Raw genomic sequence first — 57,671 nt, 5'->3', positions numbered from 1 at the left:
AATTCTCGATGAGCTTAATTTGGCACTGTCTCGCCAAAAGCATTGGAGCAATACCGAAGAAAAATTTTCGGTTAGTTTTTCATCAGGTCTGTTAGACGTCAATGGAGAAACCAACCTAGATACCATTATCAAGATGTGCGATGAGCTTCTCTACAGGGCCAAAAGAGAAGGTCGAGCGCGCGTTGCATCTTTTCCAATTTAATCTTTCGCCAAACTTTATTTACGAATTACCGTATAGAAAACATGCAAGGTCGCTGACTGACATAGAGACTCTATGTCATAGGTGTTAGCATGAAAGAAAAAACATAGGGAATTTATATGGCTACTGGCACGATAATCTCGTTGGGTTTGTATTTTGTTGTAATGTTAGGGATAGGCCTTTTCGCTTATCGGCAGACAGACACCAACGTAGAAGGCTATATGCTTGGCGGCCGCCAACTAGGCCCCGCGGTAACGGCACTTTCAGCAGGTGCATCGGATATGAGCGGATGGATGCTCATGGGCTTACCCGGTGCAATGTATGTATCAGGCTTATCTGCTGGCTGGATAGCGGTTGGTTTAACTCTCGGTGCTCTGGCAAATTATATGTTAGTTGCTCCACGCCTTCGCGTTTACACAGAAGTAGCCAACAACTCCATTACCCTCCCCGATTATTTTGAAAATCGCTTCGCCGACAACACGCGTTTATTGCGCGTTATAGCCTCTGGGGTTATCGTTGTCTTCTTTACGCTTTACACCTCTTCTGGTGTGGTAGCTGGCGGTAAGCTCTTTGAGACATCATTTGGATTAACTTATGAGACCGGCTTATACGTTACCGCAGGTGTCGTTGTAGCCTATACCCTTGTAGGCGGTTTCATGGCAGTAAGCATGACCGACTTCGTTCAGGGGTGCATCATGTTTGTTTCCTTGGTTATGGTGCCTGCAGTGGTTATCACCGAACTAGGTGGAATTGGGGCATCTATTGACGCTTTAGACAGGATAAACCCTGCATTATTTGATGCCTTTATGGATGCATCTACTAACGAAGCATTAAGTGTAATAGGTATTATCTCACTAATGTCATGGGGTCTAGGTTACTTTGGCCAGCCTCACATTATTGTGCGTTTTATGGCGATACGTTCTGTTAAAGACATACCGACTGCACGTAATATAGGTATGAGCTGGATGATCGTGTCAATTATCGGTGCGTTAATGACCGGCCTCTTCGGCCTAGCATTTGTTACTGGCAACGGTAATGAAATCGACCCGGAAACCGTCTTTATCTACTTATCTCAAATTCTATTCCACCCGCTTATCGGTGGCTTCCTGCTCGCTGCGATTTTAGCGGCGATCATGAGTACTATTTCGTCTCAGTTATTGGTAACGTCAAGTTCACTAACCAGTGACTTTTATCAAGCATTCCTAAGACGCGACGCGTCAGATGGCGAGCTTGTTATTGCAGGTCGTGTCAGCGTAGTAGTCGTTGCACTAGTTGCAATCTATCTAGCCTATGATAGAGACAGCACCATTTTAACGCTAGTAAGTAACGCATGGGCTGGTTTTGGCGCTGCATTTGGTCCGCTAGTACTGTTTAGCCTATTTAAACGTGAAATGACCCGCCGTGCGGCACTAGGCGGTATGATTGTTGGTGCAGTAACCGTATTGTTGTGGATTTATCTTCCTATCGAGATTGGTGGTCAAAAACTTGGCGACTGGATGTACGAAATTGTCCCTGGCTTTATATTGTCGAGCTTAACCATAATGATTTTGAGCAAGTCTGGCTCGCCGCGCGAAGGTGTAGTTAATACCTTCGACGCTTTCCAGACCAAATTGAGTGAAAGGTAACTAGCAATTAAGTCGTTACAACAGTAAACAACAAGCCCTGTTTAGTTTCCTAAACAGGGCTTTTTTCTTTTTATAGCCGTTGAAAAAATTGGCTTATGCTTCAATTGCATGACAGTTTTATTTAATGGAATAAGATAGCTATTTTAAATAGCAAAATCGCATACTACTTTTGAAATTAAATATGTTATCGTTCTATGCAGAAAAATAACCCATATATAACTTTTTTGTATATAACATAAAATTCGGACTTCAAAATGACTGCTAGTATCCCGTCTGTAACGCATTTGAAACAACTCGAAGCCGAGAGTATCCAGATTTTCCGTGAGGTTGCTGCTGAGTTTGAAAACCCAGTTATGCTTTACTCTGTAGGAAAAGACTCTTCTGTACTGCTTCACCTTGCCCGTAAAGCGTTCGCGCCAGGCAAAATTCCTTTCCCACTATTACACGTAGATACCACGTGGAAGTTTGGTGAAATGATTAAGTTCCGTGATGAGCAAGCTAAGAAACACGGTTTCGATTTGCTTGTTCACATCAATGAAGAAGGTGTTAAAGCTGGCGTTGGCCCATTTAGCCATGGTTCAGCAAAACATACTGACATCATGAAAACCCAAGCCCTTAAGCAGGCGTTAAACAAATATAAGTTCGATGCTGCATTTGGTGGCGCTCGACGCGACGAAGAAAAATCACGTGCCAAAGAACGTGTTTACTCATTCCGCGACAGCAACCACCGCTGGGACCCAAAAAACCAGCGTCCAGAGCTCTGGAATATTTATAACTCTCAGGTGAACAAAGGCGAAAGCATACGTGTATTCCCAATGTCTAACTGGACTGAGCTAGATATCTGGCAATACATCTACCTAGAAAACATCGATATTCCACAACTTTACCTTTCTAAGCCTCGCCCTGTTGTTGAGCGCGACGGCATTCTTATTATGGTTGACGATGACCGTATGCCGCTAGAAGAAGGTGAAGTACCAGAGATGCGCTCTGTACGTTTCCGTACTCTTGGCTGTTACCCACTTACCGGTGCGGTAGAGTCAGAAGCAGCTACCCTACCTGAAGTTATTCAAGAAATGCTGCTTACCAAGACGTCTGAACGTCAGGGCCGAGTTATCGACCATGACAGCGCAGGCTCTATGGAGAAGAAGAAAATGGAAGGGTACTTCTAATGGCCACCGACAACGTTGTTTGGCATAAACACGAAGTAAACAAGACCACCCGCTCTGAAAAGCTTGGTCAAACACCTCGTGTATTTTGGCTAACGGGTTTAAGCGGCTCTGGTAAATCGACTTTAGCAAACTTGCTTGAGAAAAAGCTTCACGAGCAGAACAAGCACACCTATCTGCTTGACGGCGACAACGTGCGCCACGGTCTGTGTGGCGATTTAGGTTTCAGCGATAAAGATCGCGTTGAAAACATTCGCCGCATTAGCGAAGTCGCTAAACTGTTTGTCGATGCCGGTACCATTGTGCTTACCGCTTTTATCTCACCTTTCAAAGCCGACCGCGATTATTGCCGCAGCTTATTGGAAGACGGAGAGTTTGTAGAAGTGTTTGTCGATACACCTCTTGAAGTGTGTGAAAAACGCGACCCGAAAGGGCTGTACAAAAAAGCGCGTAGCGGTGAAATTAAGGACTTTACAGGTATTGATTCAGCCTATGAAGCACCTGAAGCGCCAGAAGTACACTTAACCTATCAGGATGAACCAGCAGAGCAAACCGCTGAACGTTTGTATGCTTTGCTTCAAGAAAAGGGATTGGTGTAATGACACAACCTTTAAATAGTCTTGCACAAAAAGTGCTAGCTATCGCCAAAGAAGCCGGCGATAAGATAATGACCATTTACGAGAAAGACTTCGCCATTTATGAAAAGCAGGATACCAGTCCGCTAACAGAAGCTGACCTTGCCGCACATAACGTAATCGTTAACGCCCTTGAAGGCGAATCTGACCTGCCGATTCTTTCTGAAGAGTCAGCAGATATTTCATGGGAAGAGCGCAAAACGTGGTCGTCATACTGGCTGGTAGACCCGCTAGACGGCACTAAAGAGTTTATTAAGAAAAACGGTGAGTTTACGGTAAATATTGCACTTATCGAAAACGGTAAACCGACTATGGGTGTGGTTTACGCGCCAGCACTTAACAAAAGCTATGTAGGTATTGTTGGTGAAGGTGCATGGACCGAAGTGAATGGCGAATTTACGGCTATTTCTGCACGCAAGCACGATGGTGCAGAAGTGTGGAAAGTGGTAGGTAGTCGTTCTCACCAAAGCCCTGAAATTCAGAATTTATTGGCGCAGCTTGAAGGTGAAACCGAGCTTGTGGCGATGGGCAGCTCACTGAAGCTTTGCTTGGTGGCTGAGGGCGAAGCACATCTTTACCCTCGATTAGGCCCAACATCTGAATGGGATACGGGAGCAGCGCACGCAGTCGCACTAGCAGCAGGCGCAAACGTAACCGTACTTGACCCTGAAAACCCATTAGATGACAACGCTGACGCTCTTACGTACAACCAAAAAGAGTCTGTGTTAAACCCCTTTTTCCTTGTGAGCGCATAACATGAACAACGAAAACGAATTATTAAGACAGGACATACTGTCTTACCTAGAACAACACGAAAAGAAAGACATGCTACGTTTCCTTACCTGCGGTAGCGTAGACGATGGCAAAAGTACCCTTATTGGTCGCTTACTTCACGATTCAAAAATGATTTATGAAGACCAACTTGCAGCTATCACTAAAGACAGCAAGAAAGTAGGTACTACCGGCGAGAAAGTTGACCTTGCCCTTCTTGTAGACGGTCTTCAGTCTGAGCGTGAGCAAGGGATTACTATCGACGTAGCATACCGCTACTTCTCTACTGACAAGCGTAAGTTTATTATCGCTGATACTCCGGGGCACGAGCAGTACACTCGTAACATGGTAACCGGTGCGTCAACGTGCGACCTTGCTATTATTCTTGTTGATGCTCGCGGCGGCGTTAAGGTTCAAACGAAACGTCACTCGTTCCTGGTTTCCCTTCTAGGTATCAAACACGTTATTGTTGCTATCAACAAAATGGACTTGATGGACTATTCAGAAGAAGTGTACAAGCAAATTCAGGAAGACTACCTGAAATTTGCTGAGCAACTTGATATTCCTGACATTCAGTTCGTACCTATTTCAGCACTTGAAGGCGACAACGTAGTTGGCAAGAGCGATAAGACCCCTTGGTTTGACGGCACGCCACTAATGGAAATGCTGGAAAACATCGAAATCGGTGAAGACGATAACCATGAAGACTTCCGCTTTCCAGTACAATACGTTAACCGTCCTAACTTAGACTTCCGCGGTTTTGCAGGTACTGTAGTATCTGGTCAAGTCGCACCTGGAGACGAAATCACTGCGCTTCCATCTGGCAAAAAGTCTAAGGTTAAACAAGTAGTCACCTTCGAAGGCGACCAAGAACGCGCTTACGTGCCTCAGGCGGTTACGTTAACGCTAGAAGATGAAATTGACATCTCTCGTGGCGACATGATTGTAAAATCAGACAACTTGCCGCTGCTTAACACGCAGTTCAAAACTCACCTTGTGTGGATGTCTGAAGAGCCGCTAATGCCAAACAAGCAATACTTGTTTAAGTTTGCGACTAAGTCCACGCCAGGTGTTGTTGCGCATATTGATAACCAAATTGATGTTAACACGCTAGAAGAAACCGATGCTATGCACCTAAATCTTAATGAGATTGGTGTGGTTGACGTTAAGTTCACGCAGCCTGTTGCCTGCGACCCCTACAAGCGCAACCGCCCTACGGGTTCATTCATCGTTATCGATCGCTTGACCAACGGTACTGTTGGTGCTGGTATGATCATTGACGAAATTGCGGGTGACGCACAGCATACATCGCCTAACTTCTCTGAGTTCGAGCTTGAATTCAATGCGCTAGTACGTAAGCACTTCCCGCATTGGAACTCTGTGGATATCAGTAAACTTTAAGCAGGACTGGAGCAATATGGATGTGACCCAGTTCATCGTACTGGCAGTTTTTGCCGGTACGATATGCGCGCTGATCTTTACCAATCAGCGCCCTTCCACTGTATTTTCTGGTGCAGTGTTAGCATTACTGGTTACCCAGCAGTTATCACTTGATGACATCTTGCTAAATTTAACAAACAAGGGTCTTATCACCCTTGTTTTGTTGCTTTTAGTGAGCAGCGCAATTGATAAAACAGCGCTAATAAAACGCCTTGGAAGAAAATTAGTAAGTGCTAACTTTACTCAATCCTACTGGCGCTTGTTTTCACTGACCTTTTTATCGTCTGCCCTATTAAACAATACGGCTATTGTGGCAAGCCTAATTGGTCCAATTAAGCAAAACCAATATCATCCTGCCTCGCGATTGCTAATCCCGCTTTCATACGCGGCTATTTTAGGCGGTACGGTAACCTTAATCGGTACGTCTACCAACCTAATCGTAGACAGCTTCTTGCAAGAGCACGGACATCCGGGCTTTAACTTTTTTGACTTCACACTTTACGGAACGGTAGCTGGACTAAGCTGTGGTCTACTCATGTTTTTGTTACTACCCCTGCTGCCTCATATTGGTAACAAGAGTAACAACTATCACGAGTATATGGTTGAGGCAGAAGTTGAATCTGGTTCTGAGTTAATTGGAAAAACTGTAGAGCAAAACCATTTGCGTAACTTACCAGAGCTCTTTTTGGTTGAAGTGGTTCGCAATGGGAACCTTATCTCTCCTGTCGGGCCTGATTTGGTTATTCTGGAAAACGACAAACTAATTTTTTCCGGTAATGTTCAAAAACTCGAAAACCTTAGCCACATTAAAGGGCTAAGTATGTTTGCCGAGACCGACGGTGTGTTGCGTGAAAAATTAACCGAAGTCGTCGTTGCTAACCGTGCGCAAATTATTGGGCAAACCATTAAAAAGCTTGGATTTCGAGCCTTGTTCGACGCAGCTGTAGTGGCAATTCGCCGTGACGGAGAACAACTTTCAGGTAAGTTAGGAGAAATAAAGCTCCAAGCAGGTGACTTTTTACTTCTTGCCACCGGGCCTGATTTTGCAACCCGTCAAAATTTAAATAAAAACTTTTTTATTTTGTCAGAGCAGAAAATTGCCCGACCTTTAACGAACAGGCAAGAATGGATAACGCTAGGGGGCTTCCTCACTACGGTTTTGTTAGCTGCGGCCGATGTCATTTCATTAGCTATTGGCTTGTTATTTCTAGCTGCCGTGCTTATTGGCGTTAAAGTAACAACTAACGGTGAAATGAAGCGTAACTTACCTTTGAATCTGATTATTGTGATCGTTGGCGCATTAAGCTTAGCCACTGCGTTAGAAAATTCAGGGGTTATTAGTACAACAACAGAAGCACTCATGCCGGTGTTGTCGGGTACCAACTGGTTTGTGGCTTTGGTGGTGATTTATCTGCTTACACTCGCTCTTACAGAATTTGTAACTAATAATGCAGCGGCAGCATTAATGTTTCCGTTTGCTTATGGCTTAGTGCAGATCATCGGTGCCCCACTGATGCCTTTCGCATTAGCAGTAGCATTTGCGGCAAGTGCCAGCTTTATCTCGCCATTCGGATATCAAACCAATTTACTCGTTTATAACGCAGCGAACTATAAGTTTGCCCACTTTATAAAGATGGGGTTACCCATTTCAATATTGTACAGTACGATTGTTCTAACATTACTTAATGTTACCTACCTATAATGCGTAGAAAAGGCGTGCTAAATCATTACTCTGGCTACTACAAAATGTAGAGCCAAAATCGACTACCTCAAGTAAAGGGAAGTGAACGCTTCCCTTACTTATTTTCCCGTACTTTGATGTGGGAACCGCACATTCACTTTCTCTTACAAATATCAATATGTTGTGCTGTACAACACTCTTAGCCAACAGTAATCTATAGCTCCATTTAATGTCTGCAAGTTGGTTAGTCAACAACCAGTCATGGCTTTACACAAAGCCCAGTAATAATTATAAATAAAATAGGAGCAAGGGATGCACAATGTAACGAACCCCTTCCAAGCGTGTAACGACATCTTCTTCAAACCTAATGGCGTATTCAAAGCGATAGGTGAAAACAACAATTGGAGCTGGATGCCATTTATTTTAATCATGGCTATTTCGCTTGTTTCCCAGTACCTGTATGTAAATTTTGTAGACATCGAATGGTTTGCGCAGATGAATATTGCTGCCCAAGGCGATATGAGTCCAGCTGAAGAAGAGCAAATGAAAGCCTTCTTCACCAGGGATGCTTTGCTTTGGTCATCAGTTATAGGTGCCTTTTTTATTCCTATAATCGTTAACGCCATTTACGCTGTGTATGTAAATTTAATGACCCGCTCAGACGACAGCCATGTGTATGGGTTTACTGACTGGTACGGATTCGCTTGGTGGCTTTCAATGCCTTATGTACTAACTGGTTTGGTTGGTGTTGCTTTGCTATTGTTCACAGGCGACCATCAAGTGGCGCCGTCAATTTTATCTCCAGCGTCTCTTGGCTATATTGCCAGTATCCCAATGGACTCGCCCTGGTACGCTTTCGGCCAAGCTTTAAGATTAGAACTATTCTGGGGCATCTATTTGGCCACCGTAGGCATCACTCAATGGACATCTTTTTCTGTTAAGAAAGCGGCATTAATAGCAAGTGCACCTTATGCTGTCATCTACGGCATTTGGTTAATTGCCCTAGGCTTGTTCTAATAAAACGTACGGCTGTGACACGCTGAATATACAAAGGCTGCGCTGTACTACGAACACTGTATTTACTAACTTAGTTTTTTAAACACCGAATTTTAAACACAGTATTTTTAGCACAGCGCTTCGATAAGCTTGTCATACAGCACAATCTTAAAACGATATTTTTCATTCTCCCTTACAACACCCAAACAGCTTCACTGTCGCGTTGTCATGTCACAAAGTGTTATTACGCCCAGAGTGGCAGTTGTTTTGTTGGCTTTGTCCCCTGCCTTAACGGCCTAAAATATTCCTTATTTTGATAAAACGTTGCATCCTGCTGTGTATGCCATAAAGGCACGCCTAACAAAGGTAGAGGCTTTAATAGTGGCGTAATCTGAAAAGCATCGAGTGTTGATATACGGGCAGACGTCGCGTCGTCTAACACTCCTCGTTGTTGCCATTTATCGAGTTTACTGAACCCGTGGGGAACTGCGACGGCCAGCCATTTTCCCGTAAGCCCGATGAAAGGATTAAGCATCATTTCTAAATTCGCATGCCCGAAAATAAAAGGAGTTACTTCAGCATGCCAGCGCTCTCTATTTGCTAGAAATGCCTCTTCCCATTCATGCTCGGCAAGTTGCTGTAGGAAAGCTTCTAGCGATTCAACTCCAGTTTTTTTGCTTTCGTCATTTCTTGCAGTGGCAATATGGTTTTGCGTTGCTTTTTTTAGAGAATCTGGGGGTTGCACACACTGGCTGGGCTCTTCTATCGCAAGTACTACACCACACTCATCAAAATGCGTGATTCTATTGCGGCGCACTGTACGAGGATTAACGCCGTACTCATTGATATCGCTTATATGCAATTCATTTAACAAGGATTTGGTTTTAGGAAACTGTAGCCAAATTAGCGCATTAAATAAATCGTGCCAGCTTTGCTCTCTAGTCGGTACAACCCCATCCTCACTAATAATCGTCTCATAGTAACGCTTTTCATTTTCTGAAAACTGACTTTGCCCTTTAAACCTAGGTCCCTTCCACTGCTTGTAATATTTGGAAGTGAGTTCATTAAGCACTTCAGGCGATGGAAAATCACTGAATCCTAATAATTCGAGTTCATCTAGAAGATCAATTACAGGAGGACTTGCGTGTGCTTTTAAGTAGTCTTTACAGAAGGGGATTGAGTTTGATTGCATATCAACTATTGGTTCGCTCTGGGGTTTTCTCTATACTGAGCGAGTATTGTAGAGCAAACAGAGACTAACAATGAAAAAAATGTTTTTGCCATTGCTTGTACCTACCCTTCTGGGCGTAAGTGCTTGCACACCAAACAACGACAGCGCGTCACAAGAACAGTCAGCGAAAAAAGAGATGCCAGTGGCGTCTAACTTCGACAGTGTTTACAACAACATTTCAGATGCCGATATTCGCGAGCCATTAAAGGTACTGTCTTCAGATGAGTTTGAAGGCCGTTTACCGACGACTGAAGGCGAAAAGAAAACCATTGAATACTTGGTTAGTGAATTTACTAAAGCGGGGCTGAAGCCGGGCAATGGCGATAGCTTTCTACAAAAAGTAGCGCTTATGGAAATTACGGCTGACCCAGATATGACCATGACTATCGGTGATAATAACTTTGCGTATAAAGAGCAGATGGTTGCCTCTTCTAAGCGCGAACAGAGCTCAGTATCCCTTGAAGATTCAGAGTTAGTCTTCGTTGGCTATGGTGTGAATGCACCTGAATACGACTGGAACGACTACGAAGGGTTGGACGTTAAAGGCAAAACGGTAGTTATGCTAATTAACGACCCAGGATTTGAAAATCCAGAAAGCGGCAAGTTTCAAGGCACTACGATGACCTACTACGGCCGTTGGAGCTACAAGTATGAAGAAGCAAGCCGTCAGGGCGCAGCAGGCGCCATTATTGTTCACGAAACCGCACCGGCTTCTTATGGCTGGTCTGTAGTTGCTAATAGCTGGAGTGGTCCGCAGTACGGTTTGGTAAGTGCAGACAAAGGTGCAAGCCGTGTGGCTGTTGAAGGTTGGTTAACATTAGATGCAGCGAAAAAAGTGTTTGCTGATGCAGGGCTTGATTTTGAAGCAGAAAAAGCCAACGCCATGCAAGGTCCTTACAACAAAGCAATGGACATTAAGGCATCGGTTACTGTTAATAACACATTCAAAAAATCAGAGAGCAACAACGTTATTGCCACACTACCGGGCGCTGAGTTTCCTGATGAGCATATTATCTACACGGCGCACTGGGATCATTTAGGTAAAGATGAGAGCAAAGAAGGCGACCAAATCTATAACGGCGCTCATGATAATGCGACGGGCACTGCGGCTATTTTAGCCATGGCCAGAGCCTTTTCTGAACTTGAGCCTGCACCAAAGCGCTCGGTATCATTCTTAGTGGTAACCGCGGAAGAGCAAGGATTATTAGGCAGTAAATATTACGCAAGCAACCCTGTCATTCCGATTGAAAATACGGTTGCTAATATCAATATGGACGCAATGAACGTATTAGGTAAGACCAAAAACGTTGCCGTTGTAGGTATGGGTAAATCAGAAATGGAAGATTACCTCGAAGCCGCTGCAGCTAAGCAAGGTCGTACACTGACTCAAGAAGACAGACCAGAAGCTGGTTACTACTACCGCTCAGATCACTTCAGCTTTGCCAAGCAAGGTGTGCCAGCACTTTATGCTGAAGGTGGTAATGAGCCAGCCGATGAAGAAACAGCTAAATACAGAAAACGTATGAATGTGATTGTTACGGGCTGCTACCACCAAGTGTGCGATCAGTATCGTGACGATTGGGATTTAAGCGGTATCGTACAAGATACACAAATGCTGTTTGATGTGGGTGTAGGTGTTGCAAATGCAGAGGCTTGGCCGAAGTGGAATGAAGCAAGCGAGTTCCAGCGCCAAAACTAAAATACCTAGGTGTAAAAACGCGACAATATAACGTTCTTGCATTAAACACTTAATAAAGGGTTTCTTTGTGAAACCCTTTATTAGTGGCTCCCTTTATTGACTCCCCTCCACATTTGAACGCATTTCCCTTCGAATTAAGCACTGCTACCGCATTCACTGAGCTTCTCTTTGCATCAAATTAGGATAAAAATGTTAATAAACGGCTATTTTGGGATAAATGGAATAAGAATTTCCATTTTCTCATCATAATGTACTTGCAATTTCCTGTCAGACTGGCACATTCAGGGGCACGCGAATAAGAAAAACAACAAACCATCGCCCACTCGTACGCGAGTACCGACAGAAAAAACTTCTATTATTTTTTTCAACAAGTGAACAGAGAGAATCCGTTATATGTGTGGTATTTTCGGTATCCTTGATATCAAAACCGATGTGTCTGAACTCAGAACCCAAGCCCTCGATTTATCAAAACTTTTGCGCCACCGTGGCCCTGACTGGTCGGGTATCTGGAATAATGACAATACCATTCTTTGTCACGAAAGATTGGCGATTGTCGACGTTGATACGGGGGCACAGCCTCTTATCAGCCAAAACGATAAACAAATTCTTGCTGTCAACGGTGAGATTTACAACCACAAGCAACTTGCTGCTAATCTAGATGAGCCGTACCCATTTAAGACCCGCTCTGATTGCGAAGTAATCATTCCGCTTTTCCAGCAAAAAGGCATTGATTTTATTGACGAACTAGAAGGTATGTTTGCTTTTATTCTTTATGATGAAGAGCAAGACGCTTACCTTATTGCCCGTGACCACATTGGAATTATTCCGCTTTATACCGGTTACGATGAACACGGTAACTTTTACGTTTCATCAGAAATGAAAGCCCTCGCAGGCGTTTGTAAAACAATTAGTGAGTTCCCTCCTGGCCACTACCTTTGGAGCAAAGAAGGTAAAATCACTAAGTATTACAAGCGTGATTGGATGGAATACGACAACGTTAAAGACAACACCAGCAACCTAGAAGAGCTACGTGTAGCATTCGAGAAAGCGGTGAAGTCACACATGATGTCTGACGTTCCATACGCTGTACTTCTATCGGGCGGTCTGGACTCTTCATTGGTTTCTGCTGTCGCTGCTCAGTACGTTGCAAAGCGCGTTGAAGACGAAGACAAGACGGATGCGTGGTGGCCTCGTCTGCACAGTTTTGCTGTGGGTCTTGAAGGTGCACCTGATCTCAAGGCGGCGAAGAAAGTGGCCGACATGATTGGCACCGTACACCATGAAATTCACTTTACCATTCAAGAAGGTTTAGATGCCATCCGTGATGTTATCTATCACTTGGAAACCTACGATACAACAACGATCCGCGCCGCTACCCCGATGTACTTAATGACCCGCAAGATTAAAGCGATGGGCATTAAAATGGTGCTGTCTGGCGAAGGTTCTGATGAAATTTTTGGTGGTTATCTGTATTTCCATAAAGCGCCAAACGCCAAGGAATTCCACGAAGAAACGGTACGTAAACTTGATCGACTACATATGTTTGACTGTGCGCGTGCTAACAAAGCCACATCAGCATGGGGTGTAGAAGCTCGTGTGCCATTCTTAGATAAGAACTTCATTGACGTAGCTATGCGTTTAAACCCACAAGACAAAATGTGTCTAGATGGAAAAATGGAGAAATGGATCCTTCGCAAAGCGTTTGATAACGGCGAAACCCTTCCAGCAGAGGTTCTGTGGCGTCAAAAGGAACAGTTTGGTGATGGCGTAGGTTACTCGTGGATTGATTCAATTCGTGAGTTCGTAGACAACGAAGTGACTGACCAACAACTGGCTACAGCGGAATTCCGCTTCCCGGTTAACACGCCAGACACTAAAGAAGGCTACTACTACCGTACTATCTTCGAAAGCTACTTCCCTCAAGAAAGTGCGGCGCGATGTGTACCGGGCGGTAAATCTATTGCCTGTAGTACGGCAGAAGCACTTGAGTGGGATGAAAGCTTTAAAAACAATGCAGACCCTTCTGGCCGTTCAATGAAAGGCGTTCACGCTGGCGAGTCGTAAGAGTCTAATGCACTAGCAATATTTAAAAAACGCGGCCTACGCCGCGTTTTTTTTTGTCTGTTTATTCTTTGGAAGCTTCGGTTTTCGGTTTATACCATAAAGCAGAATTGGTAAGAGGAGTCTCAATAGGCAATAGCGGATTTTCTAGGGTAAAGATTTTGCGCTCATCGACCCCTAAAGACTCTAAGATTGGGGCGTAGGTCGACTCAAAAAGTGCATCGAATGAACCATCATCTATGGCTCGATTAAGCCCTGTTTCGATGAGATTAGCTAACGTCTTGTTGCTACCACTCACAAAGTAATACATGGCTGTCGGATAATATAGCGCCATGGAAGGTTCTAGATAAAAGTTGTTTCGACGACCTTCGGCCTCAAGCTCCGCATCTACTTCCATGACAGAACGGGGAAAGAAGTCCCCTTTGCCTAGTTTAATCATGTCATACGCTTCGCGAAATTCAGGCACGGTAAATACGTTAAAACCGTTGGCTTGAAGAATTTTGGTGTCCGGCCACTCTTCCCCTTGGATTGGCACAAGTTTACGCATATCGGTTAGCGACAGCACGTTGTCGAATTTCGCCTTTTTATTTTGATTTATAACGAAAACTCGAAGGCCTATAAGCCCTTTAGCGATAGGAATTCGAATGGGGGTCAGTTCTTTCTCTCGCTGACTATCCGTCATACTCCACACAACATTGACTTCTCGGTTTTCGCGAAGCTGACGCATTGCTTTACCTGTAAGAAGTATTCGATCAGACGGACGAAGTTCGTAGTTTACACCGGTTTTATCAAGCGCAAGTTTAAGCAACGCTATCGGATATTGCGCACGTGCGTCTGAGTCGTCAATGGGGCGTGGGTAAGTGATAGTCCACGTTGCGGCCTCAGCCATCGTTACAACAAAAGAACATAAAGCGAAAGCCGCTATGACGGCTTTTTTTAGCAGATTGAAGCTGTGCATTTTCTTTACGTCCTATACTGATTTGTTTTTAGGCTCATGATTTGTTTGACCGACAAGCCAACGAACACCAACACTATTATTCAATGCCAATGTACTTATGTGTTTGTAAAGATAGCCGCCAGTTGCGTTCAATACAAGTGCGCACAGCAAGTTCAGTCGCTCTCTTTTGCTGGCTAATTGGTTGTAAACAAACCTGTTTTCCGTCAAGTGAAGATACATTGGCTAACAGTGCATCAAGCTCATCAATATGCTTTTGCATTGCGATGGGGTGCTTGATTTCATTCGCTCTCTCAAGCGCACTCACTAAGACGTCATACCCACCTTTCATGTTTATTTTCGGAGAAACGGTCACGTAAGTACGCGTGTCGCAAAGTACTTCAAAAGTACCGCTGGTTTCAATTTGTGTGGTATATCCGTTGTCGTGAAGTAAGGTGGTTAACGGACGTAAATCATACATACAAGGCTCGCCGCCGGTAATAACCACATGTTTTGCCACATAGCCTTGTTTCCCAAACTCAGCCAGCAAAGCCTCCTCACTTGAGATAAAATAGGTTTCAGACTCTTCACCTTTACTAATCACCGCTTGCGGCGACACGCTCAAGTCAGACTTGATTTCCCATGTATGTTTCGTATCACACCATGGGCAGCCCACAGGGCAGCCTTGTAGGCGAACAAAAATAGAAGGAATACCAGTGTGGGCACCTTCCCCCTGGATAGTTTCAAACATCTCATTGATGTTTAGTGTGGTCATTACAGACAATTTGACACCCTTTAACGATTGTATGTTGGGATTTTACCAAGGATCACATAAAATTCGGGCATAATTTCTTAAATCTTCGAAAAACTATGTCAGAAAACGTTGTTGTTATCTATTCAGGAGGCATGGACTCCTTCACCGTGCTGCACAAAGCACTTAAAGCAGGCAAAAAAGTTCATGCGCTGAGCTTTAATTACGGACAACGCCACAAGAAAGAACTCGATTATGCTGCCAACGTGTGTAACTCGCTTAACGTTCCCCACAAAATTGTAGATATTAGCGCCATAAATACGCTCATAGGGGGTTCTGCGTTAACCTCAGACATCGAAGTTCCAGAAGGCCACTATGAAGAGCCAAGCATGAAGCAAACCGTGGTGCCCAATCGCAACATGATTTTGTTATCGCTGGCCGTTGGCTATGCAGTAAGCTTAGATGCTAACGAAGTTTATTACGGCGCTCACTCTGGCGATCACGCTATTTATCCAGACTGTCGCCCTGAATTTGTTCACAAAATGAATGATGTGTGCGGCATTGCGAACTACACACCCGTAACCATCATGACGCCTTATATAGACGATAGCAAAACCGCTATCCTAACCGACGGCCTGTCGATGGGACTGGATTATGGCCAAACGTGGACCTGCTATAACGGCAGAGAAAAGGCGTGCGGAAAGTGCGGTGCATGCGAAGAGCGCTTAGAGGCCTTCAAAGAAAATAACGCCGTCGATCCTCTCGAATACGAATAAAGAACGGTGGAATAAAAAACACCTCTTATTGTTTATTTACGCTTGATTTAACGCATTTAAAATAAGAGGTGTAATCTCAGGTGCTTGTTGTAACTACTTTTGACTCTCGGAAATGAAGTAGCTCAATTCTTTGATACAATGGCGTAACACAGGGTTTAATCGCGTATTTTTACCGTTCATTACAAACAGTTCGTGACTGAATTTAAATAAGCTCCCTTTTGCAATAGGTACGAGCCCCAGTGCGGCGCCCTGCTCTTTCGCCATATAATCCGGTAACAGACCCACATACTCACCTGTCATTATCGCAGACATCGCTGCATCGAATGAGTCTGAGAAAGTCTGAATAGATAACCTGGTTTCATCTTCGATATAGTTAGCCGACGATAAGCCAGAAATACCAATTGCAGGATAGTCCCCTATTTTTACCCCTTCTGGTAATTCAGTATCGCGATACTTTGCTAAAGGGTGTGTCGGTGCACAGTAAAGCCGACCTTCAGTTTTAATGCCAACAGGATGAAAGGTTACTGATTCCGGTTTAACCATGTCATAGGTTGATACAACGAGGTGGCACTCACCAGATAGAGCAACATGCTCTACTTCGTTGTATAGACGGGTTTGGATATTTACGTGAATGTCGTCAAACTTCTTCATCGTGCTTTTAACCGCTTTACTCACGGCTAAATGCATAGAAAGCGGAAGGCCAGCCATCAATACCAAAGTGATATGGCCTGAGTAGTCATCATGCAGAGATTTAAGATTGAAAACAAAGTTATCGAAGGCATTGAAGATGCGTTTGGTTTCTTGGAAAACGACTTCACCCTCTTTCGTCATCTGGAAGCCACCACGGCCGCGATGACACAACACCAAATCTAAACGTTCTTCCAGTTTTTTAATAGCTGCACTGATATTAGGTCGTTGCATGCGCAACACGGGTTCTGCCGCAGTAAATCCGTTGCAGCTAGCCACAGCGTAAAACACACGCAGTAGCTTTATATCTGACTCCTGAAGACGATTAAGCATATTAGCACCTGTTTATAGGTATAGTTATCGATACTCAACTTAGAACTATATGCAACTAATTGCCCTATTACAACGACATTTTGTGGCTTTTCATCTCATTTCTTATTAAAAATTTGCGTTTTGTGCTACCGAATTCTCATTGTTAATGACTAATTTTGACGGGAGGGTAAAGGGATCCACTGAAAACAATGGGCATGAAGCTGCAATGGGTTATCCGGTTTTATACGGAAAGCGCCCATATACAGCTTTAGATAGTATGAGATCTCGCCACTATTAAGAAAGCGTAACAACTTGCTTTCGAAGCGCTTCAATATCGTCTCGTAACGACGCCGCTTTTTCAAATTCAAGCTCACGAGCGAATTCAAACATTTGCTTTTCAAGCTCGGTAATTTGATCCATCAACTCAGTTGCACTTGCTGCTTTCTGTTGCTTCTTCTTCTCTTCCACTTTACGCAATCTGACTTTACCTGAGGCAGGATGCGCACTTTCACCTAAGTCCATAATATCAGTGATAGGCTTATTAAGTCGCATCGGCGTAATACCGTTTGCCTCGTTGTGCGCCATTTGCTTTTCACGACGGCGTTCAGTCTCGTCCATCGCTTTTTTCATCGACTTGGTAATACTGTCAGCGTACAAGATAGCTTTACCATTCACGTGACGTGCGGCTCTACCAATAGTCTGGATTAACGAACGCTCGGCGCGCAAAAAGCCTTCTTTATCGGCATCTAAAATCGCCACCAGCGACACTTCTGGCATGTCTAAACCTTCACGTAAAAGGTTAATACCTACCAACACATCGAATTTACCCAGTCGCAAGTCTCGGATTATTTCAATTCGCTCTACCGTATCGATATCCGAATGCAGATAACGAACTTTAACGCCGTGCTCATTTAAATACTCGCTTAAATCTTCAGCCATACGCTTGGTTAAGGTAGTAATAAGCACACGTTCGTCTAGTTCTACCCGCTTTTGAATTTCAGACAGGACATCATCTACCTGAGTCGCTACTGGGCGCACTTCAATAACAGGATCTAGCAGGCCTGTTGGACGCACCACCTGCTCTACTATCTCACCGTCAGTTTTCTTTAATTCATAATCGCCTGGTGTCGCAGAAACATAGATGGTTTGGGGGCAAATCTGTTCAAACTCTTCAAACTTAAGCGGACGATTGTCCAACGCCGACGGCAGCCTGAAACCAAATTCCACTAAAGTCTCTTTTCTTGAGCGATCCCCGCGATACATAGCTCCTACTTGAGAGACTGTTACGTGAGACTCATCGATAAACATCAAGCCGTCTGCAGGAAAATAATCCAATAAGGTTGGAGGTGGTTCGCCCGGTGCTCTGCCTGAAAGATAGCGAGAGTAGTTTTCGATCCCCGAGCAATAGCCAAGCTCCATCATCATTTCGATATCGAACTGAGTGCGCTGCGAAATACGCTGCTCTTCAATCAGCTTATTCGCCTCCTGAAGCTGCTTTTTGCGCTCGCCAAGTTCTTCCTTGATATGCTCAATAGCATTGAGGATTTTCTCTCGAGGGGTTACATAGTGCGTTTTAGGAAAAACCGTTGCTCGAATAACCGACTTATCGACAGCCCCGGTTAGCGGGTCGAACAGACTAATTTTATCTATCTCATCGTCAAACAGCTCGACCCTTACGGCTTGCTTTTCAGAGTCCGCAGGGAAAATATCTATAACATCGCCACGTACACGGAACGTACCCCTTTCAAACGCTAAATCGTTACGCTTGTACTGAAGTTCTGCAAGGCGACGTAAAATGTCACGTTGGTCCATGGTGTCGCCTTGACGAAGGTGCAACAGCATTTTCATGTAGGATTCAGGGTCGCCCAAACCGTATATAGCCGACACACTCGCTACAATGACTACGTCTCTGCGTTCCATTAACGCTTTGGTGGCGGACAGTCGCATTTGCTCAATGTGATCATTGATTGACGCGTCTTTTTCAATAAAGGTATCTGTACTTGGAACGTAGGCTTCTGGCTGGTAGTAATCGTAATATGAAACGAAGTACTCTACGGCATTATTGGGGAAGAACTCTTTCATTTCCCCGTAAAGCTGAGCCGCTAATGTTTTGTTGTGTGCGAGAATAAGCGTTGGTCTCTGCACTTCTGCGATGACGTTGGCCATAGTAAAGGTTTTACCCGACCCAGTAACACCCAGCAGTGTTTGGCCGGCCAAGCCACTTTCCAGTCCATCCACCAAGGCTTCTATTGCCTTTGGCTGGTCGCCTGCTGGCTTGTATTTAGAATGAAGCTCAAACCCTCTACTCATTAACTTAACCTTTTCTTTAGATTACTGCTTGCCGACTTATTTGCGGACTTACTTAACAAAGGGATATCTTGCACAACGCTTAGGAGATACATACCCTTACTTTAACTAGGCTGAGAACTTACCGTGTCTGTTTCAAACTGAGTGACCGCGCGCTTGAAAACAAAAAACGAAACGCACGCCATGGCAAAGTTGGCAATGACCGTCCCCACAAACAGCCCTTTTAGGTCAAAGAGAAAACTGCCCGCAACGCTGATAGGTACGAAAAAAACAAATAAGCGGATGACACTTAATATTAATGCAGTCATTGGTCGATGCATGGCATTTAACGACGAATTAGTCAGAATGATAATGCCTTGCATGCCATAGCCTAACGGAACGATCATCAAAAACAGCTGTATAAGTACACTAACCTCGGCTTCGTTGGCAAAGGCAACAGCTATCCAGCTAGAAAGTGCCCACATAACAAGAAAAATAACGAACTGCCAAATAAGAACAAATTTCAGAGTAAGCGAATACGCCCTTTTTACTCGATTGACTTGGCCTGCCCCCACGTTCTGACTGATAAACGGTGGCAGAGTCATGGACAGTGCAAGAACAACGATACTCGCAATAGATTCCATTCTATTACCTACTCCCCACGCTGCAACCGCCTCAGCACCGTAACCTGCAACAACAGCCGTCATTACACCACCTGCAACAGGGGTAAGCATATTTGCCCCCGCCGCAGGCAGCCCTATTTTTAGAATTTCACGACTGCTATCACGTAGTTCAGAAAGCGTAAGTAGTCGAGGCAGCATTAGTTTTCGGCGCACAGCCAAAATGTAAAGTATCCAAAATGCGCCAACAATCCACGCTATAAAGGTAGCAAGTGCTGCACCTTTTATTCCCATCGCCGGAACAGGACCAAGACCGAAAATGAAAATAGGGTCAAGTAACGCGTTTAATCCGCCTCCCGCAGCCATTACTATACTTGGTGTTCGGGTATCGCCACAGGCACGCAGCACACTATTGCCCACCATTGGCATGGCAAGGAAAATACTCGACAAGTACCATAATCCCATATAGTCAGAGATATACGGCATTAGGTTTTCCGTTGCGTTAAGCAACTTGAACACAGGCTCAATGGTAAACAAGCCAATTATGGCTAATGTCCCTACTAACAAAACGGACAGCATTATCGAACCCGTCGCATAATGTTGGGACTTGGTTATTTCTTTACTGCCCTGCAACTTTCCTATTATTGCAGAAGTTCCAATACCTAAACCTATGTTCAGGCTTATTACTGTAAAAGTAACGGGAAAGGTAAAACTAATAGCGGCTAAAGGGTCGGTGCCCAATAAGCTCACAAAAAAGGTATCGATAAGTCCAAAACTCATCATCATTACCATTCCTAATATCATCGGAATGGTCATACGCTTTAACGTAGTACCTATATCTCCTTCCAATAAGTCGGAAGTACGTTGTTTAGCGTTACTTTTAATCACTTGAGCTCCGGCAAACTTAAATCCCCTTTTTAATTGCGCGTTAGTGTAAAAGAGTGAACTTTAATTAGCTACGCGGAATCGACAAACAAAACAAAGCATAAGAGGGCTGTAAGTAAAGCTATGTTTTTGCCAAAAATAAGCGCGTTGAAACAATTCGCTCGCAACGCGACAAAAACCTTAGTTTTTAATAAAGAACAATTCAAAACCAGTATGTATAAGTTTGTGACAGTTTAATTTCTATCCTGTTTCACTTTTAATATTGCGGTTAAGCGCCTGAGGCATGTTTAACTGCCCTAATAAGACGTATAAAAGTCAGACTAAAATGTTAACAAATTGTAAGACCTTGAGAAATAAGATGGATTTCATTGAATAGCATTTAGAAATTCGTTGAATTAACACACAAGCTACTTTTTGTTCAACTGATCTATTTCGATCGGGATTAAAGATCATAAAAATCCATCTAACATACTGTATTGAAAAGATTATCCCATATATTTCACTGCAACTTACTTAGATCAATACACATGTGATCTTGTAAATAGTCAGAGCGAATCTAAGCTATCAACATAGTTATCCACAGATTTAGTGGATAACTAACGCCAGACCATATTCGGCGGGATTTCGTGCTCGATTAATTTCTCAGCACGTAAGTGGTGACTAACCTTTTAATCCTCAGGTACAGGTTACAGATTTATTAAAGCCTGTACATAATACCAGTATGGAAGCGCTTTTTTATTCTAATTAGTTATACCAACTAACTTTAAAGAGATATATGAATAAAGAGAATCCGTTAATGCCTGAATTATAAAAACTACCTTTTATTTATAAGCTAACGGACGATAATGTGTAGATATTAACCACCACTTTCACTACATTGACGACAAAATGAGCACAAAAGCCGTAAAAAGCTATTTTTTGCGCAGTCAGCACAAATATTTCATTTATATTGTTGACAGTTCCTAAGTACGTCTTTAATATTCGCCTCCGTTGAAGCACAGGTCCCCCTTAGCTCAGTTGGTTAGAGCGACGGACTGTTAATCCGCAGGTCCCCCGTTCGAGTCGGGGAGGGGGAGCCAACTTCAGCGACAACTTAGGTGTCGATTCCCCCTTAGCTCAGTTGGTTAGAGCGACGGACTGTTAATCCGCAGGTCCCCCGTTCGAGTCGGGGAGGGGGAGCCACTTAGTTGGCTCTCGAATCGCCTCACTCACATCACTCTATTTTAATTCCTAAAACAGCGCGTTTAGACATTAAATAACCCTAATTCAATCAAGTTGTTAAACCCGTTCTAAAAAGGGATAATAGACCTAATCTGTTTTTCTTTTTAAATCGCGGGCATTGTCCGTCAAGATTCCTCGAAGGAATTGCGTTATTCATGACTGAATTTTTACTGCTATTGATTGGTACAGTATTGGTTAACAACTTTGTGTTGGTTAAGTTTCTCGGCTTATGCCCGTTTATGGGTGTGTCTGGCAAACTGGAAACCGCCATGGGTATGTCTATGGCAACCACATTTGTACTCACCCTTGCCTCTGCATCAAGCTACTTAGTGGAAACCTATTTACTTGCTCCACTAGGCATTGGTTACCTTAGAACGCTTGCTTTTATTCTCGTAATAGCGGTAGTTGTTCAGTTCACGGAAATGGTGGTACACAAAACAAGTCCCACATTATATAGATTGTTAGGTATATTCCTCCCTCTTATCACGACCAACTGCGCAGTACTTGGGGTAGCACTTTTAAACCTCACAGAACAGCATAATTTCATGCAGAGCCTTATATATGGTTTTGGTGCCGCGGTAGGTTTCTCTCTCGTTCTTGTTTTGTTTGCAGCCATGCGTGAGCGTTTAGCTGCTGCTGATGTGCCTGTATCTTTTAAAGGTGCTTCAATCGCTATGATTACTGCTGGTCTCATGTCCCTTGCGTTTATGGGCTTTAGTGGATTGGTGAACGTGTAATGACGATATCTTCTGCAATTATATTCGCCGTTATTGCCATTGGCGCCCTTGCGCTTATATTTGGTCTGGTTTTGGGCTATGCCAGTATTCGCTTCAAAGTAGAGGGCGACCCTCTTGTTGAGCAGATTGATGCTGTTTTACCACAAACCCAATGTGGTCAGTGTGGGTATCCCGGTTGTAAGCCCTACGCGGAAGCTATCGCAGAGGGTGATGACATAAATAAGTGCCCTCCCGGCGGCGAGGCAACTATCAAGAAACTTGCAGATTTGATGGGGGTTGAACCTAAGCCCCTTGATGCTGCACACGGCGAAGAAGACGTTAAAAAAGTTGCCTTCATACGCGAAGATGAGTGTATCGGCTGTACCAAATGTATTCAGGCCTGCCCTGTCGACGCCATTTTAGGTGCAGCAAAACATATGCATACAGTCATTACTGACGAGTGCACGGGGTGTGATCTTTGTGTAGACCCCTGCCCTGTCGACTGTATCGACATGGTGCCTATCGCTCAAACAACTTCTACATGGAAGTGGGATTTTGAATCATCGCCTAAAGGTGATATCCCCATCAAAATGGTGTCTTAATTGTGATGTATCCAAGTTTTGATTCAATTATAGAAACCCTTGAAGCGGGAAAAATGTACTCATTTCCAGGTGGTGTACATCCCGAAGATAAGAAATCTCTGTCTAATACATCGGTAATAAAAAAGCCGTCGTTACCTGAGTTATTAGTAGTTCCACTAAGACAGCATATCGGTTCAGACGGTATCTGCTGTGTAGAAGTTGGCGATACCGTATTAAAAGGGCAAATTCTTTCGCAAAGCTCTTCGCCTTTTTCAGTGCCAGTACACGCGCCAACTTCTGGCGAGATCGTTGCTATAGCACCGCATGTGGTGGCTCACCCCAGCGGCTTAACAGAGATGTGTATTTCGATACGTCCTGATGGAAAAGATACATGGTGCGACTTATCTCCAATTGCTAATTACAGTGAAGTAGATAAAAACAAGCTAATTGAGGCTATCTGCCAAGCTGGTATTTCAGGAATGGGCGGCGCAGGCTTCCCTACTCATATTAAAACCTCAACCTCTAAGCCTGTTGAGTTTCTTATTTTAAATGGAATTGAGTGCGAGCCTTATATTACCTCTGATGATAGGCTGATGCGCGAGCACGCGTGGCAAATACGTCAAGGTTTGGACATCCTCACTCACCTTATCGGACCCAAGGCAATTGTCGTTGCGGTTGAAGACAACAAACCCGAGGCGTTTGAGGCACTCAACATTGCGTGTCAGGATAAGAAGGACTACCGCGTTGTTAGCGTTGAAACTAAATATCCTGCCGGCGGTGAAAAACAATTAATTCAAGTATTGACTGGCCGAGAGGTGCCAAGAAACGGTTTGCCTGCCGACGTAGGCGTGATGATGTTTAACGTGGGCACCTGCTATGCCATTGCAGATGCTATTTTACACGGCAAGCCGCTGATTGAACGGGTTGTTACCGTAACTGGTGAAGCTGTTGAATCACCAAGCAATTTTAGAGCGTTGTTGGGTACGCCCGTTTCTCATCTATTGGATGAAGCAAACTACAACCCGAAAAAACAGAAAGCACCTAAAGTGATTATGGGCGGCCCTATGATGGGCTTTACCTTATCCGACGCGACTATACCTGTAGTAAAAACCACGAACTGTTTGCTGGTACCAGCGAAAAAAGAGCTAGTAGACGACAACGCTGAGCGCCCTTGTATTCGCTGTAGTGCTTGTGCCGACGCATGCCCTGTATCGTTGCTCCCCCAACAAATGTTTTGGCATGCAAAAGCGAAAGAGTACGACAAGGCCGAGGAATATGACCTTTTCGACTGTATTGAGTGCGGCGCATGTGCTTATGTTTGCCCCAGTGAGATCCCGCTTGTGCATTATTATCGCCAGGCTAAATCTGAGATACGCGTTCAGCGCGACGAAAAGAACAAGGCAGAAAAGGCTAAGCAGCGTTTTGAAGCACGAAAAGAACGCTTGGAGCGTGAGAAACGTGAGCGCGAAGAAAAACATAGAAAAGCGAAAGAAGCCCGCTTAGCGGCGAATAAAGCCAAAGAGCAAAGTACTGTAACTGCTGATAGCGCTAGTGGCGCTGTTGATGCCAGCGCAACCGAAGCGAAAGATAAGGTTGCGGCAGCGCTTGCACGCGCGAAAGCAAAGAAAGCAGCGATGCAGGCCAACGGGAAGGGTGAGAGTACTACACCAAATACCGATGAATCAGGCATTGCAGTAGACGATAAAAAAGCACAGGTCGCTGCTGCTGTTGCCAGAGCAAAGGCGAAAAAAGCCGCACAAGCTCAGAATGAATCTCAACTTGAACGCGCGGACAATCAAGTTGAACAGGCGTCATCGTCAGAAGATGATAAAAAGGCAAAGGTGGCAGCGGCAATCGCCAGAGCTAAAGCGAAAAAAGCTGCACAAGCCCAAAATGAAACACAAGGTGAAAGCGCTGACGAGCCCTCAGTCACTGAACAGCCAAGTAATCAAGTATCGTCACCAGAGGATGACAAAAAGGCAAAAGTCGCCGCCGCCATCGCCAGAGCAAAAGCCAAAAAAGCTGCGCAAGCTGGCCAGTCTGTGGAATCGTCGTCAGAAGAACAAGCGGATAAGCACAACGAAGAAAATACTGAACCTTCCAATAGCGAAGACAATATCGACCTCTCAGTTGAAGAACAGAAGAAGGCGAGAATTGCAGCAGCCGTAGCAAAAGCTCAGAAAGCGGCTAAGAATGGTGTAAATGGGCAAACTGATAAGCCGGTTTCAAAGCAGGCTACGCCTCCCCAGGTTCACGCGCAATCAAGCAATCAGCCTAAAAACCAGCCCGATGAGAAACAAGCACGAATTGCGGCTGCGGTAGCAAAAGCGAAAGCTAAAAAGGCTGCCTCGCAAAAAGCACCAACACTTAGTTCAGCAACTCATGGCGATGACGTGACGCAAGACGTTAGCTCGCCTCTAAAAGCCAATGATCAGAGTACCTCTGTTCCAGACAGCGGTGAAAGAGACGATTACGCTAAAGCCACTGTTTCCAACACCAGCGAAGCAGAAGAGAAGAAAGCCCGCATTGCTGCAGCCGTGGCGAAAGCTAAAGCCAAAAAAGCAGCTAAGCAGGAAGCAAACCAAGCAAGCGAGCAAACTGATTCTTACGAAAAAGAGCAAGATCCACAGTCACTGACCACGTCTGAAACGCCAGATGCCTCTAATACACCTAGCGAGAAAACAAAAACTGCTTCTTCAACCAATGAAGTTGACGAGAAAAAGGCTCGCATTGCCGCGGCTGTGGCTAAAGCTAAAGCGAAAAAGCTCGCACAAGAAAGAAAAGAAATTTCAACAAGTTCACCAGCCTCTGCTGAAGTAGAAAGTAATACATCACAAGAGCAAAGCGTCTCACCTTTAAAAGAAGACATAAAAACTAAGACGCAAGGGAATTCTCAGCCCACTGAGCAAGATGAGAAGAAAGCGCGTATAGCAGCAGCCATTGCGAAAGCTAAAGCAAAGAAGGCGGCCGCTGAACAAGAGAAAGAATCATAATGAAGTTAAGTTTATCGAGTTCACCACACCAAAGGGTAAGACGCGATACCGGCCAAGTCATGCGTATGGTGATTTACGCCATGATCCCCGGCATGATTGCACAATCCTTCTTTTTTGGTTGGGGAGTGCTAATTCAAGCGGTCATCGCAGTAGTGAGCGCCCTCGTTATTGAAGGCGTGATTCTCTTTCTGAGAAAACGACCTATTGAACGTACGCTGACTGATTACAGTGCGGTATTAACCGGGTTACTCATAGCCATTAGTATTCCTCCTACCCTACCTTGGTGGATGACGGTTACGGGTGTTTTCTTCGCCATCGCTGTGGCCAAACAGGTGTACGGCGGGCTTGGATTTAATATTTTCAACCCCGCTATGATTGCATACGTGGTTCTGCTTATTTCATTCCCTGCGGCTATGAGCTTGTGGCTACCACCCGCCACTCATGCGGGCATCACACCAAGTTTCTTCGACTCGGTATCGCTTATATTTACTGGCTTTACCACAAGCGGATACGATGTCACTCAGCTTAAAACCATCGCCGATGGTGTAACCATGGCGACACCGTTAGACACATTGAAAACCGACCTAACCCAAGGCGTAACATACTCAGAGTCATTAGCGAAGCCAATCTTCGATGGCGGAGTATTCGAAGCTGCGGGTGCAGGGTGGGGAATGGTAAGTCTCGCTTATCTACTTGGCGGCCTTTATCTATGGAAAGCCCGCATTATAAGCTGGCATATCCCTGGCGGCATGCTGCTAAGTGTGTTTGTTTGTGCATCACTGCTTCATTTAGTTAACGCCGATTACTATGCTTCACCGCTATTTCATTTGTTTAATGGTGCAGTAATGGTAGGCGCATTCTTCATCGCCACCGATCCGGTTTCAGCGTCAACAACGCCAAAAGGCCGCATTATATTCGGTGCAGCGATTGGTTTTTGGGTGGTAATAATCCGTACCTTTGGTGGTTACCCTGATGCTGTGGCGTTTGCAGTTATTATTATGAACATGGCGGTGCCTTTGATTGATTATTACACCCGCCCTCGCGTATACGGGAAACATGTAGGCAAAGGCCGAGGTAAGCAGCAATGATGAAAGAAAGTCTGGCCAAAAATGGCTTCATGTTAGGTGCGTTCGCCGTTGTTACTACAGCATTAATAGCGCTAACCTTTTTTGGTACCGAAGACAAAATTGAGCAACAAAAGCAGAAAAAACTGCTAAGCGTGCTCAATGAAGTAGTGCCTAGCGAATTTCACGACAATGCGCTTTACGCCAACTGCACAGAAGTAAATGCTCCCGAACTTGGCAACAAAAAGGCCCACAAAATTTATCGAGCTACGCTCAACGGCAAACCTAGCGCTTTAGTGTTAGAGGCCACTGCTCCAAATGGTTACAGTGGAGATATTGATATTGTAGTGGGTGTAGAAGTCAGCGGACCTGTTAGTACCGGTTCATCACAAGACGTGAACACTGATTCGCTCAACAGTGAAAGTGAAAACGTTAATGTTACCGCGTTGGCACTCTCGGACACGCCAGCGCCTACTAATGCGACTCATCACGACGAGAGCGAACCCCACACTAAGACAATCAATATGAAAGTGCTTGGCGTGCGCGTTATTGAACACAAAGAAACGCCAGGGCTTGGCGATAAAATAGAACTTGCCGTTAGTAACTGGATAACCACATTTAGCGGAAAGTCTTTTTCACCTGATAATTTGGCACCTTGGCAGGTCAAAAAAGACGGCGGCGAATTCGACCAGTTCACAGGGGCTACCATTACGCCGAGAGCGGTAGTAGGTGCAGTACGTGATGCTTTACTTTACTCACATGCCAACCAGTCTGTGCTTTTCGACGCACCTAACACCTGCGCAAATACAGATTCCGTTGAAACGATTGATGCCGTTAACGTGAATGAAGCTCAACCTCATAGTGTAGAGGAGCTATAACGTGACCGACTTTCGCGATTTGTCTTTACAGGGACTTTGGAAAAACAACCCCGCACTGGTTCAGCTGCTAGGGTTATGCCCGCTATTAGCCGTTACTGCAACATTCATCAATGGCTTGGGGTTAGGCCTTGCTACCATGTTGGTACTAATAGGCAGTAACGTTACCGTTTCACTTGTTCGAAATGTAGTAAGAAACGAAATCCGCATCCCTGTCTTTGTCATGATCATTGCGGCTTTCGTTACCATTGTTCAGCTTTTAATGAATGCTTATACCTACGACCTTTACTTAGCATTAGGTATTTTCATTCCATTGATTGTAACTAACTGCGCCATTATCGGCCGCGCAGAGGCGTTTGCGTCTAAAAATGGGCCGCTCGCCTCTGCCTACGATGGGCTTATGATGGGACTGGGCTTTACCGCGGTGTTGGTTATTTTAGGGGGTATGCGTGAAGTATTGGGCGCAGGTACGCTATTAGCGGGCGCAGACAGGCTGTTTGGCCCAATTGCTGCGAACTGGACCATAACACTATTTAACACTGAGAACCCGTTTTTGCTTGCGATTCTGCCGCCAGGTGCCTTTTTGGGAATGGGCCTTCTAATTGCCATTAAAAACGGTATAGATGCTAAATTAGCCGCGCAACAAAAAGTACCTGCGGTGAAAGCTGAGCGCGTACGCGTTACCGCTGAGAACTAGGCTCTTACTCAATTTCTTAGAGTGTGCTTCACTTTCGATTCAACTCCCAACGCATTTTCATTTGGGAGTTCCCACGCTCTAAAACACGCACAACCAAAAAAGAACTAAGAAATGAATGACGTAACTAAGCCCATAAAAGCGCTTTCCAAGCAGGAAAAAGTAAAGGAAATCATGCGAATTTTGGATGACCTATATCCAGAAGTTCCTATTTTTCTTGACCATAAAGACCCATACACACTGTTAATCGCCGTTCTTCTCTCAGCGCAATGTACAGACGAACGCGTTAACCAAATTACGCCAAAACTCTTTGCTAGAGCTGATAATCCATATGATATGGTGATGATGAGTATTGAAGAAATTCAAGATATTATCCGTCCTTGTGGTTTGTCTCCAATGAAGTCCAAAGGCATTTGGCATTTGTCTGACATGATCATTAAACAACACAATGGTGAAGTGCCAGCAAACTTTGAAGCACTAGAAGCTATGCCCGCTGTTGGCCACAAAACTGCCGCAGTGGTTATGTCTCAAGGCTTTGGGATTCCCGCGTTTCCCGTAGATACTCATATCCACCGATTAATGTATCGCTGGGGGTTGTCGAACGGAAAAAGTGTTGAGCAGACAGAGCGTGACGCAAAACGTTTGTTCCCAAAAGAAAGGTGGAACGATTTGCATCTCCAAATCATTCTATATGGCAGAGAATACTGCCCTGCCCGCGGTTTCGACTTAAACAAATGTGTCATTACACGCGAGTTCGGCAGAAAGAGTTTCATTAACGAAGTACTGAAGGAACAAGAGAAAAAACAAAAGTTGGCGCTTAAGAAGAAGCGTAAATAGAACCTCATAATATAGAAGCGTAGAATAAGCCACTATTATCGAAAAAGGAGCCTTTAAACTCCTTTTTCGCGCCCCCTATAAAGCTATTCCTGAGGGCTAAACTGGTAAAATGCGTAAGCTCTAGAAGGCTCTTCCGCTGCAATAACAATCCCTTTTCTATCATTAATTGAATTTTGAAACTCAAATGGAAATACGCCATAGGCAAGAAGCCCTTCATATACGAAATCTTCAAAGCAAACATCTGCTTTAACGGTAATACTGAAGATTGCAGTCACTCCGCTGATAGGTTCGGCTGTACCTGAGAATACGCACCCGTTAGTATCTGAACCGCTGATTATTCCGTCAGCATCAATAGCGAATGAGCGAGTGTAAGACCCCTCCGTCCATGAACTCGAATAATTGCCAGCTATGTCGATAAGAGAAACATCGTTTGATGAGCCAACCTTAGCGGTAGAAAAACCTAAACCACCATCTGATACTGTTGACGAACCTTCAAGTGAGTCTGCTACCGCGGTCACCTGCATCGCCCCTTGGCGAGTCATTCCAGTTCCTGGATACAACATCGTGTCATCAGATGAAAAGATGTTTTCGCTTACAGAGCCATGAGCAATCAGCGTGTTATGGGACGCCTCAGAAAACATGATAGCCTTACCCTCAGGGGAGACAGCAATTACAATTGCTTCCTGCCCATCTTCACCCGTTGTTGCTTGCCCAAACCATATCCCAAGCACCGAGTCCGTTTGTAAGGCACTATCTTTATCATTTGAACTGCTGCCACCGCACCCCGTGAGAAAGAGCGAGCAAGCTACGATACTGACTCCAGCAATGTCCATGAGAAAGGCTTGTGTTTTGTGCTTTAAAGATGAATTTAAATAAGAATCTGAGGATTTATCCATACGTACCTTCCTTGTAATCCATTTTCCTTTTTAAGAAACGTAACATTAATTGTAATAGCCTAAAAGCTCCAGTTGCGATTAACACACTATTTACGCTTGTGGTTTGCCTCGAAAGCGACAAACAAATTGGCTATGATGGGTGCATCACAGCTTTGCTCGTGCAAGTTAAGTAAAAATATAAAAATACCCCATGGAGAACACATGTCTCGATTGAATACTTTCGCTAGAAATTTAGCGTTTGGTGCATTAGTAAGTGCATGCAGTTTTGGCGTTTTCGCCAACACCTCACCCATTAGTGACGAGCAAAAGAAAAATGCTGAGGCGTTAATTCAAAAAGCGCTAAAAAGTGACTTAGGCTATAGCATCGTTGAATCACTAACTACAGAGATTGGCCCTCGACTAGGCGGCTCTGAAGCAGAAAAGCGGGCCAGAGATTGGGGTGTTGTGGTAGGAAAGCGCCTAGGTTTTGATAAAGTAAGCATAGAAGAGTTTACTATGCCCTTTTGGGATAGAGGTCACCTGCATATTTTACTCACTGCACCTTATACACAACCGCTTTACGGCACAGCCCTTGGCGGCGCAGCGCCTTCAGAAAGCGAGATCAATGCAGATATCGTTTATTTCAGAGACATTCATGCATTAACCGCTGTTAAAGATGGTGCACTTAAAGGCAAAATTGCATTTGTAGATGGCGACGCCATGGTAAAAAGCCAAACCGGTGCAGGTTATGGTCAAGCAAATCAACGTCGACGCATTGGTTGGCAACATGCTCAACGCGGTGGTGCAGAAGCGCTAGTTGTACGCTCAGTAGGTTCAGACTCTCATCGATTCCCTCACTCGGGGATGATGAGTTCAGACGGCGACAATTGGTCAAATATTCCAGTAATCGCTATATCGAACCCAGATGCAGACCATTTACGACGCCTACACAATTTAGGCAAGCCTTTGTCATTGTCGCTCCACTCTGAATCTAAATGGAAAGGCGAAGTAAAAAGCGGTAATGTGATTCTGGACTTAGTGGGCAGTGAAAAGCCTGAAGAAATTGTACTTATTGGCGGGCACCTAGACAGTTGGGATTTAGGTACTGGCGCAGTTGATGACGGTGCGGGTATTGCTATTACAACGGCAGCCGCCGCATTAATTGCTTCTTTGCCGGAGCGCCCAAAGCGCACCATTCGTGTGGTTATGTTTGGCGCTGAAGAAGTGGGTTTGTTAGGCGCCTTCGCTTACGCTAAACAGCACGAAATGAACCTTGAAAATCACGTTCTGGCCACAGAATCTGACTTTGGCGCGCAAACTATCTGGCAAGTAGTGTCAAACGTGAACCCCGAAGCGACTGTACTAGTTGATGAAATCGCAAAGATTTTATCACCGTTAGGTATAGTGCGTGGTGGCTCAGACATTGCTGGCGGCGGCCCTGACATTATACCGCTAGCTGCGAAAGGCGTGCCGACCATTAGGTTGAACCAAAACGGCAGAGATTACTTTGATCTTCACCACACGCCAGATGATACCTTAGATAAAATTGACCCTGATGAACTCGCGCAAAACATCGCAGCCTACGCAGCAAGCATATACTTGCTAGCAGATTCGGACGTTGATTTAAGAGCTAAAAAGTAATTAATCTTAAGTAGACATTGGTCAGTACTCAACGTGCTGGCCATTGTCATTCCCGCCTTGTCACAGTTCAGCTGACCTTGCCTTTACTAAACTACCCTAATCAAGACGCAGGACCTTTCTAACCATATATCACTGCTAACACCTACTGTTTTTAACGTTTCATCGTTCAAATAAACATTCAACGTAGGGAGTTACAGCTGTAAATAAGCGCGATTATTCACATTACCTAAGCCTTCTAGAGCTTTAAAATAAAGGGTTTGAACTACTGTTTTTCTATTGAGCTTGAATAAGCTGGGCAACAAATCGCTTTGCTTCTTGCCTTGATGGCAATTCTACATGCCGATAAGTATTCGCATGTTTAAAGGCAACGTTTGTTTTATTTATGGAGATATTTGAAATTAACGCACCAGACATGGCGCTATTAAAGCTAGAGATAGAATTTTGAAATTGCATAGTAAATACTTCTTTTTTGATGTTGTTTGTTTTGAATTCCTCGCAGGTTGGGTAAAGAAATCGAAAAACGATAATTAGGCTCTTGCGTGAACACAAAGTTTCAGAAAGAGCCCATATTTAATGAGGTCACTTCATATAGGAGAAATGACCTTTGATAAGCTTAGAGGTCTTATCGAACTACTACGTTAGCAGCTTGTGGACCTTTTTGGCCTTGTTCAACTTCGAAGCTAACTGCTTGACCTTCAGCAAGAGTCTTAAAGCCGTCAGAAGTAATTGAACGGAAGTGTACAAATACGTCTTTGCCACCAGCTTCAGGAGTAATGAAACCGAAACCTTTTTCCTCGTTAAACCACTTAACTGTACCGTTTACAGAATTAGACATAATAATAACCTTTTAAAAAATTGATGTAATGGTGGAAACCACCGATAGCTATAGACATAACTAAGCTAGTAAAGCAGTTGTATATCTATCTAGAACTTCAATTTGAAGGTATAAAGAAAGGTACAGCGCAGTATTAGGTAAAGCGTAAAACATATCTAGAGCGAGCGGAAATGTACAGGTTATTCGCGAAGATGTCCAATTATTTTTAGATTGTTTTTTAGTCATACCTTTTTCACACATTCTTTGTTTGTATTTTGAATACGTATGTTTATTCAAGGGGCTTAAAAGCTGCGCTAACCTTACTTTTTTGTTTTAGGTTCAGATTATGACAGACATGTATGCATTAACGGGTAAAACAGCCATTGTTACTGGCGGCGGTAAGGGTTTAGGTAAAACCATTACACGGTATTTATTGGAAGAAGGTATGAATGTGGCGATTTGTGGCCGTACCAAAAACACAATTGTAGAAACCGTTACACAGTTTGAAGTTGCTTTTCCGGGCAAGATTTACGGCCAAGTTTGCAATGTTGCAAGCAGCTCGGATGTCGCAGATTTTGTTGCTAACGCAAAACGCACATTTGGCGAGTTACACGTTCTAATTAACAACAGTGGTTTTGGTAAAGAAACGCTTATCTGGGAAACCAGTGAAGATGATTGGGACGAAGTAATGGATACTAATGTAAAAGGTACCTTCCTTATGTGTAAAGAGGTTGTGCCTCATATGATTGACAATAAAGAGGGTTACATCATCAATATAGCTTCTCAAGCGGCATTGAACGGCTATGCGAATGCGGGCGTTTACTGTGCATCAAAATTTGCAATGGTGGGGCTTGGAAAAGCGTTGCAAGAAGAAGTTCGTCCCTACGGCATTCACGTTCACTCCCTAAACCCTGCGCTAATTCAATCACAGAAAACAGAAACAGAGAAAGTAGACAGTGGCCTGATTCAAAATGAAGACCTAGGCAAGATGGTAGTGTACCTGTTGAGCCAGCCTCGCCGTCTTAAAATTGATAATATCGGTCTGTGGGGCTTTTAATATAATTAACTAGAATTGTAAAACTGTCTTAAAGCGTTAACATTTCCTTATTATCATAAGCGCGTGTCGTTTGCGTTTACTTATAAAAGTACTCTATGAATTTAGGAGTACAGAAAAGTAACGTCCAACACGCAATCACAATGCTGTGTGCCATCGAGTTATTCCGATGGCTCGAAAAGGAATCTGTTATGCGAATGCTTCACACCATGCTTCGAGTTGAAAACTTAGAAGCTTCACTTCATTTTTATACTTCACTCATGGGCATGCGCCTTCTTCGTCAGTCTGAAAACAAAGAATACGAATATACGCTGGCTTTCGTTGGATATGGTGATGAAGCTGACAGTACAGTATTAGAACTTACCTATAACTGGGGCGACAATACCTACGATAAGGGTAACGCATATGGTCATATCGCCATTGAGGTAGATGACATCTATCAGTTTTGTGAGAATTTAGAAGCAAATGGTGCCGATGTGTATCGCAAACCAGGTCCTGTCAAAGGTGGGTCAACAATTATCGCTTTTGTACGCGACCCCGATGGATATGCAATAGAACTCATACAAAATAAATCAATCTCGCTGTGATCAAGCTCGCAAGCTAGAGCGCGAGAAGAAGCCCTTGATACTTAAAGCGATTTAAACGCTTTAGACGCTTTAGACGCCACAGTATCACATACAAAAGTGTGACACAGATTAGCAGCCAATTAAAACACATGGAGTGACGTTACATGCTACGAAATCGCTTGTTATTTACGCAAAACGCTAAAAGTATAAATCTAGCTGGAATAGCGGTAAACCTGAAGTCTAAAGCAAAGGGCAATGTAAATTTTTGCACTAAACCCAAAGCAAAACTATCCGCTATTCTGCCAGCGTTACTTGTCGCTTTTACCGCTTCATTTGCTTCTGGAAATGCGTTTTCGGCCACTGCTGCGTATAACGACCGTGCGCAAACAATCGCTGATACTAAAGTTAAGGATGAAGAGCGATTTACGGTTATTGCCCATCGCGGCGCATCTGGCTATTTACCTGAGCATACTCTCGAAGCTGCTACTCTCGCTTTTTCATTGCGCCCTGATTTCATCGAACAAGATGTTGTTATCACCAAGGACGACATTCCCGTTGTACTACACGACATTCATTTAGAAACGGTTACCAACGTAGAAGATGTGTTCCCGGCGCGCCATCGAGGTGACGGCCGTTATTACGCGCGTGATTTTACCCTTGAAGAACTGCGACAACTGCGGGTACACGAGCGCACTAATAGTGACGGAACCCAAGTGTTTGCCGATAGATATCGCGGTAACCACGCTAACTTCAAAGTGGCTACATTAGCTGAACATTTTGAATTAATCAGCGAGCTAAATCGCCAATTTGGCACATCTGTAGGGGTTTATCCTGAAGTAAAGTCCCCTGCCTTTCACATTAAAGAAGGCATTGATGCCAGTAAAATCGTTGTAGATGCTTTAAATGCTTACGGATTTGGTGGCGAGAGTGGTAATAGCTATCTGCAATGCTTCGACTTTAACGAAGTTAAGCGCATTCGTGAAACCCTGGGCTATAAAGGTAAAGTTGTCATGCTGATTGGCGAGAACGACTGGGGCGAAAGCGACACAGACTATGAATGGCTGCGCACACAGAAAGGCATGCAGCAAGTTGCATTGTATGCCGATGGCATAGGCCCTTGGTTAGGCCATTTACTCGATAAAAAAGCGATGGGTCAAGGTAAAATAGAAGCTGCGGAATGGATTAAATACGCCCACGAAAATAACCTGACAATCCACCCCTACACCTACCGACATGATGCACTACCGGCAGGTATGAGTTCAGAACAAGTCTTGGAGGTTTTAGACAACGTAGTACATGCTGACGGGGTTTTCACCGATCAATTAGTACCGGTATTAAGGTGGCGAGAAAAATAAAACCAACGCATTTTAAAGCGAGTGTAGGCGCGAGAATTAGCGCCTAAGATTTTGAAAGTCGCACCACCACACGTCTATTTTGCGCGCGGCTTTCTCGCGTATCGTTTGGTGCAATATGGCGTTTCTCACCGTGGCCTGTTAACTGAATTCGATCTTCAGGTACACCTAGCGTCGTCAAATAGCTTTTTACTTCGTTGGCCCGTCGAATAGACAATTGTTCGTTGTTGTAGCGACCGCCATAGCTATCGGTATAACCGTCAAGAAGCACAAGCTCAAGCTCGCTGTCCTCTTTCAAATATTCACCAATCATGGTTAAACGCTTTTGCGAATATTTGGTCAGTTCTGTGCTGTTGTTCTGATAAGACAATACCGTGTAGGCAATATCATCGAAACTAAACGGGAGTAGGTTCGAGACACACTTAACGAATTCTCGATACACGCCTGAAAAATTACTGGCGTTTAGTGCCACGCTCACCTGGTCGTATTTGTTATACCAGTCTTGGTAATAGATTGTGGGCCAAAAGCCTTTTTCTAATTCAGACAGCATAGTCCACGCAGCATCTTGGGGTAGATCACCGTTGTACTGTTTTCGAAGAGACATGTCGGCTATGGTTTTAGGCGCGACGCCTGGCATCCATTTAGGTGGTACAGAATAAACTGCAGCCATATCAAATTTGCTGGGCAGCAAATGCATGTCCAGCTCAAATTCCATGTTAAGTTGCTTCGATGCCGTGCTTGTGAACATGGCTTCTCCGTAACCCGGTAATTCGTGGTTGAGAGTACACTGAAGACGGGTGTCGGTATCGATACGCCAGTTGGAGCTTTCTATGGTTGCAGAATATTGCCGCATGGCAGCGTGGGAAGATAATGACCCCACTATCCCCAATAAAGCGATATATTTTAATTTCGACACCATTTCGACACCATAACGAAAATCAGACAAACACGGGCAAGAGACAATGATACGTCCCGAATCACCAAGCATATTGAATCAAATTAACTTATATAAAACACTCTCAATGAGCTTTTGAATTCATTACGCTTAATATGATTATCGTCCAAATTGTAGAAAAGTTTAGCGTTTAATACCATCGGAGTTTCGTACCATTGCTATACCCCTGATTTAACAACGTATAAATTGAAACTGGCAACTCGAAGGTATCCTTGCGATAATTCTTTTACGCAATATGCTTCGCAGGTTGGTACGCACTTGAGTCACCAACCAATTTACGCAATCGAGTCTTACAAGAGTGTTTATGTCTGCCAACCCGCCCCTTCTTTCCCAGCGCTTTCGAGGTTATTTTCCCGTTGTCATCGACGTTGAAACAGCCGGATTTAATGCAGGCACTGACGCCCTGTTAGAATTAGCAGCGGTAACAGTAAAAATGGATGAAAACGGTATACTTCATCCCGATCAAACTTTTCACTATCACATTGACCCCTTTGAAGGTGCCAACCTAGAGCCAGCAGCCTTGGAATTTAATGGCATCGACCCAAATTGTGCGTTACGAGGTGCGATTGAAGAAAGCGAAGCCATGAAGGACTTATGTAAAGGTATCCGCAAGGCTCAAAAAAATGCTGACTGCCAACGTTCTGTTATTGTTGCCCATAATGCAACGTTCGATCAGAGTTTCGTCAATGCTGCGATAGAGCGCTGTAATATAAAGCGCACACCGTTCCACCCATTTGTTTCGTTTGATACCACCAGTCTTGCAGGTCTTGCCTTAGGACAAACTGTTTTAGTAAAAGCGTGCCGTGCTGCAGGGATTGCATTTGATCAAAACGAAGCGCACAGCGCGCTATATGACGCCCAGAAAACAACTGAGCTATTTTGCTATATGGTAAATCGCTATAAAGCGTTAGGCGGATGGCCTGTAGAAAATAAAGAGTAGTTTTGTTCGAACTGGTATAAACAAAAACAGCGCCAAAAGGCGCTGTTTTTTTATAATCTTCGAACAGGTTAACTTATAGCTTGTCTGCTTCTTCAGATAGGTACTTAGCAACACCTTCAGGTGATGCATCCATACCCGCTTTACCTTCAGTCCAACCCGCTGGGCAAACTTCACCATGCTCTTGGTGGAATGCTAGCGCGTCTACCATGCGAAGCATTTCGTCAACGTTACGGCCAAGTGGAAGGTCGTTGATTACTTGGTGACGAACCATGCCTTCTTCATCGATTAGGAATGAACCACGGAACGCTACGCCATCTTCTGGGTGCTCAACATCATAAGCTTGGCAGATATCGTGCTTAACGTCAGCAACAAGGGTGTATTTAACTGGACCAATACCACCTTGATTTACTGGGGTGTTTCTCCACGCATTGTGTGAGAACTGAGAGTCGATTGAAACACCGATAACCTCAACACCGCGCTTTTTGAACTCGTCATAACGCTTGTCAAAAGCAATAAGCTCTGACGGGCAAACGAAAGTAAAGTCTAGTGGGTAGAAGAAAACAACGGCTTTTTTACCTTTGATTGCTTCACTTAGTGTGAAAGTATCAACAATTTCACCGCTACCTAGAACCGCTGCTGCAGTAAAATCAGGTGCTGGACGGCCAACTAATACACTCATGAGTCTCTCCATTTATATTTGGATTGTAATAATAGAAGCGATTACGTTGCGTAACCACTTTGATAAGAAATTTCCTACTCACAAAATAGGTACGAATATGGAAATAACAATATTAAACAATGAGTTTTTTTACTGTTCCTACCAATACATACTTAATTTCACGACTCACTGTTCAGTCTTTCTTCAATTACCTTGTATTAAATTTGTCATTATCCACTTGCCAAAGTAAAGAATAACAATTATTATCATTTACAGATTCATTTGGAGTACGTTTAATGTTTGTTTGCATGTGCTATGGGGTAACTGATAAAAGCATTCGCGCAGCGGTTGAAGAAAACGGCGTGGGAAATATGCGAGAGTTACGTCAACATTTAGAGCTTGGCTCACAATGCGGTAAGTGCATCAACATGGCTCAACAAATCATTGACCAAACTATCGTCGATGAGTCGTTATTTAAAGACGTTGGCTAGACAATTAGCCAACCCGCGTATTCTTAACACGCAACATCACCGCTCTAAGTATCCTTTCCTAGACTTAAAACACCGTATTTATTATCACGAATACTAATTTTAGTGGCCTAAGTCTTGTCCTATTTCTCTAAGTAAAATCCGAGTTCAGTTACTTTAGTAACATTCACATCGCCACCTAGTCCAATTAAAACGATAGGTTGTCGGCCTTTCAAACTCAAAGCTAGGCGCATTTTTTACTTTCACTAAGTACAACGTGCCATTTAACTACGTAGCTTTTCTGAAAAAAAGCCCTAGTTAAAGGTGTACTCGATACCTGCATAGTAGAAAGCACCATTTATTCCACTAGGCGATGTGGGTGGGTAAAGTGCGCCTACCTCACCTTTATAAGGATTAACATCGGGGAGCGAATCAAAAAGATTTTGAGCGCCAAAGGTTACCTGGGTTTGAGGAAATACTTTCCACGCAACTTGGGCATCGAATGTAGTTAACGCATTGCCGTATATGTCCATACCCGCGGATGCATCAAGATGGTCTTCATAAAATTTACCGTAATAATTAAGCCGCCAAGTAAACGCCCATTTATCTTTTGATTGCTCCAGCGTGATACTGCCTCGATGAGCAGGCAAATTATCTTCCAGCATCCGAATTCTTGCCTGTGTAAGGTTAGGTAGTAGCTGTATTTCGCCTTCCACCTGCGCAGGATAAAGCGTAACTCGCTCTACCTGCGTGTCTGTCCAGTTGTAGGCTAATAATAAAGAATTTGACCAATCATTTAGCGAAAAATTGTAGTTAACAACTAAATCAACACCCTGAGTTTTTGTGTCAAAGTCGTTAGTAAAATACTTTGCTGCGTTATATTTCGCTGCGTCCGGACGTCCTTGAGCAATAAGCGCACTAATATCTTCATCGGTTAACGGGATTGCTGATGTTGTGCTAATGCGATCTGAAAGACGAATATTGAAATAGTCGAGTGTCGCAAAAAAGTTCTCGCTTGCCTGCATAACTAGCCCAAGGCTAAAGTTCACCGATTCTTCAGGCGTAAGTGGCGTTGCGCCCAGCTGCAGCGAGATAAGATCAGTTGGAGGCAGCGTTGCTTGGTCTTCCAGTCCATTAATACCATAAGCAGTAGTTACGTTAATAACATTACTCTGCCCTATTGTTGGCGCCTTAAACCCCGTATTCACAGAGCCCCGCAATGCGAAAACGTCATTCAATTTATAGCGAGTACTTAATTTTCCATCGAATGTCGAACCGAAATCACTGAAATGCTCTACACGCGTGGCAACACCAAACTGCCATGCTTCGGTTACATAGAACTCCAAATCGGCGTATACCGCCCAATTACTTCTGCTCCAGTGTCCAGCACTTTGAGGCTGATATCCCGGAAAACCATTGGAACCGATGGAAAAGCCTTGGTTTAACCCAAGTGGCGGTTCTAGGGCGAAAGGGCCTGCAATATATGACGCTTCATCACCGGCTTTCTGAAAATAGGTTTCCTTACGCCATTCAAAACCCACGGCAATGCTAACCGGATCGTCGAAGATAGTCTGAACCAGTTTGTTAAAATCTAAGTTAAGCGTTCGCTCTACTTGCGATACACCACCGGGCGAAAACGAAGTCGGGGTTTGCGGTCCCAATGATGGGTTAACAGTATTAGAAATGGTATATTCAATGTCGCTGTAACCTAATGTTGCACTGGCATCCATTGCCCAACCTTTAGGCAACTCATGCTTCACGCCCATCGCTATAGAAGCATCTGTTATTGTTCCCCCAAATCTTGGCGTAAAACCGCCAGGAAACCACTCATTAAAAGCAAAGCAGTTTGCACCAAGCGCTGTTGTGTTATCTGCAATTAACTGATACGCGGGGTCGAGCAACACGTTATTGTTGGACAATGAAATGGAAGGGCAAGCAATACCGCTCTCCAGTCCATCTAAGTCTGCCACAATCAGGCGGCTTTCCCCTGTGTTAGGGTCGGTGCGACTAAACACTCCCTCTCGTGTTTGCGGATTGCGATAGTAAAAGCCACCGTTGATTTCTCTTCTAGCTGCTGTGGCAAAGCTATAAAATTGCGACGTAGGAGATATGTCAGCGCCTGCATTTAGCGCAAGTTTAATATCTGCGTTAACATCGAGTGCACCCCAAACTTGGGACGGTGAGGAAATAAATATATTACCTTGGTCGATTAGGCTTTGAGCGTCTAAGCGCTGCACAGAGCGCGACGTACCATTTTGCTGACGATATTCTGCCGTCGCATTTAAAAAGCCATTTTCTCCAATAGCGAAGCCTTTATTTAGCTGTACCTGAAACAGTTCACCATCGCCTTCACTATACCCACCTACTTTTAGCGCCACGTGCCCACCTTCCCGGGCATCTTTGAGCACGAAATTTATTACCCCTGCAATAGCATCTGAGCCATACTGGGCAGACGCGCCATCTCGCAGTACTTCAACTTGCTTTAATGCATAGGCTGGTATAACCGATATATCTGGCCCTTGAGCGCCATCAGATAAACCGCCCCCCAAAAATGTAATTACAGCGGAGCGATGACGCCGCTTTCCGTTAAGCAGCAAAAGCGTGTGATCTGAAGACATGCCCCTTAGGTTTGCCGGCCTTACCAGGCTACTGGCATCATTGATAGGCTGATCGTTTACGTTTAACGAAGGAACCATCACACTTAACATGGAAAGTACGTCTGAATTCCCCTGTGAATTAAGGGTTTCAGAACCAATCACATCTAAAGGAACTGGCGAATCAACAGCACTGCGAGGCGAGTTTCGGGTACCGACAACCGCAATTTTCTCAAGTCCATTGCTCCCCTCGTCCGCTTTCTTTACAGCATTTTCTTGCTGCTTTCCCTTCGCGACTAAAGAGGCACGAGAGCGAATACTCAACGCGCCGCTTTCGTCAGTCACTACTGCTAGCTCTGTTCCTTCGAGGAGTTGTGCCAGCGCTTCATTTAACGTGAACGTACCGCTCAATGCGTTTGTTTTTACTTTCTTTGCTAAATCGAAAGGAAACAGTAACGTGGTATTGGCTTGTTTAGCTAGCTCGGTGAGGGCTTCGTTAGCGTTTTGCGCTGGTATTGAAAAACTATATGCATCGGACTTTGGTGCTGACTGTTCCTTGGTGGGAGCAAGACTCTCGCTTTGTGCATACAAACCTTGCGTTGGCGTTAAAAAAAATAAGACGCCAGATACTATATGCAAAGGTGAAATCGCTAAAAAATGGAGAGGTTTACGCGTTTTTTTTTGCGAAAGACAGTGAGCCGAACACGCAAGGGCATGCAGCTTTTCTATTGCCTTTTTTGTTTGCCTGCTTATCGCAAAATTGCCGTATTGCAAGATATAAAATCGATGTGCTTATTATTTTAATTATATTGTCACATTAAAGAAATTGATGCCAACTACGAATAGTAGAAAGCACCTATCTTTCAGAAATATTTAACTTTTCGCTAGCTTAAGCTCAATACTCGTTTCTGTGACTTTCTCGTAATTGATGTTAAAGCTGCTCTTAAGTGCAGACAACAATCCATCTATGTCGCCTACTTTAAAGTAACCAGCTACACGACGCTTGCGCAGGCTTTCGTCCGAAATATTAAAGCGAACGGGTGTATAGCGGCCAATCTCAGCTAATACTGCCTCAAGAGGCTCACCTTTAAATACAATCATGCCTTGTTGCCACGCTAAATCGTCATCTATGTCGTTTTGAGACATGCTCTCACGGGCTTCCACTTTGCCTTGTACTGTAGCCTTTTCACCTGCGAACATGAGAAGGCCTTCCTCAGCAACAGGGCGTTTAGTGAAGAGCGACTCGTTGGAAGACGAAGCCTTAAAGCGGTCTTTCACCAAAACCTTTCCATCGGTAACCACTAACTCAAACGCGTTATCATCCACATATTGCATATTGAAGGCAGTTCCGACTGCTGTAACGGTATTGTTTCCTGCGGTAACAGAGAACGGGCGAGACTTATCGTGAGCCACTTCAAAATGTGCCTCCCCTTTCAATAATACGATATTGCGTGCCGTTGAGGAAAAATCTACCGTTACCACAGAGTTAGTGTTTAGGTGAAGTTTTGAGCCATCAGCTAGCGTCACGTTCTTCTGTTCGCCTACGCCCGTTTGCACTTTCTGCATTACGGCCGCGAATTCAGGGGTGCTGTTTAGCCACGTGCGCTGAACAACAACACCAACAGCAATTGCCATCACTAAGAACGTGGCCGCAATGCCCCAAACGGCAGTTTTAGACATGTTGCCCTTTTTCGACGACTGACGAGAAGTTGGCTGCGGAAATAAACCGCTCAATTCATTCAATACCGACATGTCGTCCCACAAGCTAGCGGCGTCTAGCAAAGCTTGACGATGCGCATTACTTTCCGACAACCAGGCGTCTAACTCTGTTTTTTCGTCACTTTTTAAGCCGCGATCGAGACGGCTTATCCATAAGCATGCTTGCTCTTGGATATCTTCTTTGCTTGAAAACTGGCGAATATTATTCATGTTAACTACGGCTTATGTCCTGAGTCGCGTTAGCAGTGGCACGGGGGGATGCACTGTCTTTTGACAGCTCGGCTAAGTACCTAGAGCACATCATTAAACCTTTGGCGACATGCTTCTCAACGGTGCTTTCGCTTAGCCCCACAAGCTCTGCAATCTCTTTTTGTCGCATGCCATATACTTTTTTCAGCAAAAATACGCGTTTTACATCAGCAGACAATGTATCTGTCGCTCGGCAAAAATGAATAAAACGCTCTTTGCTTTCTACATTTTTTTCTAAACTGTGCCCTACAAGCTCATAAGGCAAAATATCCATGTCATCGAGCTGCTGCTTATTTTTGTTTTCAGCTTTTGCAACATGGTTTAGCGCTAGATTACGCGCTGTTTTGAGCATATAGGTACGCTCATACTGTATTTCTTGTTTTAACTCTGCCTCGTAGCTTTTAATAAAAGCTTCTTGCACGATGTCTTCAATGTCGTCGGCGCCAACAATAGAACCTACCGCACGCATTAGCTTTGAGCGGTATTTTAAAAAGGTTTCAGCTACTGTCGACTTTCTCGTCATAATATTAAATATTGTGTGTTTCGATTTGCTTACATTGGCATCAATAATGCCTGCTTTTTCGTTCTTTTTCACCTAATAAAATAAAAGGGGGCTAATGCCCCCTTAACTTTGAAACATTAAGTGAAAGTTTGGTTTATAGGTAATTGCTTACCTATTAAAAAGTGTAAACACCTCTTAGGTAGTAGAAGCCACCGTTAATACCAATAGGTGATGTTGTTGGATACGCTGAACCAGCAATCTGTGCATAGGTGATACCACCTGCATCAGTATTGTTTTCGTCAGGGTATTCATCAAACGCGTTCTTAGCACCAACAGTTACCGTGAACTCTTCAGTGAAGTTATATGCCACTTCAAAGTCGAACGTAATTTCAGAACCTACTTTGTCAATCGGCAATGCAGAGTCTAGGTGATCTTCGAAGATGCTACCGTAGTAGTTCATTCGCGCAAGGAAACGCCAGTCACCATTGGTGTGATTCGCTGTAGCACTGTAGCGAACCGCTGGTAGGTTATCTTCCAGCATGCGGATACGCTCCGGTGAAATATTCTCTGATGCACGATCTACTTCTGTCGACGTCCAGTTATAAGCTAGCGAGAACTTAGTTTCGCCGCCCATCATTTCCATCGAGTAGTTCGCTACAACGTCAACACCTTCAGTGGTTGTATCAAAGTCGTTAGTAAAGAAGCTAATCTCTTGGAAGCTAGACGCATCGTTTACGCCTTGCGCAAGAAGAGCAGCGATATCTTCGTCAGTTAACTCGATACCAGAGGCAGTACTGATACGGTCTGTCAGTTCAATGTTGTAGTAGTCAGCGGTAATGAATAGGCCATTATCGAAATCGGCTACCACACCAAACGTGATACTTTCTGACTCTTCAGGCGTTAACTGCTCACCACCTTTAAGTTGAGACACTGGATCTGTCGGAGGTAGTGTTGCACGGTCAATAAGCTCACCACCTGTACCAAATGCTGTAGTTACGTTACGTACGTTGCTTTGACCAAGGGTAGGTGCTTTAAAGCCTGTTGAGAACGCACCACGGAAAGCGATGTTCTCAAGTGCTTGCCAACGGAAGGCAATCTTACCTTTCGTTGTGTCACCGAAGTCAGAGAAGTCTTCGTAACGTAGCGCACCGGCTAACATGAATGTCTCAGTGATGTACGCTTCAGCGTCAATGTATAAAGCGATGTTGTTGCGGGACACACGACCTTGGCTATTGGCTGCCAAGCCAGGGAAACCATTTGAGCCAATGCCAAAGCCTTGTGTCGCCAGCGGACCTATTTCATAAGAGGCAGTATCACCTGCAAAGCTCTCATAACTTTCGTTGCGATATTGGAAACCTGTCGCTACAAACAATGGTTCATATAAACCAACATCGAACGGCTTCGTGAAATCAATATCAAGAGTTTGCTCAGACTGCGTATAACGACCTGGGCTAAATTCTGTCGGAGTATCAGGACCTAAAGACGGGTTGATTGTGTTGCTAATCGCAAAATCAACTTCGTTTTGGCCAAGGTTCAAGCTCACGTCATACGTGATATCATGGTCAAGCTCGCCTTTAGTACCAAAGACAAGTGACATATCTGTAACCGTACCACCGAAACGAGGCGTGAAACCACCAGGCAACATTTCGTTGAACGCCCAACAATCAGGGTTGTTCTGAACTTCGTTAATATAACGTGGGTTCTCTAGTACGTTATCACCAACTACGATGTCTGTTGGACAGTTACCTGACATGTCGCCAGTTAAATCACCAACAAGAAGTAGTTGCTCGCCATCTTCATTTGTACCACCGTCGTTCACACCACCACGATTGTGCGGGTTACGGAAGTAGAAACCACCTTCAACTTCACGCTCGGCATAGTTACCAAACATGTAAGCTTCTGAGGTAGCAGAAAGCTCAATACCTGCATTAGCGAAAAGCTTAATGTCGTGTTTGATTTCAGGTGAACCCCAAATTTGCGCAGGATCTGCAACAAAGGTATTGCCTGCTGCTATCAATGCAGCAGCGTCGGCACGCTGTACACTTCGAGATGTGTCGTCTGCAGTACGGTATTCAGCTGAAAGGTTAATAAAACCTTTGTCAGAAAGCGGAAGACCTACGTTACCCGACATTTGAATCATGTCGCCGTCGCCTTCGTAGTAAGAGCCGTAACGGGCTTCAAACGAACCGCCTTCTGACGCATCGTTAAGTACGAAGTTAATTACCCCAGCTATAGCATCAGAACCGTATTGTGCTGCTGCACCATCACGAAGTACTTCCACCTGCTTTAATGCCGCTGCAGGGATAACAGAAATATCAGGGCCTTGGGCACCGTCAGAAAGACCACCACCTAGGAAAGTGATAACAGCAGAACGGTGACGACGCTTACCGTTTACAAGCACTAGCGTGTGGTCCGATGCCATACCACGAAGGTTAGCGGGACGAACTAGCGTTGAAGCATCGTTGATAGGCTGATCGTTTACGTTAAATGACGGAACAACAGTTTGCATCATAGATACCATATCGGTGGCACCCTGCTGCTTAAACTCTTCGTCAGAAATAATGTCAATTGGAACCGCAGAGTCAGCGACCGAGCGTGGTGCTGCACGCGAACCAACTACCGCAATTTGTTCGAAATCTTCGGCTTTAGCACTCTCTTCAGCTTCTTGCGCATAAACAGGTGCAGCGGCCATTACTGAAAACGCAGCTGATGCGGCTAATACGCCACGCACGTTTTTGGTCAATAAAGACAAGGTTGGATTCATGGTGGTTTCCCGGAGTTTCTCTAAGACACCTTCAGCGTTTTGCACACATCAAAAAAGTGTTCAGAGTAGTTGTTATTTTTACCTTCAACACTGACTCATTTGCGGTCAGATGGTGTTTTTTATAGAACGCAAGATATTAAAAAACAAACCTTTTTCGACAAAATAAAAATATTTTTTCACACCATAGAGGATTTTAATTTCTGACCTGTCTATATAGTTTTTACGGGAATAAAAGTGCGGGGCTTTTAGCGATTTTTAATAAAAAAAGCCGACTATAAGCCGGCTTTTAAATCGTTTTTTACAAACCTAAAGGTTTGCGCGTGATACGCAAAGATTTACTCTGCTTCTTTATACTTCGCAGCAGTTTCTTTAATGAGTGGCTGAAGCTCGTTTTGTTGAAACATTTCAATGATGATATCGCAACCACCTACAAGCTCACCTTCAACCCAAAGCTGCGGAAAGGTCGGCCAGTTTGCATATTTTGGCAGTTCAGCGCGGATGTCTGGGTTTTGAAGAATATCTACATAAGCAAATGGTTCGCCACATGACATCAACGCTTGTGATGCTTGTGAAGAAAAGCCACAGCTAGGTAGTTTAGGAGAACCCTTCATGTATAACAAAATTGGGTTTTCTTCGATTTGCTGCTTGATTCTATCTAGCGTTGATTGATTTTCAGTATTATCCATTTGATTCCTCTGAGCACAAAAGTGTATTCCCTGTTAAATGGGAATACATGAATGATTTATCAAGGCAGAGGGTACCATAAATTTATCTTTAATAACCCATAGCTGGATTGATCTTTTCATCCTCTGAATCGTTATCTACCCATACACTGCAATACAATTTAGTGTCACAATTTAACTTTTGAAAAAAAATTCACATTTTTGTCATTGAGTTATAGGACTTTATCCCCATATCTGGGATATGCTTTAGCGTCTAAAGCGGTATATTGAACATATAATTAATATGCACTTATTAACAGGCGAAGATAAGTGGGCTTTAGACTACAATACTAAACCAACATGGAGACCGTCATGGCTTTTGAATTACCAGCATTACCATACGAACAAAATGCACTAGAACCGCATATTTCTGCTGAAACGCTTGAGTACCACTATGGCAAGCACCACGCTACTTATGTAACTAAGCTTAACGGCCTAGTTGAAGGTACTGACATGGAAAACAAAAGCCTAGAAGAAATCATCAAATCTTCTGACGGCGGTGTTTTCAATAACGCAGCGCAGGTATGGAACCACACGTTCTACTGGCACTGCCTAAGCCCGAACGGCGGCGGTGAGCCAACGGGCGCGCTAGCTGAAGCGATCAACGCGAAGTGGGGCTCATTTGCAGACTTCCAAGCAGCATTTAACGACAAAGCTGTTAATAACTTCGGTTCAAGCTGGACGTGGCTAGTTAAAACTGCAGACGGCAGCCTAGACATCGTTAATACAAGCAATGCGCAAACGCCAATCTCTGGCGACGACCTTACGCCAGTGCTTACTGTTGACCTTTGGGAACACGCTTACTACATCGACTACCGCAATGCGCGTCCTAAGTACCTAGAAAACTTCTGGGCACTGGTTAACTGGGAATTCGCTAGCAGCAACTTTGCATAAGCAAAATACCCATGCGCTTAGGGTCTCACACTCTTATTAGCGTAAAGTAAAAATACAGAAAGCCCCGCTTTTAAAGCGGGGCTTTTTTTATGCGACAACTTTCATTAAGTGACACTAAATTCTTATTAAAGTTGCATTTTTCGTTAGACGAAAAGATTAAAAACTATACACAATAATTACTATCGTTTTCCCAAATACCTACTAAGCTGAAATTACGGGGTTCCGTATTTAAGGGGTATTCATGGGTATTTTTGAACACTATCAAAGTCGCTATGAAGAGCGAAAACAGGAAGAGTTCACCATTGGGGAGTTCCTTGAAATTTGTAAAGAGGATCAAACCGCTTATGCAAATGCAGCAGAACGTTTGCTACAAGCTATTGGTGAGCCTGAATTAATCGACACTGCCAACGACCCGGCACTTAGCCGCATTTTCTCAAACCGCGTTATTTCTCGTTATCCAGCTTTTTCAGAATTCTATGGCATGGAAGAGTCCATAGAACAAATCGTCTCTTACCTTAAACACGCCGCACAAGGTCTTGAAGAGAAGAAGCAAATTCTCTATTTGCTCGGCCCAGTGGGTGGCGGTAAATCATCTCTGGCGGAAAGACTTAAAGAACTGATGCAACACGTACCTATTTACATGTTGAAAGGCTCGCCTGTTAACGACCATCCGTTTTGTCTGTTTGACGTCAAAGAAGATGGCGACATTTTACAAAAAGAGTACGGTATTCCTAAGCGCTACTTAAAAACCATTATGTCGCCGTGGGCACGCAAACGCTTGCATGAATTCAATGGCGATATTACCCAGTTTAAGGTGGTTCGCGTTTACCCTTCAGTACTCGACCAAGTGGGTATCGCTAAAACCGAACCCGGTGATGAAAACAACCAAGATATTTCATCGCTTGTGGGTAAAGTTGATATTCGCCGCTTAGAACAATATGCACAAAACGACCCTGATGCTTACAGTTATTCAGGTTCACTATGTAAGGCCAATCAGGGCTTAATGGAATTTGTGGAGATGTTCAAAGCACCGATTAAGGTGCTGCATCCACTTTTAACTGCTACACAAGAGGGTAACTACAACCCAACAGAGGGCTTCTCTGCCCTTCCCTTCGATGGGCTGATACTTGCGCATTCAAACGAATCTGAGTGGCAATCGTTTAGAAACAATAAGAATAACGAAGCCTTCCTAGACCGTGTCTATATAGTAAAAGTACCGTACTGTTTGCGAGTACGTGAAGAAATTAAGATCTACAAAAAGTTACTAGACAGCAGCGAGCTTAACGGCGCGCCCTGTGCGCCAGACACGCTAGAGTGTTTAGCGCAGTTTACTGTGTTATCGCGCTTGAAAGAGCCAGAGAACTCCAGTCTATTTTCTAAAATGCGCGTGTATGATGGCGAGAGCCTGAAAGACACCGACCCGAAAGCCAAGTCTTATCAAGAGTACCGCGACTACGCCGGTGTCGATGAAGGCATGGAGGGGTTATCCACCCGCTTTGCATTTAAGATTCTCTCTCGGGTTTTCAACTTCGATCACCAAGAAGTGGCGGCAAATCCAGTTCACTTGTTTTATGTACTGGAGCGTCAAATTGAACGGGAGCAGTTCCCTCAAGAAACTGCTGACAAGTATTTGGAGTTCTTAAAAGGCTACCTCATTCCTCGCTACGTAGAGTTCATTGGTAAAGAGATTCAAACGGCTTACTTAGAATCGTATTCTGAATATGGGCAAAACCTGTTTGACCGCTATGTAACCTATGCTGATTTCTGGATCCAAGACCAAGAGTATCGCGACCCAGAAACCGGGCAGCTGTTCGACAGAGCGTCGCTGAATGCTGAGTTAGAAAAAACAGAGAAGCCTGCAGGAATAAGTAATCCGAAAGACTTTCGTAACGAAATCGTTAACTTTGTTTTGAGAGCCCGTGCAAATAACGGCGGCAAAAATCCAGCATGGACTAGTTACGAGAAACTTCGCACCGTGATTGAGAAGAAAATGTTCTCTAACACGGAAGATTTACTGCCGGTTATTTCTTTCAACACCAAAGGCTCTGCAGAGGAGCAGAAAAAACACGACGACTTTGTGAACCGTATGACCGAAAAGGGATATACGCAAAAACAAGTTCGGTTGCTGTGTGAATGGTACCTGCGCGTACGTAAAGCGTCTTAGCGTTAAACGTACGTGGTGCTGAAGCGCGAGTAATGCGTGCTTCAGCACGGGTATTTGTAGTTCACAACAAGACAAGCAGGTGTGTATGGCGCATTTTATTGACCGAAGGTTAAACAGCAAAGGTAAGAGTACGGTAAACCGCCAGCGCTTTATCAAGCGTTACAAACAGCAGATAAAGCGCGCTGTTTCTGATGCAGTGGGTAAACGTTCTGTTACCGACTTAGATTCTGGCGAGCAAATTAGCATTCCAGCCAGAGATATTTCTGAACCTATTTTTCATACTGGCCGCGGCGGCAGTAGAGATATTGTCCACCCCGGCAACGACCAATTCACTGCGGGTGATAAAATTGACAGACCGCCAGGCGGCGGTGGCAAGGGTGCAGGCGAAGGCGACGCTAGCAATGAAGGCGAAGGCCAGGATGAGTTTGTATTTTCTATTTCCAAAGACGAATATTTAGACCTACTTTTTGAAGATTTAGCGCTTCCCAATTTAAAGAAAAATCAATTTGATAAGGTCATCCAATACGAAACCTACCGCGCAGGCTATCAGACCGACGGCGTGCCAAGTAATTTAGATATCGTTCGCTCGCTCAAAGGCTCTGTGGCAAGGCGTATCGCCCTAAGCGGAAGTGATAGAAAGAAACTAAGAGAGCTTGAAGAAAAACTTGCCCTGCTTGTAGTAGACAAGCACGACAATACGTTAGCCATAAATGCATTAAAAGAAGAAATTGAAGCACTTAAAGCCAAAATAGCCCGAGTGCCTTTTATCGATACTTTCGATTTGCGCTTTAAGAACTATGACAAGCGCCCGCTTCCCTCAAGCAAAGCCGTAATGTTTTGTTTAATGGATGTATCTGGCTCTATGGACCAAGCCACCAAAGATATGGCTAAACGGTTTTATATCTTGCTGTATCTCTTTTTGACGCGAACCTACGAAAACGTAGACGTTGTGTACATTCGTCATCACACGCAAGCGAAAGAAGTGGACGAGCACGAGTTTTTCTATTCTCAAGAAACCGGCGGCACTATTGTTTCAAGTGCATTGAAGTTAATGGATGAAGTTGTCCGCGAGCGCTACAGCGATGGAAATTGGAATATCTATGCTGCACAAGCGTCAGATGGCGATAACTGGGCTGATGACTCGCCGCAGTGTCGTGACTTGCTCACCGCTAAACTGCTGCCCGCAACCCGTTACTATGCCTATATTGAAATAACCGAGAGGCAGCACCAAAGTTTGTGGCGTGAATACGAGAAAGTTGCCGCCACTCACGACAACTTTGTATGTAGGCACATACAAACACAGGCCGACATCTACCCTGTGTTCAGAGAGCTATTCAAACGCTCTGAACAAGATGCGCAGCAAGGAGCCTAATATGACAACCGACGCTATGGCAAAAGGAAACAGCAAGCCTGAAACATCAAAACGCCACTTATTAAGCGATGGGCCCGACTGGACGTTTCCACTTATCGAAGAGTATGAGCAACATATCGATCGCATCGCCAAAAAATTTAAGTTAGACACCTATCCCAATCAAATTGAGGTGATCACCGCAGAGCAGATGATGGATGCTTACGCCAGCATCGGCATGCCGCTTAACTACACGCACTGGAGCTTTGGCAAAAAGTTTATTCAAACTGAGCAACAATACCGTCGTGGACAAATGGGGCTGGCTTACGAAATCGTCATTAACTCTGACCCCTGCATTGCGTATTTAATGGAAGAGAACACCATTACCATGCAAGCGCTCGTTATGGCACATGCGTGCTACGGTCACAACTCATTCTTCAAAGGCAACTACTTATTTAAAACCTGGACCGATGCCAGCTCTATCATCGACTACCTGGTCTTTGCTAAAAACTACATTGCTAAATGCGAACAAAAATATGGATTTGATGAAGTCGAAAATATGCTCGACTCGTGCCACGCGCTAATGAATTACGGCGTTGACCGATACAAACGCCCGCAGAAAATTTCGTTACAAGAAGAGAAAAACAGACAAGAAGAGCGCGAGGCCTACCTGCAATCGCAAGTGAACGAGCTTTGGCGCACCCTGCCAAATAGCCCGCATAGCAAACACAAAGAAAAAATTCGTTTTCCGCAAGAGCCGCAAGAAAACCTGCTTTATTTTATTGAAAAAAACGCACCTTTACTTGAACCCTGGCAACGTGAAATTGTGCGTATTGTACGGAAAGTATCGCAGTATTTTTATCCGCAGAAACAAACTCAAGTAATGAATGAAGGATGGGCCTGTTTTTGGCACTACCACATTCTAAATGAGATGTATGACGAGGGTTTGGTCAGCGACCGCTTCATGATGGAGTTTTTGCACAGTCATTCAAGCGTCGTTATGCAGCCAGAGTACAACAGCCCTTATTACTCTGGCATCAATCCGTATGCTTTAGGCTTTTCCATGTTCATGGATATTAAACGGGTGTGTCAGTCCCCCACTGAAGAAGATTATAAATATCTTCCAAGTATTGCGGGAAAAGACTGGCTTGAGACCGTGCATTTCGCCATGGAAAATTTTAAAGATGAAAGTTTTATCAGTCAGTTTTTATCGCCTAAAGTTATTCGCGACTTTAAGTTATTCGCCCTTGAAGATGACACCACCAAGCCCTTTATTGCGGTAAGCGCTATCCATGACGAAATGGGTTATCAAATTATTAAAGAGAAGCTGTCTGCGCAATACAATTTGAGTAATTTAGAACCCAACATTCAGGTACATAACGTTGATGTAAGAGGCGACCGTTCGCTTACTCTTCGCTATATTCCTCAGCGAGGAATTCCGCTAGGTGATTCAAAAGATGAAGTCATGCGCCACCTACACAGGCTGTGGAAATTTGATGTGCGTTTAGAGCAAGACAATGGTGATGATGGTATTGACGTGATATCAGTGTGTAAACGTGCACCGCAGGCGTGAGCCTGCGGTCAACCCTCAGAACACGATTTTAAGCCGCCTTTGCACTTTCCATTTCTTTTCTGGAACACAGTAACAATGACAGTGCGCCTATTGCTGCAAAAACGGCTGCGGTAACGAACGTTTCATAGGCGTTAGTGCCTTGCTGCCACTGCTGCCCTGCCATGTAGTTGCCAAATGCGCCACCTAATCCAAATGCTATACTGATGTATACCGCTTGCCCTCGGCTTTGATACGCCTTCGGCAGGAACTGGTGGATAAAATGCACCGATACCGCATGCGTTAAACCAAAGCTTAACGCATGAATAAGCTGACTTAACACAATCACCATAAAGGTATCAGCGAACGCCGCCATGACATACCAGCGAAGCCCTGTCAGCGCGATGCTCACGAACAATAAATTCCACACGCCAAACTGACTGATAAGCCTGCGGGCAATAAGAAATATCCCCACCTCGGCAAGTACCCCAAGCGCGATAAAGATGCCAGTTTGTTGACCGCTGTAATCAAGGTCGCGCATGTAAAGTGCGAAAAATCCGTAATACGCACCAAAGCTAATTTGCAAACACGCTGAAGCGAAAATAAAGATGGCGAAAGGTTTTTGTTTGGCGTATTTCCAAATACTGCCCGTCGTAGAGGATTCAGGCGCAGCTTCTTTGGGCGCACGTATAAACAAGGTACTGATAAACAGTAACGCGAGTACGCCAATACTGGCGTGCACTGGCGTATCGGTAGAAAAAACATCTAGGGCCTTTCCTACACCGACCGTCAAACAAATAAAGCCAACGCTCCCCCATAGCCTTACCTGCCCATACGTGGCATTGGTTTTCGCCACCGTATTCATCGTGATAACTTCAAGCTGAGGCAACACCGCGGTCCAGAACATCATCATTAATCCGAAAGCCAGTGTAAGCCCCCAAAAGCTGGTGAAGTAGAACACTGAACTGAAAGTCAGTACGGTAAGCAAGCAGCCTAAACGCATTACGCCAATGGCATTACCCGTTTTATCGGCCACGCCAGCCCACAGGCCTGGCCCTAAAATACGCGCTAGCGTTATAACCGCAAAGAGTTCGCCGATTTCGGCAGAGGAAAATCCCCGCCCATCAAGGAAGATACCTAAATAAGGCACAAGCACGCCAAGCTGACCGAAGTAAAGCCAGTAGGTGATAGCAAGAATAAAAAGGCCGGTTTTGCTGCTTGCTGGGCTCGCCGCAGTATTGTTGGCATCGTTTAGGCCATTTGGTGACAATTCACATCTCCATATGCAAAAACGCCACTAGCGCAGAACCGGCAGTGGCGAATGATAAAATTAATTAGCGCAACATGCGCTCATGCTGCGTGTATCTTTAATCCGCGTTAGCGTCGCAGTCTTGGCATTGCGGTCTTGCGATTAAAAAAACTGCTATGCCTGACCCGCAATTGGTTTCGTGGTCGACTGCACACCGGCATTTTGCGCGCGGTGGCGCAGCAGATGATCCATCAATACCAGTGCCAGCATGGCTTCGGCAATAGGTACAGCACGGATACCCACACACGGGTCGTGACGACCTTTGGTGACGATATCGATTTCCTCATTGTCTTTATTGATAGTTTTACCGGGAACCGAAATACTTGAGGTCGGCTTGAGCGCCATGTGTACTTCAATATCCTGACCTGTAGAGATGCCGCCTAGCACGCCACCTGCATGATTAGACGTGAACCCTTCTGGAGTAAGCGTGTCTCGGTGCTCACTGCCTTTTTGATTAATAACATCAAACCCATCACCAATTTCAACGCCCTTTACAGCGTTAATACCCATCATGGCGTGTGCGATTTCAGCATCTAGTCTATCGAAAACAGGCTCGCCTAGGCCTACAGGCACATTCTTCGCTACAACCGACACTTTCGCACCAATACTGTCACCAGACTTTTTAAGGTCTCGCATGTACTCGTCCAGCGCGTCAAGCTTAGACTCGTCTGGGCAGAAAAACGGGTTAGTGTTAGTTACGCTGTGATCAACCTTATCTATAGTTACCGGCCCAAGCTGAGACAAATAGCCCAACACTTCAATACCGTGCACTTCTTTAAGGTACTTTTTCGCAATACCACCTGCAGCTACGCGAATAGCCGTTTCACGTGCAGACGAACGCCCACCACCGCGGTAGTCACGGCTTCCGTACTTTTGATCGTAGGTATAGTCGGCGTGGCCTGGACGAAAGCGGTCCTTGATATTGCCGTAATCCTGGCTTCGCTGATCTTTATTTTTAATCAATAAACCAATACTGGTGCCAGTAGTTTTACCTTCAAATACGCCAGATAAAATTTGTACTTCATCGTCTTCTCTTCGCGCCGTAGTATAGCGAGAAGTGCCAGGCTTACGTCTGTCTAAATCAATCTGAAGATCCGCTTCAGTGATCTCCAGTCCTGGAGGGCAACCGTCTACTACACCGCCAATTGCAATGCCGTGGCTTTCACCAAACGTGGTTACAGTGAAAAGTTTTCCGAAGCTGTTACCTGACATAATTAACTATTAATCCTTACTACTAAAATACTGTACTAGTGTGTCTTTGCGTACGGCGAAAATACCTGAACCACCGTTATCGAATTCAAGCCAAATTACTTCTAATCCGGGGAACCTTTCGCTCATGTGCACTTCGCTATTTCCAACTTCAACGAATAACCAGCCACCGTCATTAAGGTAAGTTGGCGCCTCTTTAAGCATGATATCTACCAGTTCCAGACCGTCTTCACCTGCGGCAAGGGCTAGCTCAGGCTCGTGGTGATACTCTTCAGGCAGGTCAGCCATGTCCTCGGCGTCAACATAAGGTGGGTTAGACACGATAAGGTCGTATTTCTGCCCTTCTAAACTTGAAAACAGGTCAGACTGGATTGGATAAACACGGTGGCTAAGACCATGCTCCTGAATATTGATATCAGCTACTTCCAATGCATCTGTGCTGATATCAACGGCATCCACCTGCGCCTCTGGGTATGCATGAGCAAGCGCAATAGCAATACACGCACCGCCCGTGCACATATCGAGGATAGTGTTTGGCGTCGACTCTACAAATGGCGCAAACTCTTTTTGAATAAGTTCAGCAAATGGAGAGCGAGGAATGAGCACTCGCTTGTCTACGTAGAACGGCATACCACAGAACCAGGCTTCATTTGTGATATAAGGCAATGGCATGCGAGTTTGCACGCGCTTTAAAACAAGCTCTGCAATTTTCTCTCGCTCGCTTTTCGTTAAGCGAGACGTCATTACACTGTCCCCAACTTGCTCTAATATAGGATGAGGCAAATGTAAGGCTTGCATAACTAGGCTTGTCGCTTCATCCCATGCATTGTCAGTACCATGACCAAAGTACAAGGCCGCATCGTTAAAACGGCTGGTTGCCCATCGTGTCATATCTAACAGGGTATGCAGATCTTCAATGGCTTCTTCAAGGTAAAACTTATCGGTCATGGCGTTTGGGTACATCAAAAATTTCAAAGCTGGTATCATACCCAAACTTCATGCCGATTCACATAATTAACTACGTGCCGAATCTTTCTATTCGTTATAATTTAGGCGTTTTGAATCGTTAAACTCGAGTGTATTAACCCAAGCTATCGTTGATGAAAACCTTCAAAAAAGAACTCAAAGCCTTAAAGAAGCAGCTTTCTGAACCTAAACGCCATAAAAGTCAGGCGAGACAGGAGGGCGCCCGTAATGGAAATACGTCTACGAATACCGAGGAAGAGACCTTTTCATTTGCCGATGCTATGCAGGGAGTGACGCCTTTATCACAGGATAAAGTTGAGCCTGATAAGCAAGTTGAATTACTTAAGAAGTCGCAGCAGGTAAAAGGTAAACACCTAAAACACAGCAAGCAATTAGCGGCAAGCTTCGACTTTTCTGATATGTATCAGGCAGCACTGCCTCAGGAAGGGCCAATGCGTTTTTGTCAGGAAGGTGAGTCGACGCATATTTTAAAGCAGTTGCGCCGCGGCGACTACTCGCCAGAAATGACCTTAGATTTACATGGCCTTACCCGCGAGATGGCGAAAGCCGAGCTTGCCGCACTTATTCACACCGCAAGAAAAGAACTGATAGATTGCGTGTGCG

At 44.5% G+C, this 57,671-nt stretch carries 48 protein-coding genes and 2 tRNA genes (2 of these 50 cut by a window edge); 31 read left to right on the top strand and 19 right to left on the bottom strand.

Features of this window, described 5'->3' with window-relative positions:
- From BGK61_RS07960 to BGK61_RS07925, 8 genes are all read left to right on the top strand, one after another.
- Window positions 1–202 carry the 3' end of a GGDEF domain-containing protein gene (locus tag BGK61_RS07960; protein WP_076011926.1) on the top strand. It extends 1,775 nt beyond the left edge of the window, so 202 of the gene's 1,977 nt are visible here — the last part of the coding sequence; the start codon falls outside the window, past its left edge; the stop codon is at window positions 200–202.
- Window positions 203–318: 116 nt separating this feature from the next.
- On the top strand, window positions 319–1,824 hold the full coding sequence (putP, locus tag BGK61_RS07955) for a sodium/proline symporter PutP (protein ID WP_076026045.1): 1,506 nt from the start codon (window positions 319–321) through the stop codon (window positions 1,822–1,824).
- 254 nt (window positions 1,825–2,078) lie between these two features.
- Complete coding sequence (cysD, locus tag BGK61_RS07950; RefSeq protein ID WP_014997781.1) at window positions 2,079–2,993, top strand: sulfate adenylyltransferase subunit CysD; 915 nt, start codon at window positions 2,079–2,081, stop codon at window positions 2,991–2,993.
- Window positions 2,993–3,589, top strand: coding sequence for an adenylyl-sulfate kinase (gene cysC / locus BGK61_RS07945; RefSeq protein WP_014997780.1), 597 nt, complete (start codon window positions 2,993–2,995; stop codon window positions 3,587–3,589). The genes cysD and cysC overlap by 1 nt, the downstream gene beginning before the upstream one ends.
- On the top strand, window positions 3,589–4,380 hold the full coding sequence (gene cysQ / locus BGK61_RS07940) for a 3'(2'),5'-bisphosphate nucleotidase CysQ (protein WP_076012270.1): 792 nt from the start codon (window positions 3,589–3,591) through the stop codon (window positions 4,378–4,380). The genes cysC and cysQ overlap by 1 nt, the downstream gene beginning before the upstream one ends.
- Window position 4,381: 1 nt before the next feature.
- Entirely contained in the window at window positions 4,382–5,797 is a 1,416-nt protein-coding gene (cysN, locus tag BGK61_RS07935; protein ID WP_014997778.1) for a sulfate adenylyltransferase subunit CysN, read from the top strand.
- 16 nt (window positions 5,798–5,813) lie between these two features.
- Window positions 5,814–7,538, top strand: a complete 1,725-nt coding sequence (locus BGK61_RS07930) for an SLC13 family permease (protein ID WP_014997777.1) — start codon at window positions 5,814–5,816, stop codon at window positions 7,536–7,538.
- A 291-nt stretch (window positions 7,539–7,829) separates the two neighbouring features.
- Window positions 7,830–8,534, top strand: coding sequence for a YIP1 family protein (locus tag BGK61_RS07925; RefSeq protein ID WP_014997776.1), 705 nt, complete (start codon window positions 7,830–7,832; stop codon window positions 8,532–8,534).
- Between the two features lie 223 nt (window positions 8,535–8,757).
- On the opposite strand, the gene BGK61_RS07920 is transcribed toward BGK61_RS07925, so the two are convergent.
- On the bottom strand, window positions 8,758–9,705 hold the full coding sequence (locus BGK61_RS07920) for a DUF3025 domain-containing protein (RefSeq protein WP_014997775.1): 948 nt from the start codon (window positions 9,703–9,705) through the stop codon (window positions 8,758–8,760).
- A gap of 70 nt (window positions 9,706–9,775) precedes the next feature.
- Between BGK61_RS07920 and BGK61_RS07915 the strand changes: the two genes are divergently transcribed.
- Window positions 9,776–11,443, top strand: a complete 1,668-nt coding sequence (locus BGK61_RS07915; RefSeq protein ID WP_076012269.1) for a M28 family metallopeptidase — start codon at window positions 9,776–9,778, stop codon at window positions 11,441–11,443.
- 393 nt (window positions 11,444–11,836) lie between these two features.
- Window positions 11,837–13,507 carry an asparagine synthase B gene (gene asnB / locus BGK61_RS07910; protein WP_076012268.1) on the top strand — a complete coding sequence of 557 codons (1,671 nt, stop codon included), beginning with the start codon at window positions 11,837–11,839 and terminating at the stop codon, window positions 13,505–13,507.
- 61 nt (window positions 13,508–13,568) lie between these two features.
- Here the strand turns inward: asnB and BGK61_RS07905 are convergent, their stop codons facing one another.
- Window positions 13,569–14,462 carry a type 2 periplasmic-binding domain-containing protein gene (locus tag BGK61_RS07905; protein ID WP_076012267.1) on the bottom strand — a complete coding sequence of 298 codons (894 nt, stop codon included), beginning with the start codon at window positions 14,460–14,462 and terminating at the stop codon, window positions 13,569–13,571.
- A 76-nt stretch (window positions 14,463–14,538) separates the two neighbouring features.
- Complete coding sequence (gene queE / locus BGK61_RS07900; protein WP_076012266.1) at window positions 14,539–15,213, bottom strand: 7-carboxy-7-deazaguanine synthase QueE; 675 nt, start codon at window positions 15,211–15,213, stop codon at window positions 14,539–14,541.
- Between the two features lie 95 nt (window positions 15,214–15,308).
- On the opposite strand from queE, the gene queC reads away from it, so the two are divergent.
- Window positions 15,309–15,965, top strand: coding sequence for a 7-cyano-7-deazaguanine synthase QueC (gene queC / locus BGK61_RS07895; protein ID WP_014975995.1), 657 nt, complete (start codon window positions 15,309–15,311; stop codon window positions 15,963–15,965).
- A 93-nt stretch (window positions 15,966–16,058) separates the two neighbouring features.
- Here the strand turns inward: queC and BGK61_RS07890 are convergent, their stop codons facing one another.
- From BGK61_RS07890 to BGK61_RS07880, 3 genes are all read right to left on the bottom strand, one after another.
- The gene (locus BGK61_RS07890; RefSeq protein ID WP_014997769.1) at window positions 16,059–16,985 is read right to left on the bottom strand and encodes a LysR family transcriptional regulator; all 927 of its coding nucleotides are present in this window, start codon (window positions 16,983–16,985) and stop codon (window positions 16,059–16,061) included.
- 273 nt (window positions 16,986–17,258) lie between these two features.
- A complete protein-coding gene (gene uvrB / locus BGK61_RS07885) occupies window positions 17,259–19,274 on the bottom strand; it encodes an excinuclease ABC subunit UvrB (protein ID WP_014997768.1) in 2,016 nt (671 codons plus the stop codon).
- Between the two features lie 101 nt (window positions 19,275–19,375).
- Window positions 19,376–20,758 carry an MATE family efflux transporter gene (locus BGK61_RS07880; protein WP_076012265.1) on the bottom strand — a complete coding sequence of 461 codons (1,383 nt, stop codon included), beginning with the start codon at window positions 20,756–20,758 and terminating at the stop codon, window positions 19,376–19,378.
- Window positions 20,759–21,757: 999 nt separating this feature from the next.
- Between BGK61_RS07880 and BGK61_RS07875 the strand changes: the two genes are divergently transcribed.
- The 9 genes from BGK61_RS07875 to BGK61_RS07835 all read left to right on the top strand — a co-directional run bounded on the left by BGK61_RS07875 (window position 21,758) and on the right by BGK61_RS07835 (window position 29,736).
- Window positions 21,758–21,834: transfer RNA gene (locus BGK61_RS07875), tRNA-Asn, on the top strand.
- 26 nt (window positions 21,835–21,860) lie between these two features.
- Window positions 21,861–21,937, top strand: a tRNA-Asn gene (locus BGK61_RS07870).
- 194 nt (window positions 21,938–22,131) lie between these two features.
- The gene (rsxA, locus tag BGK61_RS07865; protein ID WP_014997766.1) at window positions 22,132–22,713 is read left to right on the top strand and encodes an electron transport complex subunit RsxA; all 582 of its coding nucleotides are present in this window, start codon (window positions 22,132–22,134) and stop codon (window positions 22,711–22,713) included.
- Complete coding sequence (gene rsxB / locus BGK61_RS07860; protein WP_076012264.1) at window positions 22,713–23,294, top strand: electron transport complex subunit RsxB; 582 nt, start codon at window positions 22,713–22,715, stop codon at window positions 23,292–23,294. Before rsxA ends, rsxB begins: the two co-directional genes overlap by 1 nt.
- Before the next feature lie 5 nt (window positions 23,295–23,299).
- Window positions 23,300–26,266, top strand: coding sequence for an electron transport complex subunit RsxC (gene rsxC / locus BGK61_RS07855; RefSeq protein WP_076026044.1), 2,967 nt, complete (start codon window positions 23,300–23,302; stop codon window positions 26,264–26,266).
- On the top strand, window positions 26,266–27,354 hold the full coding sequence (rsxD, locus tag BGK61_RS07850; protein ID WP_014997763.1) for an electron transport complex subunit RsxD: 1,089 nt from the start codon (window positions 26,266–26,268) through the stop codon (window positions 27,352–27,354). The genes rsxC and rsxD overlap by 1 nt, the downstream gene beginning before the upstream one ends.
- Entirely contained in the window at window positions 27,351–28,208 is an 858-nt protein-coding gene (locus BGK61_RS07845; protein ID WP_076012326.1) for an RnfABCDGE type electron transport complex subunit G, read from the top strand. Before rsxD ends, BGK61_RS07845 begins: the two co-directional genes overlap by 4 nt.
- Before the next feature lies 1 nt (window position 28,209).
- Window positions 28,210–28,902, top strand: coding sequence for an electron transport complex subunit E (locus BGK61_RS07840; protein WP_076012325.1), 693 nt, complete (start codon window positions 28,210–28,212; stop codon window positions 28,900–28,902).
- Between the two features lie 111 nt (window positions 28,903–29,013).
- Window positions 29,014–29,736 (top strand): endonuclease III domain-containing protein, encoded by a 723-nt coding sequence (locus tag BGK61_RS07835; protein WP_014997760.1) that lies wholly within the window; start codon window positions 29,014–29,016, stop codon window positions 29,734–29,736.
- 83 nt (window positions 29,737–29,819) lie between these two features.
- Here BGK61_RS07835 and BGK61_RS07830 read toward each other — a convergent pair whose 3' ends face one another.
- Window positions 29,820–30,632: a hypothetical protein gene (locus BGK61_RS07830; RefSeq protein WP_076012324.1), complete on the bottom strand. Its 813-nt coding sequence runs from the start codon at window positions 30,630–30,632 to the stop codon at window positions 29,820–29,822.
- Between the two features lie 201 nt (window positions 30,633–30,833).
- Here BGK61_RS07830 and BGK61_RS07825 point away from each other — a divergent pair, with 201 nt between their 5' ends.
- The gene (locus BGK61_RS07825) at window positions 30,834–32,252 is read left to right on the top strand and encodes a M20/M25/M40 family metallo-hydrolase (protein ID WP_076012323.1); all 1,419 of its coding nucleotides are present in this window, start codon (window positions 30,834–30,836) and stop codon (window positions 32,250–32,252) included.
- Between the two features lie 273 nt (window positions 32,253–32,525).
- Here the strand turns inward: BGK61_RS07825 and BGK61_RS07820 are convergent, their stop codons facing one another.
- Complete coding sequence (locus BGK61_RS07820) at window positions 32,526–32,705, bottom strand: hypothetical protein (protein ID WP_014997758.1); 180 nt, start codon at window positions 32,703–32,705, stop codon at window positions 32,526–32,528.
- 169 nt (window positions 32,706–32,874) lie between these two features.
- Entirely contained in the window at window positions 32,875–33,087 is a 213-nt protein-coding gene (cspE, locus tag BGK61_RS07815; protein WP_014978693.1) for a transcription antiterminator/RNA stability regulator CspE, read from the bottom strand.
- A 325-nt stretch (window positions 33,088–33,412) separates the two neighbouring features.
- On the opposite strand from cspE, the gene BGK61_RS07810 reads away from it, so the two are divergent.
- The 3 genes from BGK61_RS07810 to glpQ all read left to right on the top strand — a co-directional run bounded on the left by BGK61_RS07810 (window position 33,413) and on the right by glpQ (window position 36,041).
- Window positions 33,413–34,123 carry an SDR family oxidoreductase gene (locus BGK61_RS07810; RefSeq protein ID WP_014997757.1) on the top strand — a complete coding sequence of 237 codons (711 nt, stop codon included), beginning with the start codon at window positions 33,413–33,415 and terminating at the stop codon, window positions 34,121–34,123.
- A gap of 188 nt (window positions 34,124–34,311) precedes the next feature.
- Window positions 34,312–34,707, top strand: a complete 396-nt coding sequence (gene gloA, locus BGK61_RS07805) for a lactoylglutathione lyase (protein WP_014997756.1) — start codon at window positions 34,312–34,314, stop codon at window positions 34,705–34,707.
- 143 nt (window positions 34,708–34,850) lie between these two features.
- Window positions 34,851–36,041: a glycerophosphodiester phosphodiesterase gene (gene glpQ, locus BGK61_RS07800; protein WP_014997755.1), complete on the top strand. Its 1,191-nt coding sequence runs from the start codon at window positions 34,851–34,853 to the stop codon at window positions 36,039–36,041.
- A 43-nt stretch (window positions 36,042–36,084) separates the two neighbouring features.
- Here the strand turns inward: glpQ and BGK61_RS07795 are convergent, their stop codons facing one another.
- The gene (locus tag BGK61_RS07795) at window positions 36,085–36,957 is read right to left on the bottom strand and encodes a flagellar protein MotY (protein WP_044556760.1); all 873 of its coding nucleotides are present in this window, start codon (window positions 36,955–36,957) and stop codon (window positions 36,085–36,087) included.
- 340 nt (window positions 36,958–37,297) lie between these two features.
- Between BGK61_RS07795 and rnt the strand changes: the two genes are divergently transcribed.
- Window positions 37,298–37,933, top strand: coding sequence for a ribonuclease T (rnt, locus tag BGK61_RS07790; RefSeq protein ID WP_014997753.1), 636 nt, complete (start codon window positions 37,298–37,300; stop codon window positions 37,931–37,933).
- A 73-nt stretch (window positions 37,934–38,006) separates the two neighbouring features.
- Here the strand turns inward: rnt and BGK61_RS07785 are convergent, their stop codons facing one another.
- Complete coding sequence (locus BGK61_RS07785; RefSeq protein ID WP_039222866.1) at window positions 38,007–38,612, bottom strand: peroxiredoxin; 606 nt, start codon at window positions 38,610–38,612, stop codon at window positions 38,007–38,009.
- Window positions 38,613–38,887: 275 nt separating this feature from the next.
- Here BGK61_RS07785 and BGK61_RS07780 point away from each other — a divergent pair, with 275 nt between their 5' ends.
- Complete coding sequence (locus BGK61_RS07780) at window positions 38,888–39,082, top strand: bacterioferritin-associated ferredoxin (RefSeq protein WP_014948769.1); 195 nt, start codon at window positions 38,888–38,890, stop codon at window positions 39,080–39,082.
- A gap of 290 nt (window positions 39,083–39,372) precedes the next feature.
- Here BGK61_RS07780 and BGK61_RS07775 read toward each other — a convergent pair whose 3' ends face one another.
- The 5 genes from BGK61_RS07775 to BGK61_RS07755 all read right to left on the bottom strand — a co-directional run bounded on the left by BGK61_RS07775 (window position 39,373) and on the right by BGK61_RS07755 (window position 47,572).
- On the bottom strand, window positions 39,373–42,291 hold the full coding sequence (locus BGK61_RS07775) for a TonB-dependent receptor (protein WP_234349513.1): 2,919 nt from the start codon (window positions 42,289–42,291) through the stop codon (window positions 39,373–39,375).
- A gap of 234 nt (window positions 42,292–42,525) precedes the next feature.
- Window positions 42,526–43,581 (bottom strand): FecR family protein, encoded by a 1,056-nt coding sequence (locus tag BGK61_RS07770; RefSeq protein WP_014997750.1) that lies wholly within the window; start codon window positions 43,579–43,581, stop codon window positions 42,526–42,528.
- 1 nt (window position 43,582) lies between these two features.
- Window positions 43,583–44,215: an RNA polymerase sigma factor gene (locus BGK61_RS07765; protein WP_014978687.1), complete on the bottom strand. Its 633-nt coding sequence runs from the start codon at window positions 44,213–44,215 to the stop codon at window positions 43,583–43,585.
- Between the two features lie 82 nt (window positions 44,216–44,297).
- Window positions 44,298–46,886, bottom strand: a complete 2,589-nt coding sequence (locus BGK61_RS07760; RefSeq protein WP_076012320.1) for a TonB-dependent receptor plug domain-containing protein — start codon at window positions 46,884–46,886, stop codon at window positions 44,298–44,300.
- Between the two features lie 335 nt (window positions 46,887–47,221).
- Window positions 47,222–47,572, bottom strand: coding sequence for a Grx4 family monothiol glutaredoxin (locus tag BGK61_RS07755; RefSeq protein WP_014948765.1), 351 nt, complete (start codon window positions 47,570–47,572; stop codon window positions 47,222–47,224).
- 348 nt (window positions 47,573–47,920) lie between these two features.
- Between BGK61_RS07755 and sodB the strand changes: the two genes are divergently transcribed.
- The 4 genes from sodB to BGK61_RS07735 all read left to right on the top strand — a co-directional run bounded on the left by sodB (window position 47,921) and on the right by BGK61_RS07735 (window position 53,587).
- A complete protein-coding gene (gene sodB, locus BGK61_RS07750; protein WP_014948764.1) occupies window positions 47,921–48,502 on the top strand; it encodes a superoxide dismutase [Fe] in 582 nt (193 codons plus the stop codon).
- Between the two features lie 241 nt (window positions 48,503–48,743).
- Complete coding sequence (locus BGK61_RS07745; protein WP_014997748.1) at window positions 48,744–50,666, top strand: PrkA family serine protein kinase; 1,923 nt, start codon at window positions 48,744–48,746, stop codon at window positions 50,664–50,666.
- Between the two features lie 85 nt (window positions 50,667–50,751).
- Window positions 50,752–52,038 (top strand): YeaH/YhbH family protein, encoded by a 1,287-nt coding sequence (locus tag BGK61_RS07740; protein ID WP_014997747.1) that lies wholly within the window; start codon window positions 50,752–50,754, stop codon window positions 52,036–52,038.
- A gap of 1 nt (window position 52,039) precedes the next feature.
- Window positions 52,040–53,587, top strand: coding sequence for a SpoVR family protein (locus tag BGK61_RS07735; protein WP_014997746.1), 1,548 nt, complete (start codon window positions 52,040–52,042; stop codon window positions 53,585–53,587).
- 28 nt (window positions 53,588–53,615) lie between these two features.
- On the opposite strand, the gene BGK61_RS07730 is transcribed toward BGK61_RS07735, so the two are convergent.
- The 3 genes from BGK61_RS07730 to prmB form a co-directional block, all read right to left on the bottom strand.
- The gene (locus BGK61_RS07730; protein ID WP_014997745.1) at window positions 53,616–54,833 is read right to left on the bottom strand and encodes an MFS transporter; all 1,218 of its coding nucleotides are present in this window, start codon (window positions 54,831–54,833) and stop codon (window positions 53,616–53,618) included.
- 153 nt (window positions 54,834–54,986) lie between these two features.
- Window positions 54,987–56,084, bottom strand: a complete 1,098-nt coding sequence (gene aroC / locus BGK61_RS07725; RefSeq protein WP_014997744.1) for a chorismate synthase — start codon at window positions 56,082–56,084, stop codon at window positions 54,987–54,989.
- Window positions 56,085–56,093: 9 nt separating this feature from the next.
- Window positions 56,094–57,029, bottom strand: coding sequence for a 50S ribosomal protein L3 N(5)-glutamine methyltransferase (prmB, locus tag BGK61_RS07720; protein ID WP_076012592.1), 936 nt, complete (start codon window positions 57,027–57,029; stop codon window positions 56,094–56,096).
- Between the two features lie 152 nt (window positions 57,030–57,181).
- Here prmB and smrB point away from each other — a divergent pair, with 152 nt between their 5' ends.
- Window positions 57,182–57,671, top strand: the 5' portion of a protein-coding gene (gene smrB / locus BGK61_RS07715) for an endonuclease SmrB (RefSeq protein ID WP_076012590.1). The gene runs 161 nt beyond the window's last position; the window shows 490 of its 651 coding nt (coding positions 1–490); its start codon is at window positions 57,182–57,184; the stop codon falls past the right edge of the window.

Source organism: Alteromonas abrolhosensis, assembly GCF_001953635.1.
Lineage (GTDB): Bacteria > Pseudomonadota > Gammaproteobacteria > Enterobacterales > Alteromonadaceae > Alteromonas > Alteromonas abrolhosensis.
Note: the sequence above shows the minus strand (reverse complement) of the source record. Positions and strands in the feature narration are given on the sequence as shown.

What these genes read in the sequence shown, in the direction of transcription:
- BGK61_RS07785 (WP_039222866.1), bottom strand. Translation starts at nt 38,612, where the DNA reads ATGAGTGTATTAGTTGGCCGTCCAGCACCTGATTTTACTGCAGCAGCG.
- BGK61_RS07920 (WP_014997775.1), bottom strand. Translation starts at nt 9,705, where the DNA reads ATGCAATCAAACTCAATCCCCTTCTGTAAAGACTACTTAAAAGCACAC.
- BGK61_RS07735 (WP_014997746.1), top strand. Translation starts at nt 52,040, where the DNA reads ATGACAACCGACGCTATGGCAAAAGGAAACAGCAAGCCTGAAACATCA.
- BGK61_RS07810 (WP_014997757.1), top strand. Translation starts at nt 33,413, where the DNA reads ATGACAGACATGTATGCATTAACGGGTAAAACAGCCATTGTTACTGGC.
- prmB (WP_076012592.1), bottom strand. Translation starts at nt 57,029, where the DNA reads ATGACCGATAAGTTTTACCTTGAAGAAGCCATTGAAGATCTGCATACC.
- BGK61_RS07915 (WP_076012269.1), top strand. Translation starts at nt 9,776, where the DNA reads ATGAAAAAAATGTTTTTGCCATTGCTTGTACCTACCCTTCTGGGCGTA.
- rnt (WP_014997753.1), top strand. Translation starts at nt 37,298, where the DNA reads ATGTCTGCCAACCCGCCCCTTCTTTCCCAGCGCTTTCGAGGTTATTTT.
- asnB (WP_076012268.1), top strand. Translation starts at nt 11,837, where the DNA reads ATGTGTGGTATTTTCGGTATCCTTGATATCAAAACCGATGTGTCTGAA.
- rsxD (WP_014997763.1), top strand. Translation starts at nt 26,266, where the DNA reads ATGAAGTTAAGTTTATCGAGTTCACCACACCAAAGGGTAAGACGCGAT.
- BGK61_RS07930 (WP_014997777.1), top strand. Translation starts at nt 5,814, where the DNA reads ATGGATGTGACCCAGTTCATCGTACTGGCAGTTTTTGCCGGTACGATA.
- BGK61_RS07740 (WP_014997747.1), top strand. Translation starts at nt 50,752, where the DNA reads ATGGCGCATTTTATTGACCGAAGGTTAAACAGCAAAGGTAAGAGTACG.
- aroC (WP_014997744.1), bottom strand. Translation starts at nt 56,084, where the DNA reads ATGTCAGGTAACAGCTTCGGAAAACTTTTCACTGTAACCACGTTTGGT.
- BGK61_RS07830 (WP_076012324.1), bottom strand. Translation starts at nt 30,632, where the DNA reads ATGGATAAATCCTCAGATTCTTATTTAAATTCATCTTTAAAGCACAAA.
- BGK61_RS07825 (WP_076012323.1), top strand. Translation starts at nt 30,834, where the DNA reads ATGTCTCGATTGAATACTTTCGCTAGAAATTTAGCGTTTGGTGCATTA.
- BGK61_RS07770 (WP_014997750.1), bottom strand. Translation starts at nt 43,581, where the DNA reads ATGAATAATATTCGCCAGTTTTCAAGCAAAGAAGATATCCAAGAGCAA.
- glpQ (WP_014997755.1), top strand. Translation starts at nt 34,851, where the DNA reads ATGCTACGAAATCGCTTGTTATTTACGCAAAACGCTAAAAGTATAAAT.
- gloA (WP_014997756.1), top strand. Translation starts at nt 34,312, where the DNA reads ATGCGAATGCTTCACACCATGCTTCGAGTTGAAAACTTAGAAGCTTCA.
- uvrB (WP_014997768.1), bottom strand. Translation starts at nt 19,274, where the DNA reads ATGAGTAGAGGGTTTGAGCTTCATTCTAAATACAAGCCAGCAGGCGAC.
- BGK61_RS07845 (WP_076012326.1), top strand. Translation starts at nt 27,351, where the DNA reads ATGATGAAAGAAAGTCTGGCCAAAAATGGCTTCATGTTAGGTGCGTTC.
- rsxA (WP_014997766.1), top strand. Translation starts at nt 22,132, where the DNA reads ATGACTGAATTTTTACTGCTATTGATTGGTACAGTATTGGTTAACAAC.
- cysD (WP_014997781.1), top strand. Translation starts at nt 2,079, where the DNA reads ATGACTGCTAGTATCCCGTCTGTAACGCATTTGAAACAACTCGAAGCC.
- BGK61_RS07890 (WP_014997769.1), bottom strand. Translation starts at nt 16,985, where the DNA reads ATGCTTAATCGTCTTCAGGAGTCAGATATAAAGCTACTGCGTGTGTTT.
- BGK61_RS07820 (WP_014997758.1), bottom strand. Translation starts at nt 32,705, where the DNA reads ATGCAATTTCAAAATTCTATCTCTAGCTTTAATAGCGCCATGTCTGGT.
- cysQ (WP_076012270.1), top strand. Translation starts at nt 3,589, where the DNA reads ATGACACAACCTTTAAATAGTCTTGCACAAAAAGTGCTAGCTATCGCC.
- rsxC (WP_076026044.1), top strand. Translation starts at nt 23,300, where the DNA reads ATGTATCCAAGTTTTGATTCAATTATAGAAACCCTTGAAGCGGGAAAA.
- queC (WP_014975995.1), top strand. Translation starts at nt 15,309, where the DNA reads ATGTCAGAAAACGTTGTTGTTATCTATTCAGGAGGCATGGACTCCTTC.
- sodB (WP_014948764.1), top strand. Translation starts at nt 47,921, where the DNA reads ATGGCTTTTGAATTACCAGCATTACCATACGAACAAAATGCACTAGAA.
- cspE (WP_014978693.1), bottom strand. Translation starts at nt 33,087, where the DNA reads ATGTCTAATTCTGTAAACGGTACAGTTAAGTGGTTTAACGAGGAAAAA.
- BGK61_RS07835 (WP_014997760.1), top strand. Translation starts at nt 29,014, where the DNA reads ATGAATGACGTAACTAAGCCCATAAAAGCGCTTTCCAAGCAGGAAAAA.
- BGK61_RS07905 (WP_076012267.1), bottom strand. Translation starts at nt 14,462, where the DNA reads ATGCACAGCTTCAATCTGCTAAAAAAAGCCGTCATAGCGGCTTTCGCT.
- cysN (WP_014997778.1), top strand. Translation starts at nt 4,382, where the DNA reads ATGAACAACGAAAACGAATTATTAAGACAGGACATACTGTCTTACCTA.
- BGK61_RS07795 (WP_044556760.1), bottom strand. Translation starts at nt 36,957, where the DNA reads ATGGTGTCGAAATTAAAATATATCGCTTTATTGGGGATAGTGGGGTCA.
- queE (WP_076012266.1), bottom strand. Translation starts at nt 15,213, where the DNA reads ATGACCACACTAAACATCAATGAGATGTTTGAAACTATCCAGGGGGAA.
- BGK61_RS07780 (WP_014948769.1), top strand. Translation starts at nt 38,888, where the DNA reads ATGTTTGTTTGCATGTGCTATGGGGTAACTGATAAAAGCATTCGCGCA.
- BGK61_RS07760 (WP_076012320.1), bottom strand. Translation starts at nt 46,886, where the DNA reads ATGAATCCAACCTTGTCTTTATTGACCAAAAACGTGCGTGGCGTATTA.
- BGK61_RS07925 (WP_014997776.1), top strand. Translation starts at nt 7,830, where the DNA reads ATGCACAATGTAACGAACCCCTTCCAAGCGTGTAACGACATCTTCTTC.
- putP (WP_076026045.1), top strand. Translation starts at nt 319, where the DNA reads ATGGCTACTGGCACGATAATCTCGTTGGGTTTGTATTTTGTTGTAATG.
- cysC (WP_014997780.1), top strand. Translation starts at nt 2,993, where the DNA reads ATGGCCACCGACAACGTTGTTTGGCATAAACACGAAGTAAACAAGACC.
- BGK61_RS07755 (WP_014948765.1), bottom strand. Translation starts at nt 47,572, where the DNA reads ATGGATAATACTGAAAATCAATCAACGCTAGATAGAATCAAGCAGCAA.
- rsxB (WP_076012264.1), top strand. Translation starts at nt 22,713, where the DNA reads ATGACGATATCTTCTGCAATTATATTCGCCGTTATTGCCATTGGCGCC.
- BGK61_RS07745 (WP_014997748.1), top strand. Translation starts at nt 48,744, where the DNA reads ATGGGTATTTTTGAACACTATCAAAGTCGCTATGAAGAGCGAAAACAG.